60 protein-coding genes and 1 riboswitch (1 of these 61 only partly in view) are annotated in these 54,948 nt (G+C 72.4%); of the genes, 35 read left to right on the top strand and 25 right to left on the bottom strand.

Annotated features, from left to right (window positions below):
• Nucleotides 1-91 precede the first annotated feature (91 nt).
• The 5 genes from AB0M30_RS16735 to AB0M30_RS16755 form a co-directional block, all read right to left on the bottom strand.
• Nucleotides 92-697: a class F sortase gene (locus AB0M30_RS16735; protein ID WP_364584918.1), complete on the bottom strand. Its 606-nt coding sequence runs from the start codon at nucleotides 695-697 to the stop codon at nucleotides 92-94.
• Nucleotides 687-1,526, bottom strand: a complete 840-nt coding sequence (locus AB0M30_RS16740) for a DUF4397 domain-containing protein (protein WP_364584920.1) — start codon at nucleotides 1,524-1,526, stop codon at nucleotides 687-689. The genes AB0M30_RS16735 and AB0M30_RS16740 overlap by 11 nt, the downstream gene beginning before the upstream one ends.
• An 18-nt stretch (nucleotides 1,527-1,544) precedes the next feature.
• A complete protein-coding gene (locus tag AB0M30_RS16745; protein WP_364584922.1) occupies nucleotides 1,545-3,356 on the bottom strand; it encodes a glycosyl transferase in 1,812 nt (603 codons plus the stop codon).
• Between the two features lie 95 nt (nucleotides 3,357-3,451).
• Nucleotides 3,452-4,237 (bottom strand): IclR family transcriptional regulator, encoded by a 786-nt coding sequence (locus AB0M30_RS16750; protein WP_364584924.1) that lies wholly within the window; start codon nucleotides 4,235-4,237, stop codon nucleotides 3,452-3,454.
• A gap of 58 nt (nucleotides 4,238-4,295) precedes the next feature.
• Nucleotides 4,296-4,886, bottom strand: coding sequence for a TetR/AcrR family transcriptional regulator (locus AB0M30_RS16755; RefSeq protein ID WP_364584926.1), 591 nt, complete (start codon nucleotides 4,884-4,886; stop codon nucleotides 4,296-4,298).
• Between the two features lie 86 nt (nucleotides 4,887-4,972).
• Here AB0M30_RS16755 and AB0M30_RS16760 point away from each other — a divergent pair, with 86 nt between their 5' ends.
• From AB0M30_RS16760 to AB0M30_RS16780, 5 genes are all read left to right on the top strand, one after another.
• Complete coding sequence (locus tag AB0M30_RS16760) at nucleotides 4,973-5,890, top strand: oxygenase MpaB family protein (RefSeq protein ID WP_364584928.1); 918 nt, start codon at nucleotides 4,973-4,975, stop codon at nucleotides 5,888-5,890.
• A gap of 9 nt (nucleotides 5,891-5,899) precedes the next feature.
• Nucleotides 5,900-6,925, top strand: a complete 1,026-nt coding sequence (locus AB0M30_RS16765) for an LLM class F420-dependent oxidoreductase (protein ID WP_364584930.1) — start codon at nucleotides 5,900-5,902, stop codon at nucleotides 6,923-6,925.
• Between the two features lie 121 nt (nucleotides 6,926-7,046).
• A complete protein-coding gene (locus AB0M30_RS16770; RefSeq protein ID WP_364584932.1) occupies nucleotides 7,047-8,360 on the top strand; it encodes an MFS transporter in 1,314 nt (437 codons plus the stop codon).
• Nucleotides 8,347-9,762, top strand: a complete 1,416-nt coding sequence (locus AB0M30_RS16775) for an aminotransferase class V-fold PLP-dependent enzyme (protein WP_364584934.1) — start codon at nucleotides 8,347-8,349, stop codon at nucleotides 9,760-9,762. The genes AB0M30_RS16770 and AB0M30_RS16775 overlap by 14 nt, the downstream gene beginning before the upstream one ends.
• Entirely contained in the window at nucleotides 9,759-10,226 is a 468-nt protein-coding gene (locus AB0M30_RS16780; RefSeq protein WP_364584935.1) for a hypothetical protein, read from the top strand. Before AB0M30_RS16775 ends, AB0M30_RS16780 begins: the two co-directional genes overlap by 4 nt.
• On the opposite strand, the gene AB0M30_RS16785 is transcribed toward AB0M30_RS16780, so the two are convergent.
• Genes AB0M30_RS16785 through AB0M30_RS16800 form a run of 4 tightly spaced genes read right to left on the bottom strand, consistent with a single transcriptional unit; the run spans nucleotide 10,227 to nucleotide 13,352 of the window.
• The gene (locus AB0M30_RS16785) at nucleotides 10,227-10,499 is read right to left on the bottom strand and encodes a DUF6295 family protein (RefSeq protein WP_103342560.1); all 273 of its coding nucleotides are present in this window, start codon (nucleotides 10,497-10,499) and stop codon (nucleotides 10,227-10,229) included.
• Nucleotides 10,500-10,513: 14 nt separating this feature from the next.
• Nucleotides 10,514-11,254 carry a dienelactone hydrolase family protein gene (locus AB0M30_RS16790; protein WP_364584936.1) on the bottom strand — a complete coding sequence of 247 codons (741 nt, stop codon included), beginning with the start codon at nucleotides 11,252-11,254 and terminating at the stop codon, nucleotides 10,514-10,516.
• Complete coding sequence (locus AB0M30_RS16795; RefSeq protein WP_364584937.1) at nucleotides 11,251-12,921, bottom strand: MFS transporter; 1,671 nt, start codon at nucleotides 12,919-12,921, stop codon at nucleotides 11,251-11,253. Before AB0M30_RS16795 ends, AB0M30_RS16790 begins: the two co-directional genes overlap by 4 nt.
• Nucleotides 12,918-13,352 (bottom strand): MarR family transcriptional regulator, encoded by a 435-nt coding sequence (locus AB0M30_RS16800; protein WP_364584938.1) that lies wholly within the window; start codon nucleotides 13,350-13,352, stop codon nucleotides 12,918-12,920. The genes AB0M30_RS16795 and AB0M30_RS16800 overlap by 4 nt, the downstream gene beginning before the upstream one ends.
• Before the next feature lie 142 nt (nucleotides 13,353-13,494).
• Here AB0M30_RS16800 and AB0M30_RS16805 point away from each other — a divergent pair, with 142 nt between their 5' ends.
• Nucleotides 13,495-13,791, top strand: a complete 297-nt coding sequence (locus AB0M30_RS16805; protein WP_364584939.1) for a hypothetical protein — start codon at nucleotides 13,495-13,497, stop codon at nucleotides 13,789-13,791.
• A 5-nt stretch (nucleotides 13,792-13,796) separates the two neighbouring features.
• Here the strand turns inward: AB0M30_RS16805 and AB0M30_RS16810 are convergent, their stop codons facing one another.
• Genes AB0M30_RS16810 through AB0M30_RS16830 form a run of 5 tightly spaced genes read right to left on the bottom strand, consistent with a single transcriptional unit; the run spans nucleotide 13,797 to nucleotide 17,240 of the window.
• Complete coding sequence (locus AB0M30_RS16810; protein WP_364584940.1) at nucleotides 13,797-14,504, bottom strand: hypothetical protein; 708 nt, start codon at nucleotides 14,502-14,504, stop codon at nucleotides 13,797-13,799.
• 21 nt (nucleotides 14,505-14,525) lie between these two features.
• Nucleotides 14,526-15,578 carry a GTP-binding protein gene (locus tag AB0M30_RS16815; RefSeq protein ID WP_364584941.1) on the bottom strand — a complete coding sequence of 351 codons (1,053 nt, stop codon included), beginning with the start codon at nucleotides 15,576-15,578 and terminating at the stop codon, nucleotides 14,526-14,528.
• Nucleotides 15,575-15,727: a 50S ribosomal protein L32 gene (rpmF, locus tag AB0M30_RS16820; RefSeq protein WP_364584942.1), complete on the bottom strand. Its 153-nt coding sequence runs from the start codon at nucleotides 15,725-15,727 to the stop codon at nucleotides 15,575-15,577. The genes AB0M30_RS16815 and rpmF overlap by 4 nt, the downstream gene beginning before the upstream one ends.
• Complete coding sequence (locus AB0M30_RS16825) at nucleotides 15,727-15,981, bottom strand: type B 50S ribosomal protein L31 (protein ID WP_364584943.1); 255 nt, start codon at nucleotides 15,979-15,981, stop codon at nucleotides 15,727-15,729. Before AB0M30_RS16825 ends, rpmF begins: the two co-directional genes overlap by 1 nt.
• Nucleotides 15,978-17,240: a GTP-binding protein gene (locus AB0M30_RS16830; RefSeq protein ID WP_364584944.1), complete on the bottom strand. Its 1,263-nt coding sequence runs from the start codon at nucleotides 17,238-17,240 to the stop codon at nucleotides 15,978-15,980. The genes AB0M30_RS16825 and AB0M30_RS16830 overlap by 4 nt, the downstream gene beginning before the upstream one ends.
• A gap of 79 nt (nucleotides 17,241-17,319) precedes the next feature.
• Here AB0M30_RS16830 and rpmB point away from each other — a divergent pair, with 79 nt between their 5' ends.
• From rpmB to cobA, 7 genes are all read left to right on the top strand, one after another.
• Nucleotides 17,320-17,556 carry a 50S ribosomal protein L28 gene (rpmB, locus tag AB0M30_RS16835; RefSeq protein ID WP_364584945.1) on the top strand — a complete coding sequence of 79 codons (237 nt, stop codon included), beginning with the start codon at nucleotides 17,320-17,322 and terminating at the stop codon, nucleotides 17,554-17,556.
• On the top strand, nucleotides 17,556-17,723 hold the full coding sequence (gene rpmG / locus AB0M30_RS16840; RefSeq protein WP_155549872.1) for a 50S ribosomal protein L33: 168 nt from the start codon (nucleotides 17,556-17,558) through the stop codon (nucleotides 17,721-17,723). The genes rpmB and rpmG overlap by 1 nt, the downstream gene beginning before the upstream one ends.
• Nucleotides 17,723-18,028, top strand: a complete 306-nt coding sequence (rpsN, locus tag AB0M30_RS16845; RefSeq protein ID WP_364584946.1) for a 30S ribosomal protein S14 — start codon at nucleotides 17,723-17,725, stop codon at nucleotides 18,026-18,028. The genes rpmG and rpsN overlap by 1 nt, the downstream gene beginning before the upstream one ends.
• Nucleotides 18,025-18,279 carry a 30S ribosomal protein S18 gene (gene rpsR, locus AB0M30_RS16850; RefSeq protein ID WP_364584947.1) on the top strand — a complete coding sequence of 85 codons (255 nt, stop codon included), beginning with the start codon at nucleotides 18,025-18,027 and terminating at the stop codon, nucleotides 18,277-18,279. Before rpsN ends, rpsR begins: the two co-directional genes overlap by 4 nt.
• A gap of 89 nt (nucleotides 18,280-18,368) precedes the next feature.
• Complete coding sequence (locus AB0M30_RS16855) at nucleotides 18,369-19,430, top strand: MoxR family ATPase (protein WP_364584948.1); 1,062 nt, start codon at nucleotides 18,369-18,371, stop codon at nucleotides 19,428-19,430.
• Nucleotides 19,427-21,298, top strand: a complete 1,872-nt coding sequence (locus tag AB0M30_RS16860; RefSeq protein WP_364584949.1) for a hypothetical protein — start codon at nucleotides 19,427-19,429, stop codon at nucleotides 21,296-21,298. The genes AB0M30_RS16855 and AB0M30_RS16860 overlap by 4 nt, the downstream gene beginning before the upstream one ends.
• Nucleotides 21,299-21,345: 47 nt before the next feature.
• Complete coding sequence (gene cobA / locus AB0M30_RS16865; RefSeq protein WP_364584950.1) at nucleotides 21,346-22,566, top strand: uroporphyrinogen-III C-methyltransferase; 1,221 nt, start codon at nucleotides 21,346-21,348, stop codon at nucleotides 22,564-22,566.
• Nucleotides 22,567-22,736: 170 nt separating this feature from the next.
• Here cobA and AB0M30_RS16870 read toward each other — a convergent pair whose 3' ends face one another.
• Nucleotides 22,737-23,612, bottom strand: a complete 876-nt coding sequence (locus AB0M30_RS16870; protein WP_364584951.1) for an alpha/beta fold hydrolase — start codon at nucleotides 23,610-23,612, stop codon at nucleotides 22,737-22,739.
• Nucleotides 23,613-23,748: 136 nt separating this feature from the next.
• Between AB0M30_RS16870 and AB0M30_RS16875 the strand changes: the two genes are divergently transcribed.
• Together AB0M30_RS16875 and AB0M30_RS16880 are read left to right on the top strand one after the other, a co-directional pair.
• Nucleotides 23,749-24,591, top strand: coding sequence for a crotonase/enoyl-CoA hydratase family protein (locus tag AB0M30_RS16875; protein WP_364584952.1), 843 nt, complete (start codon nucleotides 23,749-23,751; stop codon nucleotides 24,589-24,591).
• 13 nt (nucleotides 24,592-24,604) lie between these two features.
• Nucleotides 24,605-26,308 (top strand): AMP-binding protein, encoded by a 1,704-nt coding sequence (locus tag AB0M30_RS16880; protein ID WP_364584953.1) that lies wholly within the window; start codon nucleotides 24,605-24,607, stop codon nucleotides 26,306-26,308.
• Nucleotides 26,309-26,312: 4 nt separating this feature from the next.
• Here AB0M30_RS16880 and AB0M30_RS16885 read toward each other — a convergent pair whose 3' ends face one another.
• Entirely contained in the window at nucleotides 26,313-26,714 is a 402-nt protein-coding gene (locus tag AB0M30_RS16885; RefSeq protein ID WP_364584954.1) for a hypothetical protein, read from the bottom strand.
• Nucleotides 26,715-26,748: 34 nt separating this feature from the next.
• Nucleotides 26,749-27,252, bottom strand: coding sequence for a hypothetical protein (locus AB0M30_RS16890; protein ID WP_364584955.1), 504 nt, complete (start codon nucleotides 27,250-27,252; stop codon nucleotides 26,749-26,751).
• Between the two features lie 284 nt (nucleotides 27,253-27,536).
• Between AB0M30_RS16890 and AB0M30_RS16895 the strand changes: the two genes are divergently transcribed.
• From AB0M30_RS16895 to trxA, 8 genes are all read left to right on the top strand, one after another.
• Nucleotides 27,537-27,749: a hypothetical protein gene (locus tag AB0M30_RS16895; protein ID WP_103342581.1), complete on the top strand. Its 213-nt coding sequence runs from the start codon at nucleotides 27,537-27,539 to the stop codon at nucleotides 27,747-27,749.
• Nucleotides 27,750-28,401: 652 nt separating this feature from the next.
• A complete protein-coding gene (locus tag AB0M30_RS16900) occupies nucleotides 28,402-29,019 on the top strand; it encodes a CDP-alcohol phosphatidyltransferase family protein (RefSeq protein WP_364584956.1) in 618 nt (205 codons plus the stop codon).
• A gap of 93 nt (nucleotides 29,020-29,112) precedes the next feature.
• Nucleotides 29,113-29,499, top strand: coding sequence for a glycine cleavage system protein GcvH (gcvH, locus tag AB0M30_RS16905; protein WP_013226819.1), 387 nt, complete (start codon nucleotides 29,113-29,115; stop codon nucleotides 29,497-29,499).
• Nucleotides 29,500-29,635: 136 nt separating this feature from the next.
• The gene (gene garA, locus AB0M30_RS16910) at nucleotides 29,636-30,100 is read left to right on the top strand and encodes a glycogen accumulation regulator GarA (RefSeq protein WP_004559567.1); all 465 of its coding nucleotides are present in this window, start codon (nucleotides 29,636-29,638) and stop codon (nucleotides 30,098-30,100) included.
• Nucleotides 30,097-30,843: a MerR family transcriptional regulator gene (locus AB0M30_RS16915; RefSeq protein ID WP_199191655.1), complete on the top strand. Its 747-nt coding sequence runs from the start codon at nucleotides 30,097-30,099 to the stop codon at nucleotides 30,841-30,843. Before garA ends, AB0M30_RS16915 begins: the two co-directional genes overlap by 4 nt.
• A gap of 216 nt (nucleotides 30,844-31,059) precedes the next feature.
• Nucleotides 31,060-31,533, top strand: a complete 474-nt coding sequence (locus tag AB0M30_RS16920) for a bifunctional nuclease family protein (protein WP_004559569.1) — start codon at nucleotides 31,060-31,062, stop codon at nucleotides 31,531-31,533.
• A gap of 208 nt (nucleotides 31,534-31,741) precedes the next feature.
• Nucleotides 31,742-32,137, top strand: a complete 396-nt coding sequence (locus AB0M30_RS16925; RefSeq protein WP_364584957.1) for a MerR family transcriptional regulator — start codon at nucleotides 31,742-31,744, stop codon at nucleotides 32,135-32,137.
• Nucleotides 32,138-32,148: 11 nt separating this feature from the next.
• Complete coding sequence (trxA, locus tag AB0M30_RS16930; protein WP_364584958.1) at nucleotides 32,149-32,493, top strand: thioredoxin; 345 nt, start codon at nucleotides 32,149-32,151, stop codon at nucleotides 32,491-32,493.
• On the opposite strand, the gene AB0M30_RS16935 is transcribed toward trxA, so the two are convergent.
• Nucleotides 32,474-33,106 carry a TetR/AcrR family transcriptional regulator gene (locus AB0M30_RS16935; protein WP_364584959.1) on the bottom strand — a complete coding sequence of 211 codons (633 nt, stop codon included), beginning with the start codon at nucleotides 33,104-33,106 and terminating at the stop codon, nucleotides 32,474-32,476. The two genes, trxA and AB0M30_RS16935, sit on opposite strands and share 20 nt — an antisense overlap.
• Before the next feature lie 280 nt (nucleotides 33,107-33,386).
• Between AB0M30_RS16935 and AB0M30_RS16940 the strand changes: the two genes are divergently transcribed.
• The 4 genes from AB0M30_RS16940 (at nucleotide 33,387) to AB0M30_RS16955 (ending at nucleotide 40,450) form a co-directional block, all read left to right on the top strand.
• Complete coding sequence (locus tag AB0M30_RS16940) at nucleotides 33,387-33,965, top strand: MerR family transcriptional regulator (RefSeq protein WP_103342587.1); 579 nt, start codon at nucleotides 33,387-33,389, stop codon at nucleotides 33,963-33,965.
• Between the two features lie 42 nt (nucleotides 33,966-34,007).
• A riboswitch (glycine riboswitch) is annotated at nucleotides 34,008-34,106 on the top strand.
• Between the two features lie 297 nt (nucleotides 34,107-34,403).
• Nucleotides 34,404-37,280 (top strand): aminomethyl-transferring glycine dehydrogenase, encoded by a 2,877-nt coding sequence (gene gcvP, locus AB0M30_RS16945; RefSeq protein WP_364584960.1) that lies wholly within the window; start codon nucleotides 34,404-34,406, stop codon nucleotides 37,278-37,280.
• Nucleotides 37,281-37,343: 63 nt separating this feature from the next.
• Nucleotides 37,344-38,279: an NAD-dependent epimerase/dehydratase family protein gene (locus AB0M30_RS16950; RefSeq protein ID WP_364584961.1), complete on the top strand. Its 936-nt coding sequence runs from the start codon at nucleotides 37,344-37,346 to the stop codon at nucleotides 38,277-38,279.
• On the top strand, nucleotides 38,276-40,450 hold the full coding sequence (locus AB0M30_RS16955) for a glycosyltransferase family 2 protein (protein WP_364584962.1): 2,175 nt from the start codon (nucleotides 38,276-38,278) through the stop codon (nucleotides 40,448-40,450). Before AB0M30_RS16950 ends, AB0M30_RS16955 begins: the two co-directional genes overlap by 4 nt.
• Here the strand turns inward: AB0M30_RS16955 and AB0M30_RS16960 are convergent.
• Nucleotides 40,380-40,877 carry a GtrA family protein gene (locus tag AB0M30_RS16960; RefSeq protein ID WP_103342591.1) on the bottom strand — a complete coding sequence of 166 codons (498 nt, stop codon included), beginning with the start codon at nucleotides 40,875-40,877 and terminating at the stop codon, nucleotides 40,380-40,382. The two genes, AB0M30_RS16955 and AB0M30_RS16960, sit on opposite strands and share 71 nt — an antisense overlap.
• A gap of 139 nt (nucleotides 40,878-41,016) precedes the next feature.
• Here AB0M30_RS16960 and AB0M30_RS16965 point away from each other — a divergent pair, with 139 nt between their 5' ends.
• The gene (locus tag AB0M30_RS16965) at nucleotides 41,017-42,171 is read left to right on the top strand and encodes an NAD-dependent epimerase/dehydratase family protein (protein WP_364584963.1); all 1,155 of its coding nucleotides are present in this window, start codon (nucleotides 41,017-41,019) and stop codon (nucleotides 42,169-42,171) included.
• A gap of 37 nt (nucleotides 42,172-42,208) precedes the next feature.
• Here the strand turns inward: AB0M30_RS16965 and AB0M30_RS16970 are convergent, their stop codons facing one another.
• The gene (locus tag AB0M30_RS16970; protein ID WP_364584964.1) at nucleotides 42,209-42,568 is read right to left on the bottom strand and encodes a nuclear transport factor 2 family protein; all 360 of its coding nucleotides are present in this window, start codon (nucleotides 42,566-42,568) and stop codon (nucleotides 42,209-42,211) included.
• 169 nt (nucleotides 42,569-42,737) lie between these two features.
• Here AB0M30_RS16970 and AB0M30_RS16975 point away from each other — a divergent pair, with 169 nt between their 5' ends.
• Nucleotides 42,738-43,532: a helix-turn-helix transcriptional regulator gene (locus tag AB0M30_RS16975; RefSeq protein WP_364585156.1), complete on the top strand. Its 795-nt coding sequence runs from the start codon at nucleotides 42,738-42,740 to the stop codon at nucleotides 43,530-43,532.
• A gap of 40 nt (nucleotides 43,533-43,572) precedes the next feature.
• Entirely contained in the window at nucleotides 43,573-44,352 is a 780-nt protein-coding gene (locus tag AB0M30_RS16980; protein WP_364584965.1) for an aldo/keto reductase, read from the top strand.
• Nucleotides 44,353-44,355: 3 nt separating this feature from the next.
• Here AB0M30_RS16980 and AB0M30_RS16985 read toward each other — a convergent pair whose 3' ends face one another.
• The 5 genes from AB0M30_RS16985 to AB0M30_RS17005 all read right to left on the bottom strand — a co-directional run bounded on the left by AB0M30_RS16985 (nucleotide 44,356) and on the right by AB0M30_RS17005 (nucleotide 50,639).
• Nucleotides 44,356-46,119, bottom strand: a complete 1,764-nt coding sequence (locus AB0M30_RS16985) for a hypothetical protein (RefSeq protein WP_364584966.1) — start codon at nucleotides 46,117-46,119, stop codon at nucleotides 44,356-44,358.
• A gap of 454 nt (nucleotides 46,120-46,573) precedes the next feature.
• Complete coding sequence (locus tag AB0M30_RS16990) at nucleotides 46,574-47,473, bottom strand: 3-methyladenine DNA glycosylase (protein ID WP_364584967.1); 900 nt, start codon at nucleotides 47,471-47,473, stop codon at nucleotides 46,574-46,576.
• On the bottom strand, nucleotides 47,470-48,513 hold the full coding sequence (locus AB0M30_RS16995) for a hemolysin family protein (protein WP_364584968.1): 1,044 nt from the start codon (nucleotides 48,511-48,513) through the stop codon (nucleotides 47,470-47,472). The genes AB0M30_RS16990 and AB0M30_RS16995 overlap by 4 nt, the downstream gene beginning before the upstream one ends.
• Nucleotides 48,510-49,847: a hemolysin family protein gene (locus AB0M30_RS17000; RefSeq protein WP_364584969.1), complete on the bottom strand. Its 1,338-nt coding sequence runs from the start codon at nucleotides 49,845-49,847 to the stop codon at nucleotides 48,510-48,512. Before AB0M30_RS17000 ends, AB0M30_RS16995 begins: the two co-directional genes overlap by 4 nt.
• 210 nt (nucleotides 49,848-50,057) lie before the next feature.
• Nucleotides 50,058-50,639: a TetR/AcrR family transcriptional regulator gene (locus AB0M30_RS17005; protein WP_103352903.1), complete on the bottom strand. Its 582-nt coding sequence runs from the start codon at nucleotides 50,637-50,639 to the stop codon at nucleotides 50,058-50,060.
• Between the two features lie 185 nt (nucleotides 50,640-50,824).
• On the opposite strand from AB0M30_RS17005, the gene AB0M30_RS17010 reads away from it, so the two are divergent.
• The 5 genes from AB0M30_RS17010 to pip form a co-directional block, all read left to right on the top strand.
• Nucleotides 50,825-51,220 (top strand): hypothetical protein, encoded by a 396-nt coding sequence (locus tag AB0M30_RS17010; RefSeq protein WP_364584970.1) that lies wholly within the window; start codon nucleotides 50,825-50,827, stop codon nucleotides 51,218-51,220.
• An 11-nt stretch (nucleotides 51,221-51,231) separates the two neighbouring features.
• Nucleotides 51,232-51,870 (top strand): DUF3558 domain-containing protein, encoded by a 639-nt coding sequence (locus tag AB0M30_RS17015; protein WP_364584971.1) that lies wholly within the window; start codon nucleotides 51,232-51,234, stop codon nucleotides 51,868-51,870.
• Between the two features lie 3 nt (nucleotides 51,871-51,873).
• Nucleotides 51,874-53,247, top strand: coding sequence for a WXG100 family type VII secretion target (locus AB0M30_RS17020; RefSeq protein WP_364584972.1), 1,374 nt, complete (start codon nucleotides 51,874-51,876; stop codon nucleotides 53,245-53,247).
• Between the two features lie 25 nt (nucleotides 53,248-53,272).
• On the top strand, nucleotides 53,273-54,001 hold the full coding sequence (locus AB0M30_RS17025) for an ESX secretion-associated protein EspG (protein WP_364585157.1): 729 nt from the start codon (nucleotides 53,273-53,275) through the stop codon (nucleotides 53,999-54,001).
• A gap of 81 nt (nucleotides 54,002-54,082) precedes the next feature.
• Nucleotides 54,083-54,948, top strand: the 5' portion of a protein-coding gene (gene pip / locus AB0M30_RS17030) for a prolyl aminopeptidase (RefSeq protein ID WP_364584973.1). 82 nt of this gene lie beyond the right edge of the window; only the first 866 of its 948 coding nucleotides appear in the window; it begins with the start codon at nucleotides 54,083-54,085; the stop codon falls past the right edge of the window.

Here is a 54,948-nt window from a genome sequence, read left to right on the forward strand (position 1 = left end):
GTCATCACTGAGGATCAGCTCGACCTTGGACCGTCCACGACCCGCCATCACCGCATCCTACAATTAGATAGCGAACTTCAGGCGCAGGACACTAGTCCCAGCGCGTCGAGGCGTAGACGACGATGTTGTCGCGGTAGGAGCGTTTCGCCGCGTCGAAGCTGCCGCCGCAGGTGATGAGCCGCAGCGCGCTGCCCGGCGCGGGCCCGTACACGGCGTCCGTCGGGAACGCGTCCTTCGGGTAGCGCTGGACGGCGTCCACGACGAACCGCGTCTCGAGGCCGTCCGAGCGCGCGACGAACACCTGGTCGCCCTCGTGCAGGTCGCGCAGCCGGAAGAACGGCGCCGGGCCGGCCCGGGAGTCGACGTGCGCGGCGATCACCGCGGGGCCCGGGTCGCCCGGCACCGGGCCGGCGGCGTACCAGCCGACGTCCTCGAACCGCGCGGGCGCTTCGAGCTGGTGGGCGGCGCCCAGCCCGAGCGGGACGAGCGCGGCCGCGTCGACGCCGATGGCGGGGATGCGCAGCCGCAGCGGGCGGACGCCGGCCGCGGCGGGCAGCGGCTGCGGCCCGCTCGCGGCCGGCGGAGCCACTGACGAGGCCGGGACGGCGGGTGGCGGCGCGACCGGGGCCGCCGGGGCCGCCGAGCAGCCGGCGGCCAGCACGGCCACGACGAGCAGCGCGCCGGCGTCAGCGCGCACGAGCCGCCCGGCGCCCCACGAGGAGCGCGGCCAGCAGCCCGGCGGCCGCCGCGAACACCGGCCACAGCGGGGTGGACCCGGGCGCGGTGCCGCCGCCCCCGGTCTCGACGCCGAGCTTCGGCGGTTCGGGCAGCGACGCGCCGTCGGGGAGGGGGTTCGCCTTCAGCGCGCCGGCGTTCTCGGTGACCAGCAGCGACGTGGACGACCCGGCCTTGACGTCGACGTCGGCGGCCGACTTGACCGAGCCGCCGCTCAGCTGCAGCGGCCACCGTCCTTCCGGGACGTCCACATAGGACGACGTCTGGCCGTACGCCGCGTCCTTCGCGATGGTGACACCCTGCGGTCCCGCCACGGTGACCGGCGCGATCGCCGCCGACCCCTGCACGACCCGGACGCGGCCCTTGCCCGCGGCCGGCGGGGTGAGGTCGTCGGTGACCAGGTCGCCCTTGAGCGTGCCGTCCGGGCCGTTCGCGAAGACCAGCAGCGAATAGGCGTTGCGTTCGGCGACCTCGATCGTCGCCGACAGCGCGGGCGGCGTGGCGGGTGCGGCGTCGGCGGGCCGCATCGAGAGCGTGTACTTGCCGGGGCCGAGCGACGAGTACGGCGTGACCGCGCCGTAGCCGGCCTTGCGGATGACGACCTTCTCGGCCTGGCCGAAGGGCGCGAAGTAGATGTCCACCGGCGGCACCTTCGGCGACAGGTGGCCGACCCGGATCCAGCCGACGCCCGGGCCGGGGCCGGTCGCCGCCTCGGCCGTCACCGGCGTCAGCGCGACGAACAGGAGGGCTGCGGCGGCCAGCCCGCCGGGTCTGAGGAGGAGGGTGCGCATGGGAGGGGCCTTTCACCGTCAGGGGGAGGAGAACGGGACCAGCAGTCCCGGGGGTGCGAACAGCGGGTACGTGACGAGCACGCCGCCCGCGGTGCGGGCGACCGAGGACGGCCGGAACAGGTCGCGCTGGCCGGCGTAGAACGCCGCCGCGCCGTCCGCGCCGCCGGTCAGGAGCACCCGGCGGCGCGGCTGCCCGGCCGGGTCTTCGCCGGGGACGGCGGGGAACGCCGCGACGCCCACCGGCTGCAGGGCCGCGAGCGCGGCGATCGTCGCGATCAGCCGCGGGTCGGCGCGGCCCGCGCGCAGCACGGCGAGCGCGTCCGGGGTGCAGGTGATCCGGGCCGACGCCGCCAGCGCCGCACCCGCGTGGGTGCGCGCGGACTCCTCCGACGGCGCGGCCGGATCGGCGGCGGGCAGGCCGAGGCGGGAGACGGTGACCTGCCCGAACACCGCGGTCACGCCGGCGTCGGCCAGCGCGGTGCCGAGGGCCGGATAGCGGCTCCGGAGACCGTCCGCGCCGGTGGCGAACACGGCCCAGTCGGCGGCCGGGCAGCCGGCCGCGCACGCGGCGGCCGGGACGAGCAGCCCGGTCGGCCAGCCGGCCTTGGCGAACTCGGCCCACGCGCCGTCGTCGACGAGCACGCGCGCGCCGGAAGCGTTGGCCCGCAACCAGTCCTGGGCTTCGACGAGCGGTCCGGCGCGGCCGGTGGCCGGCCGCAGGGCGGGGTAGCCGTAGATCCAGCCGGTGGCGACCACGGCGACGAGCACCCCCGCGGCAAGCACGGTCCCGGGACCGCGGGCGCGGTTCCCCCGGTGCACCGGGACGCGCTGGCGCGCCAGCGCTTGGACGACCGCGGCGAACAGCAGGGGCGTGACGGGCAGCAGCAGCGCGAGCACGGCGGTGTCCGGCACGCCGGGCACGAGCAGGGCCGCGACGAGGAGCAGGCCGGACACCGCGAGCGGCCGCAGGGCGGTGACGGCCAGCGCGGCCACCAAGGCGACCGTCGAGAGCACCGCCCACGAAGGGTCGAGAGCGACCCAATCGGCCACCGACGGCCGGCTCGCGGCCGCGAGGTGCGGGCGGAGCACGGCGGCCGCCGGGCCGAACGCGATGCCCAGCCCGAGGTTGAGCAGCACCGCCACCAGCGCCGCGCGGGCGGGCGCGCGCCGCACCAGCAGCCAGCCGGCGGCGGGCAGGAAGAGCAGCGCCAGCGGGGAGGTGAGCACCGCCGCGAGCAGGCAGACCGCGGCCGCGGCGTCGTGCCGGATCCGGGCGCCGGGCCGGGTGATGAGCACCAGCGCGCCGAGGAGCCACCCGACCGCCAGGTGCTCGACGACGACCAGCCGCTGCAGGCCGAGCGCCAGCGGCGACGCCGCGACCAGCAGCACCGCGGCCGCCGCCGCCCAGCGCGTCAGGCCGAGCCGGCGCGCCAGGAACCACAGCAGCACGGCGCCGAGCACCGCGGCGACGAGCATGGTTTCCCGGACCGCCGCGAGCGCCGACGCCGAGCGCCCGAAGGCGTCGGAGACCATCGTGTACGCCGTGAGCTGCCACCAGCCGAACGGGCTGACCCCGGCGCCGCCGGCGTCGGTGAACGGCGTGAGGTGCCCGAGCGCGTAGGCGTGGGCGACGTTCGCGGCCTCGGCGGGCAGGGCCGGCGCGGGCGCGGCGAGGTACAGCACGCGCAGCCCGCCCGCCAGCGCCAGCAGGGCCAGCACGATGTCGAGCGACAGCAACCGGTGTGCGGCCGGGAAGCCGGTGGCCGCCGGTTCGGGAAGCGTCGCGGGGGAGCGGCCCGGGTCGGTCGTCTCCCGGCTGTGCTGGGCCATTGGACGGATCGTAGCCGCTCCCGATCACCGGTCCAGCTCGGGACGGTTACGTCAGCCGGACGGCCCAGTCGCGGGAAAAGCGTTGCCCGGCAAGATTATTTCCCACCGCGCGGGCCGGAGCCGGCCAGGGTCCGGCTCAGCGCCAGTGCGACCGTTCGGACGGCGGGCGCGACCCGTTCGGTCCGCATCCGGTTGGCCCAGCCGGAAATCGACACCGCCGCCACGGCGACACCGTGCGTGTCGAGCAGGGGGCTGGCCGCGCACACCACCCCGACGCCGGATTCCTCGCGCTCCAGGGCGATCCCTTCCTCCCGCACCCGGGTGAGCTGACGGCGCAGCAGGCCGGGTGCGGTGATCGTCCGCGCGCTCAGCCGCGGCAGCCCGGCGTCGATCACCTGGTCCACCACGGATTCCGGGGAGAACGCCAGGATCGCCTTGCCGACGCCGGTGGCGTGCGCGGGGAACCGGCCGCCGATGCGCGAGGGCAGCGTCGGCGCGTCCGGCCCGCGCAGCACGTCGAGGTACACGACTTCGGTGCCTTCGAGGATCGCGAGGTGGACCGTGTTGCGCGTGGCTTCGCGCAGGTCGGCCAGGTACGGCCGGGCCGCCTCGACCAGGCCACGGCGGGGCGAGGCCAGTTGGCCGATTTCGAACAGCCGCAGCCCGAGCCGCACCGCGCCCGCCTCGCGTTCGAGCAGGCCGGTCTCGGCCAGGTGCCCGACGAGCCGGTGCACGGTCGTCTTCGCCAGCCCGGTCCGGCGGCCCAGCTCGGAGACGCCGAGGGTCTCGTCACCCGGCCGGAAGGCTTCCAGGAGCGCGGCGAGCCGGGCCGCGACGAGGCCGTCGCCGCTCGCGCCGTCGTTCCGCCCAGCGGTACGCATGGGTTGAGTGTGCCCGATCCGCCGCGCGACTGTCACCAGGTCGGGCAAGGGAGGTGCGTCAGTGGCCGTCGGCGCCGAGGACGAGTTTCACGCAGTGCGTGACGAGCCGCTCGCGCGAGACCTTCAGCGAGCCGTCGAGGTAGGCGACGAAGACGTTGGTCAGCGCGCCGACCAGCCCGACGGCGACCATCCGGCGCTCGGCCTCGTCGCCGTGGGTGAGCTGCTCGCCGACCAGCGCGGCGAACACCGGCAGCAGGTGCAGGCCGCGGCGGGTCAGCGCGGGGTCGGTGAGCGGGGCGAGCAGCAGGACCCGGCCCTTGCGAGGGTCGTCGACGATCAGCTCGACGAACGCACGCACGGCGTTCTCCGCCCGCGACACCGGAGTGGGGGCGTCCCGCACCGCGTCGACGAGCGCCTGCCGCGCTTGCTCGCCGACGTGCTCGTAAACCGCCGCGACCAGCTCTTCGCGGTCGGCGAAGCTCTCGTAGAAGTAGCGCTCGGTCAGCTTCGCGTGCCGGCACACCGCGCGGACGCTCGTCCCGGCCGAGCCCTCGGTGCCCAGCAGTTCGAGGCCGGCCGCCACGAGCTGCTCGCGCCGGAGCGCCTTCCGGTCGTCCAGCGTCGTGCCCGCCCAGGTCCGGCCCGGCATCACAGCTCCTCGGTTGACTACAACTGTTGTCAGATCTTAGCCTGACAACAGCCGTAGTCAGTTTCGGACTCGACGAGGAGCCGCCGATGACCCCCCAGCCGCTGGGTCCCGATTCGCTGACGTGGAAGTACTTCGGCGACTGGCGCGGCCTGCTGATCGGCCTGTGGGCCGGCTCCATGCAGAACATGCACCCCGGCCTCGGCGCCGGCGTCGAGCAGCACTCGCGGTTCTTCGAGGAGCGCTGGCAGCGGCTGTTCCGTTCGCTCTACCCGATCGGCGGGGTCGTCTACGACGGCCCGCGCGCCCACCGGACCGCCCTCGAAGTCCGCGGCTACCACGACCGCATCAAGGGCGTCGACGCGCGGGGCCGCCGCTACCACGCGCTCGACCCGGACACCTACTACTGGGCGCACGCGACGTTCTTCGTCAGCACGATCCTCATCGCCGACCACTTCATGGGCGGCATCGGCGAGGCGGAGAAGCGGCAGCTGTTCGACGAGCACGTCCGCTGGTGGCGGATGTACGACATGACCACGCGGCCGGTGCCCGAAAGCTGGGAGGACTTCCAGCGCTACTGGAAGCACATGTGCACCGACGTCCTGGAGGACAACAAGGCCACCCGGGACGTCCTGGACATCCGCGGGCTCGGCAAGCCGCCGTTCCTGCCCTGGCTGCCGGACGCGCTGTGGCGGCCGGTCCAGCGGGTGATCGCGCGCAACTTCGTGTGGCTGACGATCGGCCTGTACGACCGCGAGGTCCGCGATCTGCTCGGCTTCCGCTGGACCGAGCGCGACGCCCGGCGGCACCGGCGGTTCGGGAAGCTCGTCGACGCCTTGTTCAAGCTCGTTCCGCACGACCGCCGCTACCACCCGCGTGCGCGCGCCGGCTGGCGTCGCGAGCGCGGCGAGGTGGCTGCGGACGCACCCTTGGTCGAGACTCCACCCAGGAACCTGCCGCCGCTGTCCGAGCGGGGCAAGCCCGAGCACTACGCGCCGAACGTCTAGGAGGCTTTCGTGAAGCTGGGATTCCACGTCGGGTACTGGCAGAGCGGCCCCACCCCGGGTGCGCTGGAAGCCGTCCTCAAGGCCGAGGAGCTCGGCTTCGACTCGGTGTGGACGGCGGAGGCGTACGGCTCGGACGCGTTCACGCCGCTGGCCTGGTACGGCGCTTCCACCAGCCGGATCCGGCTCGGTACGAACATCGTGCAGATGGCCGCGCGGACCCCGACGGCGACGGCGATGAGCGCGCTGACCCTCGACCACCTCTCCGGTGGCCGGATGGTGCTGGGGCTCGGCGCGTCCGGCCCGCAGGTCGTCGAGGGCTGGTACGGCCAGCCGTACCCGAAGCCCCTCGCCCGGACCCGGGAGTACGTGAACATCGTCCGGCAGGTGATCGCCCGCGAGGCGCCGGTGACCCTCGACGGCGACCACTTCCAGCTGCCGTTCAAGGGCGGCACCGGGCTCGGCAAGCCGCTGAAGCCGACGGTGCACCCGCTGCGCAAGGACATCCCGATCCACCTGGCGGCCGAAGGGCCCAAGAACGTGGCCCTCGCGGCGGAGATCGGCGACGGCTGGCTGCCGCTGTTCTTCTCGCCCAAGAGCAACGACTTCTACAAGGCCGCGCTCGAGGAAGGCTTCTCGCGCCCGGGCGCGCGCCACACCTTCGCCACGTTCGAGGTGCCGTGCTCGCTGCCGGTGATCGTGCACGACGACGTCGAGGAGGCGGCGAGCTGGATCAAGCCGTCGCTGGCGTTGTACATCGGCGGGATGGGCGCGAAGAGCGTCAACTTCCACCACGACGTCTACGCGCGGCTGGGCTACGGCGACGTGGCCGACAAGGTCCAGGAGCTCTTCCTCGCCGGCCGCAAGGAGGAGGCGGCCGCGGCGATCCCGACGTCGCTGGTGGAGGACACCTCGCTGATCGGGCCGGCGGAGAAGATCCGCGAGGAGCTCGAGGCCTGGGAGGACACCGTGGTCACCCAGCTGCTGCTGCGCGGTGACGCCGCGACGCTGGAGAAGATCGCCCGCGCCCTCGGCTGACCGGCGGGCCCCGTCGTGGCCTTGGTCACGACGATGGCACGATTCCCCTCGACCACTACCGGGTGCGCGCCGAGATCGAATACTCATGGCCAGCACCCGGTACGCCGTTTCGAGGAGGACCATGGCGACGCTGTCCGGCCGGACGAGGTTCCGCTATTCGCTCGGCTCGTTCGTCACCGGGTCCTTCGGCACGGTTCCCGGCCTGGTGCTGGTGAAGTACCTGACCGACACGATGGCCGTGCCCGCGGGCTGGGCGGCCGCGATCGTGTTCGTGCCCAAGGCCTGGGACGTGCTGTTCAACCCGATCGCCGGGCGGATGTCCGACGCCGACCTGCTCAAGACCGGCAGCCGGCGGCGCTTCCTGCTGATCGGCGGCATCGGCGTGGCGATCCTGTTCGCGGCGATGTTCGCCCACCCCGGGTTCGGCGGCCCGCTGCCGGACGCGCTGTACGTGGCGATCACGTTCGCCCTCTGCGCCACGGCGTACGCGCTGTTCCAGGTGCCGTTCAACGCGCTGCCCGCCGAGCTGACCGAGTCCGCGACCGAGCGGACGAAGCTCACCAGCGTCCGCATCGGGGTGCTGGCCGTGACGATCCTGATCTGCGGCGGCGGTGCGCCGGCGATCACCGCCGGGATCGACGGCGTCGCCGGCTACCGGATCATGGCCTTGGTGATCGGGCTGATCGTGCTGGTCGCGACGCTGCTGGTGTACTTCGGGCTCAAGGACGCCCCGGTCGGCTCGCTGCGGCCGAACACGGTGAACCTGAAGGAGCTGGTGCGCACGCTCGCCGCCTGGCGGCCGTTCCGCTGGCTGCTCGGCACGTACTTCATCCAGGCGCTGGGCATCGGCACGGTGCTCGCCGCGATCCCGTTCTTCGCCCAGCGCATCCTCGGGAACGACGGCTACGGCACGATCCTGTTCGTCATCTTCGTCGGCCCGGCGCTGATCACCATGCCGCTGTGGCCGCGGCTCGGCGACCGGGTCGGCAAGCTCAACGGCTTCCGCCTGGCCACCGCGGCCTTCGCGATCGGGCTGCTCGGGCTCGTGTTCGCCCAGGAGATCCCGCTGGTCGTCTCGTTCGTCTTCGTGGTGCTCTGCGGGGTCGGGTACGCCGGGATTTCGGTGTTCCCGCTGGCCATCCTGCCCGACCTGATCACCGCCGAAGAGGAGCGCACCGGCGAAACCCGCGCGGGGATCGCGGCGGGCGTGTGGACCGCGGGGGAGACCCTCGGGCTGGCCTTCGGCGGCGGGCTCTGGGCGCTGATCCTGGCGTTCGGCGGGTACGTGTCCAGCACCGACGCCACCGCGGCGCAGCCGCACAGCGCGATCGTGGCGATCCTCGTCGGGGCGTCGATCATCCCCGGCGTGCTGATCGCGCTGGCCCTGCCGCTGCTGCGGCGCAAGGTGCTGGAGCCGCGCCGTGAACCCGTCTGAGGACGTCCTCGCGGCGCTGCGGGAGCTGCGCGCGGGCGACCTGCCGACGCACGGCGGCCGGACCCTGGCCTACGTCTACGACAGCGGGCTGTCCGAAGTGGACTCCCTGGGCGCGGCGGCGCACGCGCTGGCGTCGTCGGCCAACGGCCTGGACCCGACGGCGTTCCCGAGCCTGCTGCGCATGGAGAACGACCTCGTTCTGGCGGCGTCCCGGTTGCTGGGTGACGTCCCGGGCGTGGTCGGTTCGGTGACCTCCGGCGGCACGGAGTCGTGCCTGCTGGCGGTGCTCGCGGCGCGGGACGCCCACCCCTCGGTCGCGTCGCCGTCGATCGTGCTGCCGACCACCGCGCACGCGGCGTTCCACAAGGCGGCGCACCTGTTCGGGCTGCGGCGGATCGACGTCCCGGTCGACCCGGTGACCTTCCGCGCCGACCCGGCGGCGATGGCCGCGGCGATCGACGACTCGACGGTCCTGGTCGTGGCGAGTGCGCCGTCGTACGCCCACGGCGTGCTCGACCCGGTCCCCGAGATCGCGGCGGCGGCGCTCGAGCGCGGCGTCCGGCTGCACGTCGACGCCTGCATCGGCGGCTGGGTGCTGCCGTACTTCGCCCGCCTCGGCGCGGACGTCCCGCCGTTCGACTTCCGCGTCCCCGGCGTCACGAGCATTTCAGTCGACCTGCACAAGTACGCGTACTGCCCGAAGGGGACGTCGGTGCTGCTGCACGCCTCGGCGGAGCTGCGGCGCACGCACTACTTCGCGAGCGCGGCCTGGCCGGGCTACACGATGCTGAACACGACCATTCAGAGCACGCGTTCCGGCGGCCCGCTCGCCGCGGCGTGGGCGGTGGTCGGCCACCTCGGGTCCGACGGCTACCTGAAGCTGGCATCCGCCGCGCGTGAGGCGGTGGCCCGGATCCGGTCCGGCATCGAGGAACTACCCGGCCTGCGGGTGCTCGGCGACCCGGTGTCGACGCTGATCGCGTTCACCGGTGACGAGGGGTTCGACCTGTTCACGGTGGCCGACGAGATGAAGGCGCGCGGCTGGTACGTCCAGCCGCAGTTCGCTTTCGAAGCGTCTCCGGCGAACCTGCACCTGACGGTGACGGCGGCCAACCACGGCGGGGAGAAGGAGTTCCTGACCGACCTGGCCGCGTCGGTGGACGCCGCGCGGGAGGCGGGCCCGGTGGTCGTCGACCCGGCGGTGGCGGAGTTCGTCGCGGTCCTCGACCCGGCGACGTTGACGTCCGAGCAGTTCGCGGGCCTCCTCGCGGCGGCGGGCCTGGGTGGCGCTTCGGGGCTGCCGGAGCGGATGGCCCCGATCAACGCGCTCCTCGCCACGGCACCGGCGCCGTTGCGGGAGCGGTTGCTGCTGGAGTTCCTGGGCGCGCTGTACACGCCGTGAACGGGGTGTCGACCAGCGTCATCGCGGTCTGCGGAACCTTGGCCGGGTCCGCTCTGACGTACCTCTTCGCTCGCCTCACCGCGCGGCGGGCGGAGAAGGCCGCCCGCGAGGAACGGCTTCGCCAGGAGCGGATCGCGGCCTACGCGGCTTTCGCCGGCGCGATGACCGCTCTGCGCCAGAAGATGATCTCCCTGTGGCTGGTGCGGCAGCGGGACCAGGACGTGGCGGAGATCAGGGCCGCGTACACCGAAGCGGACCAGTGCGGTGCGGCCGCGGATCACGCCCGGTTCCAGGTCCGGCTGCTCACCGAGGACGCCGAGCTGCTGCGGCTCGCCGACGCCGCGTTCGGCCCGATCGCCGCCCTCGGCAAGGCGGCGGACCGGGCCGAGCTGGCGGGCCACGAAACCCGCAGCCAGGAGGTCCTCACGGCGTTCGTCGAGGCCGCCGGGCGGCAGCTCCGATGATCACTGGTTCCGCGAAGCCAGCCCGGCCGGCGCGGACTTGACGGCCGCGTGGATGGCATCCGCCAGGGCCAGCGCGTCCTCTTCCGTCAGTTCCAACGCGACCCGCGCGGAAGCACCCAGGCCCGGGTTCCGGAAGTCGATGTTCACCGTGTGCGCGTAAGGCGCATGCACCGGGTGGTCGACGTACACGGTGCCCTCGTTCACCCGGAACCAGCCGCGAGCCCCTTTGCCGCTGCCTTCGAGCGCGAACTTCTCGGTCAGGTAAGTGCACATCAGCGAGTCCTCTCTCAGGCGGTGAGCGTGCGGGCGTAGAAGCCGAGGATGCGTTCCCAGCCGTCCTTCGCGGCTTCGGGGCGGTAGCTCGGGCGGTCGACGGCGAAGAACGCGTGGCCGGCGTCGGCGTAGGTGTGGAACTCGTGCTCCTTGCCGTGCTTTTCCAGCTCCGCCGCCAGCACCGCCACCTCGTCCGGGCCCGGGAACTGGTCGTCGGCGCCGAAGATGCCCAGCAGCGGGCAGGACAGCTGGGGGGTCAGGCCGAGCAGCGGCTTCATCTGCCGCATGGCCTCCGGCGGGTCGTTGACGACGAACGCGCCGTAGCAGTCCACCGCCGCGTCGAGCTCCAGGGAACAGGCCGCGAGGAACGCGTGGCGGCCGCCGGAACAGTGCCCGATGACGCCGACGCGGCCGTTCGCGTTCTCCAGCGCGCGCAGGTAGTCCGCCGCGCCCGAGACGTCGCCGACCAGGCGGTCGTCCGGGATGCCGCCCGCCGCGCGGACCGTCGCGGCCGCGTCGTCGGGGTCCGCGCCCGGCGCTTCCCGTGTGTACAGGTTCGGGCAGAGCGCGTTGTAGCCCTCGACGGCGAAGCGGCGGACCATCTCCTTCGTCGCCGCGTCGTAGCCGGGCAGGTGGTGGATCACCACGACGCCGCCGCGCGGGGTCTCGTCGGTCGGTTTGGCCAGGTAGGCCTCCAGTTCGTCCCCGCCGTGGCCGGTGATGGTGACGGTTCCGGCGATGATCTCGTCGGTCATCGGTTCTCCTTCGCTTCCTCGAGGGGGTGGACGTACCGGGCGCCGCGCGAAGCGGACGCGATCGCGGCGACGACGGCCATCGCCGCGGCCGCGGTGAACACGACCACCAGGCCGTGGTGGAACGGGCCGGAGACCAGCCGCGGGAAGAACTCGCCGCCGGTCAGCGTCGCCCGGTCGGCCGGCGTCAGTCCGGAAAGGACGTCCGGGCCGAGCAGGTGCCCGACCGGGTTGCTGCCCAGGAACGCGGCGAACAGCGTGCTGACCGGCGGGAGCTGCGCGACGCCGTCGGCGACCGGCGCCGGGACGCCGTGGGCCTGCAGGCCGCTCGTCAGCGTCTGCGGCAGCGACGTGGCCAGCCCGGCGATCATCAGCGAGAAGAACACGCCGATCGACAGCGACGTCCCGGAGTTCTGGAACGTCGCCCGCATGCCGGAGGCGACGCCGCGCTGCTCGGTGGGGACGCTGCTCATGATCGCGGAGGTGTTGGGCGCGGCGAACATGCCCTGGCCGACGCCGCTCAGCACGAGCAGGGCGGCGAACGCCGGGTAGGAGAAGTCCACCGGCAGGGCCAGGAGGCCGAGGAACGCCGCGGCGACCAGGAGCAGCCCGCCGGTGGCCAGCGGCCGGGCGCCGAACCGGTCCGACAGGTACCCCGACACCGGCCCGGCGATGAGGAACCCGACGGTCAGCGGCAGCAGGTGGATGCCCGCCCACAGGGGCGTCCGCTCGTAGTCGTAGCCGTGCAGGGGCAGCCAGATCCCCTGCAGCCAGATGATGAGCATGAACTGCATGCCACCACGCGCGACCGAAGTCAGCAACGCGGCGACGTTGCCGGCGGCGAACGCGCGGATCCTGAACAGGCTCAGCTGGAACATCGGCGCGGCGATGCGCGTCTCGATCACGCCGAACAGCAGGAGCAGCAGCACCCCGGCGCCGATCCCGCCGAGGACCCAGGGATTGCCCCAGCCGGTGGCCGCACCGCCGTAGGGCTGGATGCCGTAGGTGATCGCGGCCAGGACCAGCGCCGTCCCGGCGGCGAAGGTGACGTTGCCGCCCCAGTCGATCTTCGCGCGCTGCGGTTTGCCGACCTCGCGGAGGCTGCGGATCGACCAGATCGTGCCGAGCAGGCCGAACGGCACGCTCACCCAGAACACCGCGCGCCAGTCGATCTCGGCCAGCAGCCCGCCGACGACCAGGCCGAGGAACTGCCCGGCCAGCGCGGTGATCTGGTTGACGCCCAGCGCCATCCCGCGCTGCCGCGCCGGGAAGGCGTCGGTGAGGATGGCCGCCGAGTTCGCCGTCAGCATCGACCCGCCGACGGCCTGCACGATCCGCCAGCCGATCAGCCACAGCGCGCCGGCGCCGGCGTGGAACGGGTCGAACGACAGGGCGACCGACGCGGCGCTGAACACGACGAACCCGAGGTTGTACATCTTGACGCGGCCGAACATGTCGCCGAGCCGCCCGAGCGTCACCACCAGCACGGCCTGCACCAGCAGGTAGCCGAGGATCATCCAGAGCAGGTAGCCGATGTTGCCCGGGGCGAGCGGATCGAGCCCGATGCCGCGGAAGATCGCCGGCAGCGAGATGATCACGATCGAGCCGTCGAGCGCGGACATCAGCACGCCGAGCGTGGTGTTCGACAGCGCGACCCACTTGTAGCTCACAGCTCGTCCGCCAGCCGCTCGATCAGCGGGATCGCCGCGATCAGGGCGCGCTGCTCGGCCGCGGTGAACTTCCCGGCCAGCGCGGCCGCCATCTGCCGGGTCGTCTGCGAGCGCCGGTCGGTGAGCAGCTTGACGCCGGTTTCGGTGACCGACATCAGCACCTTGCGGCCGTCGGAGTCGTCCTTGCGCCGCTCGACCAGCCCGCGTTCGACCAGCCCGGCGAGGGTGACGCCCATGGCCTGCGGCTTGACGCGTTCGAGGTCGGCGAGGCAGCCCGGGGTGGCCGGGCCCTCGCGGTCGAGCCGGGACAGGACCGAGCGTTCGGGCAGGGTCGGTTCGCCGGCGACGTAGCCCTGGCGCAGCCGCCGGACCAGCCGGGCGAGCGCGACGCGCAGGTCGGCGCTCGCCTGGAGGAGCTCGTCGTCCGTCACGATCGTCAACCTAGACTGATAAACCTGGGTTGATCAACTCGGACACGGGCGGCGCTATCGGGTGAGCCGGGAGCTTTCGCCCGGCCGTTCGCGGGCGTCCGGGTTAACGTCCGAAATGGACACACCTGGAGAGGGGCAGCCGATGACCATCCTGCACGTCGAGCACGCCGGCCACGACCACGTCCACCGCGAAGGCTGCGGCCACGCGGCGGTCCCGCACGGCGACCACATCGACTACGTGCACGAGGGGCACCTGCACCGGGCTCACGACGGCCACTTCGACGAGTGCGAAATCGCCGGGCACGTGCCGCACACCGGCCACGACCACGCCCACGGCGAAGGCTGCGGCCACGTGGCCGTGCCCCACGGCGACCACGTCGACTACCTGCACGACGGGCACCGCCACGCGACCCACGAGGACCACTACGACGACCACTGACGCTCTCAGCCGAGCGAAATTTCCACGGTGGCCTGCCCGCCGGGGGTCTCGACGGCCACGGTGAGCACCCGGGCCTCCGCCGGCGGGCCGGGCTCGAAGATGTGCCGCTCCAGGAACATGCCGTGCGACCCCGAACCGCCCGCGCGCCCACCGCGGTACTGGGTTCCCGTGTCGTCCCACCCGCGCCAGCGGATGTCCGCCCCGAAGCGTTCCCGCAACCGGCGCGGGTCGAAATCACCGTGCGCGAAGTTACCGTGCGCCAGGTTGAGGACGACGATGGTGGACCACACCTCCAGGCTCACCAGGTCCGCCGTCAGCTCGCCGGCCTCGAGGGTGCGGCCCGCCAGCGAAACCACGTGCCGCAGCACGGGCGCCGGCGGGTTCTCGATCGCCTGCCGCCACTCGGGCCGCTCGGCGCCCACCTGCTTGCCCACCGGCTCGGCCACCGGCCTGGCCACCGGCGCGAAGCCGGCCGAGGCCGACCCCTCCACGCGCACGACCTTGAGCCGGCCGGACCGTTGCAGGGTCTCGTCCAGGTCGGCGAGGATCCGGTCGGCGTCCTCCTGCGCGAGCGCCCCCGCGGCCACCAGGCCGATCGCGACCCCGCGGATCTCGCGCCGGTCGAAGCTCAGCTGCCGCCCGTGAGGCGGCTGCCCGCGCCCCGCGCCCAATTGATCGGAAATCAGTTTCTCCAGATATCCCCGCCCGTCCATGCTGCCATTCTTCCGCCGCGGTCAATGCGTTTTGACCGGCTCCCACTCCGGGAACGGGTCCGGGCCCGTGGGGACGTCGCCGAGGCAGTCCCGCAGCGCGGTAAGGAGTGCTTCGCCCGCCAGATCGGCGCCGATGAACACCAGCTCCTGGCGCGGTTCGGCCGCCACGCCCTGCGGTTCGAACCGCGCCACCGTGCCCGCCTGCGACCACAGCCCGGTCACCCCGGGCCGCGACGCCAGCGCGAAGAATCCCTTGGAACGCAGCACCGTCCCGAATTCGCCGGAATCCAGCCGCCGGGTGACGAAATCCCCCAGCCGGGCCGGGTCGAACGGCCGGGAAGCGCGGAACACCACGCTGGAAATGCCGTATTCCTCGGTCTCCGGGACGTGGTCGCCGTTCAGTTCGGCCACCCAGCCCGGTGCCTCCTGGGCCCGGACGGCGTCGTACCTCCCGGTCCCGAAGACCCGTTCCAGCGGCACCTGCCCGAAGCTGCCCGTGACGACGTCGGCGGCCGGGTTGAGCCGCCGCAGCGTCGCCACCAGCCGGTCGACGTCGGTGGCCAGGTCCGTCTTGTTCAGCAGCAGGACGTCGGCGAACTCGACCTGGTCCACCAGCAGGTCGCTGACCGTCCGCTCGTCTTCTTCGTACTGGTCGAGCCGGCGCTCCACCAGGGAGTCGCCGGCCGCCAGCTCGCGGGCGAAGTTCGCCGCGTCCACCACCGTCACCATCGTGTCGAGGTGGGCGACCGCGTCGAGGAACGTGAACGTGGCGGCCACCGGCATCGGCTCGGAGATGCCGCTCGACTCGATGAGCACGTGGTCGAAGCGGTTGCCGGTGCACAGCGCCGCGACCTCTTCGAGGAGGTCCTCCCGCAGGGTGCAGCAGATGCACCCGTTGGTCAGCTCGACCAGCCGCTCCTGCGACCGGACGAGCGCGGCGTCGATGTTGACCTCGCTCATGTCGTTGACGATCACCGCGACCCGCAGTCCCGCCCGGTTGGCGAGGATGTGGTTGAGCAGCGTCGTCTTGCCCGCGCCGAGGAAGCCGGACAGGACGGTGACCGGGACGGTCACCGCGCGTGGAAGTACTTCATCAGCCGGCGCGGGACCAGCTGAACCCGGCCGGCCACCTGGATCGGCACCAGGTCGGGCACGGCGGCCTTCCACTGCGCTCGCCGGGACCGCGTGTTGCTGCGGGACATCTTGCGCTTGGGGACGGCCATCAGCGGGTGCCCCGCTTCCCGTAGCGGCGGTGGAACTTCTCGACCTGGCCGGCGCTGTCCATGATCCGCTGGGTGCCGGTCCAGAACGGGTGCGACCACGAGCTGATGTCGACCACGACGAGCGGGTAGGTGCGGCCGTCGGACCACTCGATCGTCTTCTCGGAGGTGATGGTGGAGCGGGTCAGAAAGGCGTCGCCGGTCGACGAGTCCTTGAACACCACGGGGTGGTAGTCGGGGTGGAGGCCGGATTTCATCGGTCTTCCTTTCGGTTCGCCGCGGTCGCGTCGTGGCGCGCCGGGCCGGGTTCGCTGTCCTCACACGGTTCTTCGTGCCGGTCGCCGAACGGATCGGGGTAGCGCAGCCACGCTTCGGGTCCGGCGGCCAGTTCGTCTTCGGTCAGTAGAGCGCCGCGCAGGGCCGCGTCGATCTCACCGGGCGTTGTCTGGTCCGTCACGATGACGAGTTCCTGCGCCCGGTCGCCGTGCACCGGGTGCCAGCGCAGGGACGCCAGGGTGCGGCGCTCGGGGGAGACGTCCGTCCACTCCGGACCGTCCGGCGACGCGAGCCACGGCCCGGCGTGGCCGAGGCCCAGCCCGCCGCCCGCCGACTCGATCCAGAACGCGACGTCGGGCTGGCTGGCCACCCACGCGCGCCCGCGGGTGCGGACGACGCCGTCGAGCAGCACGTCGAGGGCGTCGTGCAGCCGCTCCGGGTGGAACGGCCGCCGCGCGGTGAAGGTGAACAAGGCGATGCCGCAGTCGTCGTGCAGGGGCGGCTCGCCGCGCAGCAGCGCGCCGTGCATGTCGGTGACCTCGCCGCGCCGGGCGTCCGCCGGGACCGCGTCGAGCACGCTGTGGCCGTCGATGCGGGCCAGCTCGACCCGCGGGACGGACGGCGCCACCCGGTCGAGCACGGCGGACGCCTTCGCGGCGGTCCACGCGTCGGCGGCCGCGCCGGCCAGCACGAGGACGTCGGCGAACTCCACCTGCGACAGCGCGACCTGGGCGACCGTCCGTTCGTCCTCGGGGCTGCCCTGCAGGTTCCGGTCGGCCAGCTCGTCGTCGCCGGTCGCGTCGGCGAGCCAGGTCGCGCAGTCGACGACGGTGAGGACGGCCCGCAGGTCGACGTCGTCGCCCACCGGGCGTTCGCCGACGAGGACGTTCCGGATCGCCCAGCTCACCGGCTCCGGCTCCATGGCCTCGTCGAGCCGGACGACGATCCGGGTCACCTCCGGGCGCCGGGCCAGCCGCCGCAGCAGCGGGAGGAGGTCCTCCCGCAGGGTGCACGACACGCAGCCGTGGGCCAGTTCGAGCACGGTCAGCTCGTCGCGTTCGCCGAGCTCCAGGCGGCGGCGGACGACGCCGGAGTGGATCTCGCGCAGGTCGTGGTGGACGACGGCGGTGCCGGGCCCCGCCGCGCGCAGCAGCTCGGCCAGTGCGGCGTTCGGGCCGGCGGCGAGTCCGCTGACGAGGACGAGCGGGACGCGGAAGCGGGGGGTCTGCTCGGGGGTCACAGGGGCTCCAGGAATACGGGCGGGGTACGGTGCGTAGAGTAGATGACAATGATAACCACTATCAACTCGGGAGGGTCCTTTGTCCGCCGTGTGCCAGATCACCGGCCGCAAGCCGGGCTACGGCAAGCAGGTCTCGCACTCCCACCGCCGCACGTCCCGGCGGTGGGAGCCGAACCTGCAGAACCGCCGGTACTTCGTGCCCGGTGAAGGCCGCTGGGTGCGGCTGCGCGTGTCCGCCAAGGGCATGAAGACGATCGACAAGCGCGGCATCGAAGCCGTCGTCGCCGAGCTGAAAGCGAAGGGGGTGAAGCTGTAATGGCAAAGAGCACCGACATCCGGCCGATCATCAAGCTGCGGTCCACCGCGGGCACCGGCTACACGTACGTGACGAAGAAGAACCGCCGGAACGACCCGGACCGGATGGTCCTGCGCAAGTACGACCCCGTGGCACGCGAGCACGTCGAGTTCAAGGAAGAGCGCTGATGGCCAAGAAGTCGAAGATCGCGAAGAACGAGCGGCGGAAGGTGATCGCCGCCCGGTTCGGCGAACGCCGCCGCGCGCTCAAGGCCCTCGTCGCCTCGCCCGGCTCGTCGGCGGCGGAGAAGGCGAACGCGGTCGTCGCGCTGCAGAAGCTGCCGCGGGACGCGAGCCCGACGCGGATCCGCAACCGGGACGTCGCGGACGGCCGTCCGCGCGGCTACTTGCGGAAGTTCGGGTTGTCGCGGGTGAAGATCCGGCAGGCCGCGCACCGCGGCGAGCTGCCCGGCGTCGCGAAGTCGAGCTGGTGAGCCGGATGCCGAAGCCGCACCGCGACCGTCCGGCCAAGCGCAAGGTGAACCTGTTGCGCGCCAGCAAAATCACCGAAGTCGACTGGAAGGACGCCGACCTGCTGCGGAAGTTCGTCTCCGACCGCGGCAAGATCCGGGCTCGCCGGGTCACCGGATTGACGCCGCAGCAACAGAAACAGGTCGCCACGGCGATCAAGAACGCGCGCGAGATGGCGCTGCTGCCGTACCCGTCCGCGGGCCGGGCGAGCTAATTCGGATGCGCACTCCCGGGCGGTGCGCGACCATGGGCGTCGAAAGGGGGCGTCGCAAGAAGATGTCCTGACGGCCAGGAGGTCCACGCTTGCACGCCCAGCTCACGGTCACGCCCGCCCGGCTGCCCGAGCTCCTGCTCACCACCGCCGTCGTGCGGCCGGTGTTCCTCTGGGGCGCGCCCGGGATCGGGAAGTCCTCGCTGGTGCGCGACTTCGCGGCGGCGCTGGGGCTCGACTGCGTTTCGCTGCTGGGCACCCAGCTCGCGCCCGAAGACCTGATCGGCGTCCCGCAGATCGTCGACGGCCGCAGCCGGTTCTGCCCGCCCGAGCAGATCGCCCGTGACGAGCCGTACTGCCTGTTCCTCGACGAGCTGAACGCCGCCGCGCCCGACGTCCAGAAGGCGTTCTACTCGCTCATCCTCGAGCGCCGCATCGGCTCGTACGAGCTGCCGCCGGGCTCGGTCGTGATCGGTGCCGGCAACCGCGCCACCGACCAGGCGCTGGCCCGGCCGATGGCCTCGGCCCTGGTCAACCGCCTGGTGCACGTCCACCTGCGGGCCGCGCCGGGCGACTGGCTCGCCTGGGCCGCCGGGAACGGCATCCACCCGTGGGTGATCGAGTACCTCACCCAGCGGCCGGACCACCTCTGGAGCCCGCCGCCGAAGACCGAGGAGCCGTTTTCGACGCCGCGCTCCTGGCACATGCTCTCGGACCTGCTGCGCTCCGCCGGCGACCCGGCCGGCGACGACACGATCGCGCTGCTGGCGTACGCGACCCTCACCCCGGCGCACGCCGGCGCCTTCCGTGCGTACCTCAAGGTGGCCCGGCACGCCTTCGACCTGGAGGCGATCCTCAAGGGCGACGCGCGCTGGCCCGCCGAGCCGGGCGACCGCGACCTGCTCTACTTCCTCGCCGAGACCTTCCGCGCGCGGCTGGTCAAGGACCTGCCCGCGGACAAGCGGCACGCGTCGGCGGCCGTGCGCCAGTTCGCCTTCCGCGCGAAGAGCCTGCTCGTGGAGCTGGCCGAACTCTCCCTGGAGATGGCCCAGCTGGTCATCGCCGACGACGAGACGGGCCACCCCCGCCTGCCCTCGTGGTTCCTGGTCGAGGCGGCCCGCGACCTCCCGCGGCTGGTCGCGGCGCGCGCATGAGCAACGCCCGCGTCGAAGCGAAGCGCCGGGAGCGGCGGCAGAAGGCGATCGCCGACGGCTGGGGCCGGGCGCGCTCGCACACCGTCCTCGACCACCTCGCCCGCGGCGCGAGCCTGAGCACGGAGAGCCTGATCGGCGTGGACGGCTGGGCCGTCGTCGACGACCGCGGGCTGATCACCCCGAACCGCGCGCGCGAGGCCGAGCCGGGCGAATGGGCGTGGGTGTTCGCGCACCTGCTGCTGCACCTCGGCCTCGGCCACCTCGACGAAGCGCAACTGGCCGACGTGGAGTTCGATGCCCCTTACTGGGCCGCGAGCTGCGTGGCCGTCCACCGGTTCGCCGACGCGGTCCACGTCGGCACGCCCCTCGTGGAGCTGCCGGACCTGCCGGGCACCGACGAGCTCGCCTTGAGCCGGAGCTGGCGCGAAACCGGTGTGCCGGAGCCGTTCCGGGCCCTCGGCACCGGCGGGGCGCGGCCGTGCCTGCGGCTCGCGCCCCCGATGAGCCGCTGGCAGCTGCAGTACCACGGGAAGCCGCGGCCGTGGACGGAACGCTTCGCCCGCGGGCTGATCGCCTCGGCCACCGAGGCGATGGAACGCGCCGCCGACGCTCGCGGCCGCACCCGGCACCGGCGGGCGATGGGGGAGTGGGACCGCGCGCTGGCGTGGTTCGTCTCGTCGTTCCCGCTGCTCGGCGCGGCGGCCGCCGGGTTCACCCTGGTCGTCGACGCCGACGTCGTCCGCGCCTGGAACATCGCCTTCGCGGCGGTCGACGCCGAGCACGGCGAAATCTACGTCAACCCGGCCGCCGACCTGAGCGCCGAGGAGTGGCGGTTCGTGCTGGCCCACGAGATGCTGCACGCCGCGCTGCGGCACGACCGCCGCGCGCTGGGCCGCGACCCCTACCTGTGGAACGTCGCCTGCGACTACGTGATCAACGGCTGGCTGGTGTCGATGGGCGTCGGCGAGCTGCCCGACGGCTGCCTGCACGACCAGCAGCTCACCGGGATGTCCGCGGAGTCGGTCTACGACACGCTGAGCACCGACCTCCGGCGGGCGCGCAAGCTGGTGACCCTGGGCTCGCGCGAGGCCGGGGACGTGCTGGGCGACTGGCTGTCCGAACCGGACGCGGTGCGGCGCCGGTCGTCGCGGCGGGCCGGGGCCAAGCCCGGGCCGTGGCGCGACGGCGACCGGGCCGGCGGCGTCGACCTCGACGAGTTCTACCGCCGGGCGCTCACCCAGGGGCTCGAATATCACCACGCCCAGGGCCGCGGGCTGCTGCCGGCCGGGCTGGAGCAGGAGATCCGGGCCCTCGACCACCCGCCGCTGCCGTGGGACGCGCAGCTCGCGCGCTGGTTCGACGAGCACGTCCGGGTGGAGCTGCCGGTGCGCAGCTACGCGCGGGCGTCCCGCCGCCAGTCGGCGACGCCGGACATCCCGCGCCCGGGCCGCGTCCGCCCGGAACGCCTCGACCGGCGCGTCACCTTCGGCGTGGTGCTGGACACCTCGGGGTCGATGAACGCCGAGCTGCTGGGCAAGGCCCTGGGCGCGATCGCGTCGTACGCGCTGGCCCGGGACGTCCCGGCGGCGCGCGTGGTGTTCTGCGACGCCGTCGCCTACGACGCCGGGTACCTCGCGGTGGAGGACATCGCGGGCCGCGTCAAGGTCCGCGGCCGCGGCGGCACGATCCTGCAGCCCGGCGTCGACCTGCTCCAGCGGGCGGCCGACTTCCCGGCCGACGGCCCGATCCTGATCATCACCGACGCGCAGTGCGACCACGTCCGGCCCCGCCGCGAGCACGCGTACCTGGTGCCGCGAGGCGCGCGGCTGCCGTTCGTGGCCCGCGGGCCGGTGTTCCGGGTGGCGTGACCCACGCTGGGCTGGCGTAGGGCCCGGGCACCAATAAACTCCCGCGCATGGACGACCCGCACTACCTTTCCGGCCTGCAGCTGACCGGTCGCCGCGTGGTGATGATCGGCGGCGGCTCCGTGGCCCAGCGCCGGCTGCCCCGCCTCATCGGCGCGGGGGCCCGCGTCGAACTGGTGTCGCCGCACACGACGCCGTCCGTGCAGGGGATGGTGGACGCGGGCGAGCTCGTCTGGCACGAGCGCCCCTACGCACCCGGCGATCTCAAGGACGCCTGGTACGCCCTGGCCTGCACGAACGACCCTGCGGTGAACGCCGCCGTCTGCGAGGAGGCCGAGCGGGAGCGGGTGTTCTGCGTCCGCGCCGACGAAGGCGAGTCGGGTTCCGCCGTCACCCCGGCGTCCGGGCGGCACGGCGGCCTGCTGTTCGGCGTCCTGTCCGGCGGCGAGCCGCTGCGTTCGGCGGCGGTCCGCGACTCGATGCTCGACGGCCTGCACAACGGCACGATCGAAGACGGCCGCCGGCCGCACCCGGAGGGCACGCTGCCCGGGGTGGCGCTGGTCGGCGGCGGCCCGGGCGACCCGGAGCTGATCACGGTCCGCGGCCGGCGCCTGCTGTCGCGCGCGGACGTCGTCGTGGTGGACCGCCTGGCCCCCCGCGAGCTGCTCGACGAACTCGCGCCGGAGGTGGAGATCGTCGACGCGGCGAAGATCCCGTACGGCCGCGCGGCCAGCCAGGACGTCATCAACAGCACGCTGATCGAGCGCGCCAAGGAGGGCAAGTTCGTCGTCCGCCTCAAGGGCGGCGACCCGTACCTGTTCGGCCGCGGCTTCGAGGAGGTGCTGGCCTGCGCCGAGGCGGGCGTCCCGGTGACGATGGTCCCGGGCATCACGAGCGCGTTCGCGGTCCCGGCGGTGGCGGACGTCCCGGTCACCCACCGCGGCGTGGCCCACGAGGTGGTGGTGGTCTCCGGCCACGTCGCCCCGGGCGACGACCGGTCCCTGGTCGACTGGGAGCTGCTGGCCCGGATGACGGGCACGATCGTGCTGATGATGGGCGTCGAGCGGCTCCCGCAGTTCGCGAAGGCCCTCCTGGACGGCGGCCGCCCGGCGGCCACCCCGGTGGCGATCATCGAGGACGGCACGATGCGCACCCAGCGCACCCTCCGGTCCACTTTGGACACGGTGGTGACGGACGCGGCGGCCTCCGGAGTCCGCCCGCCCGCGGTGATCGTGATCGGCCCGGTGGCCGGCCTCGCCCCCGTGTCCTGAGGGGAATCACGCGTGATCCGGGAGACGACACGCGTGATCCAAGGGTCGACACGCGTGATTTGAGGGTCGACACTACGGGCCTTCGGCCTGACGTCGTGTCGGCCCTTCAATCACGCGAGTTGGCGCTCCAATCACGCGAGATGCGCCTTCGATCACGCGAGTTCCGGGTTTCAGTCCTCGTAGCAGCTTGCGGCGAAGTCGCGGATCGCGTCGGACAGGCGGGTCGGGTCGAGGCGGAGCTCGACCGGGCTGCGGGCCTGGACGAACTCCGCGTCCGGCATGTCGACCGCCAGGGTGTCCGCGTCGCCGAACGGGTGGATCGGGTCGCCCTGGTGGCCGATCACCAGCGCGCGCGTCGTGATCTTGCGCCTGATCGCCTTCGGCGGCGCGATCCGGCCGAACAGCACCCCGTGCAGCAGGGCCGCCATCGGGGCCGGGCGCTGGGACAGCGTGTCGGTGACGACGTCGACCCACTGGTTGCCGTGCGGGACCACCGACGCCGCCAGCGCCACCGCCTGCACCGTGAACGGCAGGAACCGGGCCGCCATCAGCAGCGGCGCGAACGTGAACAGCCCGGCGACGATCGCGTTGTCCAGCACCGGCATCTCGACGATCAGCCCCCGCGCCCGCGCGGGTGCCTGCACCGCCACTTCCAGCGAGACGTTCGCGCCCAGCGACGTCCCGCCGATCACCGCGGACGACACCTCGAGGTGGTCCAGCAGGGCGAGCGTCTGCTCGGCGAACGAGGGCATCGAGTACAGCCACGACTCGGTCGGCCGGTCGGAGTCGCCGTGGCCGAGCAGGTCGAGGGTGATCACCCGGAAGCCCGCGCGGGCCAGCCGACGGGCCAGCGGCGCGTGCATCCGGCGGGTCAGCATGATGCCGTGGGTGAGGACGACGACCTTGTCGCCGCTGCCGAACTCGGTGTACCAGAGCCGGTGGCCCTCGTGGTCGAACGAGCCGGTCAGCTCGATCGGACGGGAGGCCCGCCGGAGGGGCGCGGAAGGGGGTTCGGGGTCGATCGCGGTCGCGCTGGCCGGGCTCATGTCCCACCGTCCTCCCCGGTCGTGGTGTGAGTCTCTTTCAGGAAAGCATCCCCCGACCAGGTTGGCACGGTGACCGGAGGGTCAATTGGCAAGGTGCCAATGGCGGGGCGTCGCGGGCATGGGTCAAGATGACCCCATGACCGCTACTGCTGACAGTCTGCCCGACCTCGTCTCCCTGAAGGTCGACGTCGACGGCCACGTGGCCGAAGTGACGCTTCTCGGCCCGTCGAAGGGCAACGCGATGGGCCCGGACTTCTGGCGCGAGCTGCCGCTGGTCTTCCGCGCACTGGACGCCGACCCGCAGGTCAGGGCCGTAGTGCTGACCGGCAGCGGAACGAACTTCTCCTACGGCCTCGACCTGCCGGCGATGATGGGCGACTGGGCGCCGATGCTGGGCGGGGACAACCTCGCCGGCCCGCGGACGGCGTTCCTCGACCAGGTCCGGTCGCTGCAGGCGGCGGTCAGCTCGATCGCGGAATGCCGCAAACCGGTCGTCGCGGCGGTGTCCGGCTGGTGCATCGGCGGCGGGGTCGACGTCGTCGCGGCCGCCGACGTCCGGCTGGCCAGCGCCGACGCCAAGTTCAGCGTCCGCGAGGTGCGCGTCGCCATCGTCGCCGACCTGGGCAGCCTGCAGCGGCTCGCCTCGATCATCGGTGAGGGGCACCTGCGGGAGCTCGCGCTCACCGGCAAGGACGTCGACGCCGCCCGCGCCGAGAAGATCGGCCTGGTCAACGACGTCTACGAGAACCAGGACGCGGTGGTGAAGGCCGCGCGCGAACTCGCCGGCGAGATCGCTGCGAACCCGCCGCTGGTGGTGCAGGGTACGAAGCAGGTGCTGGCGGCGAACACCGAGCGCCAGGTCGCCGACGGCCTCCGGTACGTCGCGGCGTGGAACTCGGCGTTCCTGCCCAGCAAGGACCTCGGCGAGGCGGTCCAGGCGTTCATGGAACGGCGCGCGCCGGAGTTCAAGGGCGAATGACGGAGGAGGCAGCGTGAGCGCTTCGGAGGTCCACCACGCGTTCCGCGTCGCGCGGGACTACCTGTTGACCCACCGCGAGGACTACGACACGGCGTACCGCGACTTCGCCTGGCCGGAGTTCGACGAGTTCAACTGGGCGATCGACTGGTTCGACGTCGTCGCGCACGACCCGGACAACGCCGGGCGGTCCGCGCTGTGGATCGTCGAGGAGGACGGCACCGAGAACCGCTGGACCTACCCGGAGCTGTCCGGCCGGTCCAACCAGGTGGCGAACTGGCTGCGCAACCTCGGCGTCCGCCGCGGCGACCGGCTGATCCTCATGCTGGGCAACCAGGGCGAGCTGTGGGAGACGATCCTCGCCGCGATCAAGCTCGGCGCCGTGATCATCCCGGCATCGACGCTGCTCGGGCCGGCCGACCTGACCGACCGCGTCGAGCGCGGTGCCGCCAGGCACGTCGTCGTCCGTTCGGTGGACGCGCCGAAGTTCGACGGCGTGGCCGGCGGCTACACCCGGATCGCGGTGGGGGAGCCGGTCGAGGGCTGGCACCCGTACTCGGCCGCGTTCGCCGAATCGCCCGAGTACGCCCCCGACGGCCCGACCCGGGCCGGTGACCCGCTGCTGCTGTACTTCACCTCCGGCACGACCGCGAAGCCGAAGCTGGTGCAGCACACGCACGTCTCGTACCCGGTGGGCCACCTGTCCACGATGTACTGGATCGGGCTGGAACCCGGCGACGTCCACTTGAACATCTCCTCGCCGGGCTGGGCGAAGCACGCGTGGAGCAACTTCTTCGCGCCGTTCAACGCCGAGGCGACGGTGTTCCTCTACAACTACAGCCGGTTCGACGCGGGTGCCTTGCTGGCGCAGATGGACCGCTGCGGCGTGACGAGCTTCTGCGCGCCGCCGACGGTGTGGCGGATGCTCATCCAGGCCGACCTGACGGCGCTCCGAACGCCACCGCGCAAGGTCGTCGGGGCGGGGGAGCCGCTCAACCCCGAGGTGATCGAGCAGGTCCGGAAGTCGTGGGGCGTCACCATCCGCGACGGCTTCGGCCAGACCGAAAGCAGCGTCCAGATCGCGAACACGCCGGGCCAGGACGTCGTGCCCGGCTCGATGGGCCGCCCGCTGCCCGGATTCGTGGTGGCGCTGGTGGACCCGGTCAGCGGCGAGCGCGCGGCGGAGGGCGAAATCTGCCTCGACCTCGCCCACCGGCCGGTGGGCTTGATGACCGGCTACGCGGACGACGACGAGCGCACGTCGGCGGCCTTCGCCGGCGGTTTTTACCACACCGGTGACGTCGCTTCGATCGACGAACGCGGCTACCTCACCTACGTCGGGCGCACCGACGACGTGTTCAAGGCGTCGGACTACCGCATCTCGCCGTTCGAGCTGGAGAGCGTCCTCATCGAGCACGAGGCGGTGGCCGAGGCGGCGGTCGTCCCGGCCCCCGACCCGATCCGGCTCGCGGTGCCCAAGGCCTACGTCGTGCTGGCCGCGGGGTTCCCCGCGGACGCCGCGACCGCGCGGTCGATCCTGGCGTACTGCCGCGAGCACCTGGCGCCGTACAAGCGGATCCGGCGGCTGGAGTTCGCGGAACTGCCGAAGACGATCTCGGGCAAGATCCGGCGCGTCGAGCTGCGCGGCCGCGAGAGCGACCCGAAGCGCGCCCAGGGGACCGAGTACCGCGAGGAAGACTTCCCCGACCTCAAGTCCTGACGGCTCAGCGGCGGGTGCCCTCGACCTGGCGGCCGTCCTCGGTCGAGCACGCCGTCACCGGGTCGTTCGGGCCGCTGCCGCACGTCCAGTCGTCGAGGACGATCGGGCCCGGGCCGTCGGCGTCGTTCGCCTCGGCCGGGGTCAGCTTCGCGAAGTAGTCCTTCAGCAGCGTCGCCGCCGCGGCGCAGTCGATGTTGCCGTGCGCGACGACCGCCGTCTTCGCGCCGCCCGTACCGGTGACGTCGCCGCACGGCACGCCGGGGGCCGTCGACGCGGCCGCCGCGGCCGCGGCGGGCACCGGAGCGGGCGCGGCGGACGACGGCGCGGCGGGCGCCGGGTCGCCGCCGCAGCCGGCCAGTGCGGCGGCCGCGGCGACGAACAGCAAGGGGTAGGCGAGTGTCTTCATGGGCCCTTCAGGAGCGCGGGAGATCGGAACGGACTCACTCGGACGGCACGACGGCGGCGAAGACCGTCTGCTCGCCCTTGGTGCAGGTGGTGCCGCCCTGGGCGGCGGGCGGCCCGGAGGTGCACAGCCAGCCGTCGACGGTCTCGTTCACCGCGTCGTTCGAGCCGGCGCCCTGGCGCCCGGCGATCTTGCGGTGGAAGTCGCCGACCAGCTTCGTCGCCGAGACGCAGCTGACCCCGGCGGACCCGCTGTCGAAGACGTAGAGCGTGAGCCCGCTGGCGGCGGTGACGGTGCCGCACGACCCGGGCACCGACGGCGGCGGCCCGGACGGCTTGGTCACCGGGGCGGGCGCGGACTCGCTGCCGCCGGGGGACGGGGGCGGCGGCGGGGTCCCGGCCGAGGTCGGCACGGACGGCGGAGCGGTCGAGGACGGCGGGGCCGGGGGAGCCTGGGCGGCCGGATCGCCCGAACAGGCGGCGAGCACCGGCAGGGCGAGGCAGGCCACGAGCCACGTCCTCGTGGCGGTCGGGTGGGGCACCGCGATCCTTCCTCCCCGCTCAGCTCGGTCCCCGTCGGCCACGCGCCCACGGGTGTGCCGGAGATTACAACAGCGGGCCGGCGGCCGGTCCGGTGGCTGCCGGCAAGATGTCCACAATGGACGATTAACATTCCGTTCACGCTCCGAAACCTCCCGCTGTCATCAAGAATCGATCGGTCTAATTCGCGCCGCTCCGGTTAACAATCCGGCCCCGCGCGCCGAAGATCTTGGTGGAGGCCGAAGGGCTTCCCGTCCCGAATCCCCGTCCCGAATCCGTGAGAGCGATGAACGCCGACGCTGTGACCAGCACCGAAGACCCGTCCAGTCCGCCGACCGTCCCGAGCACCGTGGTCTGGTGCGGTGGCCGCCCGTACGTCCTCGAAGGCCGGGCCGGCCGCGCCCGCTGGATGGGCACCGACTACCGAGGCCGCCCGGAGTCGCTGACCAGCGCCGAGCTGCAGCGACGCGGGTGGAGCCACCGCCGCCGCGCGAGCTGACCCCGAGCCGGGCCGCACGAGCTGACCCGAGCCGGGCCGCGGGGGGTGGCCCGGCTCCGCGGCCGACCAGCCCGGACCCGCGCCGGAACGCCTCGGGTCCGGAGCCGGTCAGGCCGCCGTCGCGGCGATCGGCCCGTCGCCGCCGGTCGCCGCTCACGTCTCCGCGAGCCCGGTGGGCCCCGCGCCCCACGGCCCGGGCCCCGAGCGGGTCGCACCTCGCCGCCCGCTCGGCATCCGCGGCCCGCGCATCGTGTGGTTCCCACCCCGCCGCCCGCTCGGCGGCCGCAGGTCGGGCGCCTCGTCGCCCCGGCCCCGAGGCCCGTCGCGCCAAGCCGCGGGCGGTGGGCCGGGATGCGCCCCGCCACCCCGCCGCCCGCTCGGCGGCCGCAGGTCGGGCGCCTCGCCACCCCGGCCCCGAGGCCCGCCTCACCAAGCCGCGGGTGGCAGGTCGGGATGCGCCCCGCCACCCCGCCGCCCGCTCGGTATCCGCGGCCCGGGTGCCTCGCCGCTCGGCCCGGCCCGGGGCCCGTCGCGCCAAGCCGCGGGATGCGCCCCCCACCCCGCCGGCCGCCAGCCGGGAGGCCCCGCGGGCTGTCACGCTGCGTGCCGCACCACCGGGCGGCCCGGGCCCGTGCCGCTGTTTAATGGCCCGGTGAGCACAGCCGCCCCCGAACCCGCCGCTCCCGCCGGTGCCGAGCCGTCGTTGCTCCGGCAGGCCCTGAACGTCCCCAACATGCTGTCCCTGCTGCGGCTGGCCGGGGTGCCCGTTTTCCTCTGGCTGCTGCTCGGCCCGGAAGAAGACGGCTGGGCGCTCGCTCTGCTCGTCTTCAGCGCCCTCACCGACTGGCTCGACGGCAAGCTCGCCCGCTGGCTCAACCAGATGTCCCGGCTCGGGCAGCTGCTCGACCCGGCCGCCGACCGGCTCTACATCCTCGCCACCCTCGTCGCCTTCCTCGTGCGCGGCATCATCCCGTGGTGGGTCGTCGTCCCGCTGGTCCTGCGGGAGGCCGTGCTCGGCGTCTGCGTCGTCACCCTGCGCCGCCGCGGTTTCGCGCCGCCCGAGGTGACCTACATCGGGAAGGGCGCCACCTTCGTCCTGATGTACGCCTTCCCGTGCCTGCTGCTCGCGCAGGGCGGCTCGGACGTCGCCGCGGTGGCGCGGCCGATCGGCTACGCCTTCACCATCTGGGGCGCCGTCCTCTACGTCTGGTCCGGCGTGCTCTACGTCGTGCAGGCGCGCAACGCCCTGCGCGGCACCGGAGCGGAATGAGCTTTCCCCGGGTCGTGGCGGGCGGCTGCGCCGTGTGGGTGTAAGACTTCGCCCAACACTTTTCGCCAGTGAGGGCATGAAAGGGGACCGGCGTTGTCCGCTCCTGAAGAGCTTCGCTACACCGAAGAACACGAGTGGGTCGCCACCCGCGGCGAGGACACCCTCGTGCGCGTCGGCATCACCGAGTACGCGCAGGACCAGCTCGGCGACGTCGTGTTCGTCGACCTGCCCGACGTCGGCCGGCAGGTGAGCGCGGGCGACGTCTTCGGCGAGGTCGAGTCGACCAAGAGCGTCTCCGAGCTGTTCGCGCCGGTCGACGGGGAGGTCGTCGCGGTCAACGACGCCGTCGCCGACTCGCCCGAGCTGATCAACAGCGACCCCTACGGCGAGGGCTGGCTGATCGAGATCCGGCTCGACGACCCGGCGGGCCTGGAAGCCCTGCTCGAAGCCGAGGCGTACGACGCCCTGACCAAGGGCTGAACCCCACGTTGACCCGGTCGGACCAGCACTGCGCCGGTTCGGGGAGCCGGGGCTCGGAGAATCGATCAGGCACGGTACGTTGGCAGCTACACGTTCTTGAGTACTGGCAACACAGCATGTGTGGAGGAGAGCTCAGGTGAGCACGAACGACGGGCCCGGCGGCGTTCCCCCGGAGCAGTCTCCGGAGCGGACCTCTGTCTTCCGGGCCGACTTCCTGGCCGAAGCCGAAGGCCGCGAGCCCGCCCCGGAAGCCCCGGTCCAGGGTGTCGACGCCCTGCCCCCGGGTTCTGCCCTGCTGGTCGTGAAGCGCGGGCCGAACGCGGGTTCGCGGTTCCTGCTCGACCGCGACACCACCAGCGCCGGGCGGCACCCGGACAGCGACATCTTCCTCGACGACGTCACCGTCTCCCGCCGGCACGCCGAATTCCGGCGTGAAGGCGGCGAGTTCGTCGTCATCGACGTCGGCAGCCTCAACGGCACCTACGTCAACCGCGAGCCGGTCGACCAGGCGGTGCTCGCCGGCGGCGACGAGGTGCAGATCGGGAAGTTCCGCCTGGTCTTCCTGACCGGCCCGGGGCACGGGGGCCAGGGGGCGCAGTGACGGCGGCCGGGCGGCCACAGAACCACGGGTTGAGCATCGGGGCGGTCCTCGCGCAGCTGCGCGGCGACTTCCCCGATGTCACCATCTCCAAGATCCGGTTCCTCGAAGCGGAAGGCCTGGTCCAGCCGGGCCGGACACCGTCGGGCTACCGGCAGTTCGCCGCGGCGGACGTGGAGCGACTGAGGTTCGTCCTGGCCGCCCAGCGGGATCACTACCTCCCGTTGAAGGTCATCAAGGAACAGCTGGACGCGGCGGACTCGGGGGCCGGGCCCACCGCGGCCCTGCCCCGCCCGCCGCGCCGGCTGGTGCCGATCGACGCGCCGGCGGAGAACGTCGGCCTGCCCGTGGCGGACGACTTCACCGCGGGCAAGGAGCTGCGCCTGACCCAGGAGGAGCTCCTGGAGCAGGCCGGCATCGACGCGCCGGCACTGGCCGAGCTGCAGCAGTACGGCCTGGTCCGGCCCGGTCCCGCCGGGTTCTTCGACCCCGACGCGGTGCTGGTCGCGCGGACGGTCAAGGCGATGACCGAATTCGGGATCGAGCCGAGACACCTGCGTGCCTTCCGCGCCGCGGCCGACCGCGAGGTCGGGCTGCTGGAGCAGATCGTGACGCCGGTGTACCGGCACCGTGACCCGGAGGCCAAAGCGCGGGCCGACGAGGTGGTGCGGGAGCTGGCGGCGCTGTCCGTGACCCTGCACACGCTGCTCGTCAAGGCCGGAATCCGCGGCGTCTCCGGGTGTTGATCGATAACGGGGCAGTGAGATCCTCTTTGCGGTCCCATGTCAATGACTGAATGTTCGGCACCGCATGCCGTACCGTGAAGGCACGGGTTTGCGGCAGGCAAACTGAGAGAGTCCGGACAGCGAGCACAGCGCACGGATGACGGGTAGCGTCGGGAGTATGGGCGTGAAGCCGGTTCAGCGCTGCAGCCCGTGTGCACGAGAGGGAGGCGAAGCCCGATGAGCGAAATGCGCGTCGTCGGTGTGCGGGTCGAGCTGCCCGCGAATCAGCCGATCTTGTTGCTGCGGGAGACCGAGGGTGAACGGTACCTGCCGATCTGGATCGGCTCGGTCGAAGCCACCGCCATCGCCTTGGAGCAGCAGGGGGTCCGCCCCGCCCGCCCGCTCACGCATGACCTGCTGAAAGAGGTCATCGGAGCGCTCGGCCGGGAGCTGGAGCAGGTCGTCATCACCGACCTGAAGGAGGGCACGTTCTTCGCGGAGCTCGTGTTCGACGGCGACATCCGGGTGTCCGCCCGGCCGAGCGACTCGGTCGCCCTGGCCCTGCGGATCGGCGTTCCCATCCACGCCGTGGATTCGGTGCTGGAGGAAGCCGGCCTCATCATCCCGGACGAGCAGGAGGACGAGGTCGAGAAGTTCCGCGAGTTCCTCGACTCCGTGTCGCCGGAAGACTTCCGCGGAGCCGATACCTGAGGGTTCGGAGGTTCGGAGCTTGGGTGAGGTGCGCTCGCGGAAAGCGCTCGCGCCGAGCTCCTCGCCGTGTCTTCTGGGGGTGCAACCCCCAGACCCCGCCCGGGGGCACGCCCCCGGACCCCCGTCTCCTCCCGCGGTAGAGCTTTTCGCTCGCCTCGAGGTGTGAGAACTTGCCTTGACGTGGACGTCAACGTCTAGCGTCGAGGGCATGCGGATCGGAGAACTGGCGCAGCGCACGGGTACCACTACTCGTGCGCTGCGGTTTTACGAGGACCAAGGCCTGCTGCAGGCACGGCGCTCGGCCAACGGCTACCGCGAGTACGGCGAGGACGACCTCCAGCTCGTCAAGGAGATCCAGACCCTCCAGACGGTCGGCCTGACCCTCGACGAAACCCGCCCGTTCGTCGAGTGCCTGCGCAGCGGCCACGAAACCGGCGACTCCTGTGCGAGTTCGATCGAGGTGTACCGGCGCAAGCTCGAAGAAGCCGACGCCCTCCTCGCGCGGCTCGGCGGCATCCGCGGCGAACTGGCCGGGAAACTCGCGGCCGCCCTCGCGCGGCAGGCGCCCGATCCGTGTGTCGTGCCCGAATCCCCGCGCCCGTGAAGGAGCCCGCCTTGTCCGAAAACAACACCGTCGCCGACATCACCGACGCGACCTTTGCCGAAGTCCTCGGCAGCGACGTCCCCGTGCTCGTCGAGTTCTGGGCCACCTGGTGCGGCCCGTGCCGGATGGTCGGCCCGGTGCTCGCGCAGCTGGCCGCCGAGCGGGCCGGTGAACTCGCCGTCCGCAAGATCAACGCCGACGAGAACCCGGAGACCACCCGCGCCTACCAGGTCATGTCGCTGCCGACGATGATCCTCTTCCGCGGCGGCGAGCCGGTCGAGACGATCGTCGGCGCGTTCCCGAAGGCCCGCATCGAAGACCGGCTCGACCGGGTCCTCAAGGCGCCGTCGCTTTGACGAACGTGTCCGCCACTTCGCGCCCGTACGTTTCGAGGTCCAGCGAAGGGTCGGCCGCGTAGGCGGCGGCGACACCGTCGATGGCCTGCGCGATCGACATCGCCATCACCTCGGGCGTGAAGGCGCCGAAGGTGCCGTCGGCCTGGCCCTGCTTGAGCTGCCGGGCCAGGCCGTGCACCCGCAGGTCGTCGACCAGCACCTTCGTCATCACCCAGCCGTCGGCATCGTCGGAGTTGGCGGCCAGCTCCGACAGCGCCCGGACGCACTCCGGGTACGCCCGCAGGAACGCGATCGACGTCTCGATGTGCGCCCGCAGGTAGCCGCGCCGGTCGGCCGGGTCGAGGCCGCCGCCGGTGCGTTCGGTGAGGAACGCGCCCTTGGTCTCGACGACCGTGCTGAGCACGGCCTGCATGAGGCCGGCCTTGTTCGTGAAGTGGTACGAGATCAGCCGGGTGCTGCTGAGCCCAGCGCGCTCCTTGATCTTGGCGAAGGTGGTCCGGCGGTAGCCGAGGTCGGCCAGGACGCCGATGGTCGCCCCGATGATCTGCGCCCGGCGCGCGGCCTCGGTGGCACCGAGGCCCAGTTCGGCCATGAGGTCGGTGTTTACTTGCATGAGTAAAAGTTACTCGGCTGAGTAAAAAATGTCCACCGGGTTTGCCGGGCCACGAGTGGGGGTACGGCGAACGGCTCAAAGGCTCAGCCGACCGTTGAGCGTTGCCGCGCGTCGCGTTGACCGGTGTTCTCCTGGCGCTTACCGTCGAAGGAGGTAAATCGCCACGGTGTGATTCACGGTCTGGGGCCGGACCGTGGCGGTTGATCTCCGGCGGGTCCCACTCCTGGGACTCCTCCGGCTGTCATTCGCCGGCCACCAGGTCGGGCGAGGGGAGGCTTGCGTGGTCGAGGCTGGTTCCGAGAAGCAGCCTGTCGGGGTCGCGACTGGCGAGCAGGGGGAACTGTTCCCCGATGACTCGCTGCCCGACGAGCTGGTGGGCTACCGGGGTCCGGCGGCGTGCCAGATCGCCGGCATCACCTACCGTCAGCTCGACTACTGGGCCCGCACCAAACTGGTCGCGCCCAGCATCCGCACCGCGCACGGCTCCGGCTCGCAGCGGCTGTACTCCTTCAAGGACATCCTGGTCCTCAAGGTCGTCAAGCGGCTCCTGGACACCGGCGTCTCGCTCCAGAACATCCGGGTCGCCGTCGACCACCTGCGCGTCCGCGGCGTCCGCGACCTGGCCCGGGTGACGCTGTTCTCCGACGGCACCACGGTGTACGAGTGCACCTCTCCGGAGGAGATCGTCGACCTGCTCCAGGGCGGCCAGGGCGTCTTCGGCATCGCCGTCAGCGGCGCGATGCAGGAGATCAGCGGCACCATCCACGAGTTCCCGGCCGAACGCGCCGACGGCGGCATCGTCGAGACGCACCAACCGGACGAACTCACTCAGCGCCGCAACGCCCGCAAGACCGGTTGATCACCACTGCGGCAGACAGAGTAAGGTTCACCGTGCGGTCGACGAATCCGCGCGGGAGAGTCCGAGCCACACCTTGAGCTCGGCGCCGAAGGAGCAAGTCCTCCCCGGAACCTCTCAGGCACCCTGGACCGCGCGGACGAGACGCCTCTGGAAAGCGGGTCGTCAGGACACAGCCTGATGGCCCCGCCGACGGTGCAAGCCCGGTTCAACCTGCGGGCGAAACTCTCAGGCGCCCTTCGGGGTCAGACAGAGCGGGGAGGGTTCCTCCGGGTTTGGGCGAGCCGTGCTCGCGGCATGCGCTCGCCCGAACCCTTCGGAGTGTCTTGTGGGGGTGCAACCCCCACACCCCGCCCGGCGGGCTCCGCCCCCGGACCCCCGCCGTGGTCACCTCGTGAACTAAGGTCGGGTCAGGCGGGCATGCCGTTCGGAGGAGGTCTCGTGGAGCCGTCACTCGCCTCCCTGGAACAGGGTCTTCCCTTCGCCGACCGGCACATCGGGCCCGGACCGGACGAACTCCGCCACATCCTCGACGTCATCGGCGTCGCCTCCCTCGACGAACTCGCCGAACGGGCCGTGCCGTCGTCGCTGCGGGAGTCCGCGCAGCCCCTCGAACTGCCTCCGCCCGCCTCCGAAGCGCAGGCGCTGGCCGAACTCCGGGAGCTGGCCGGGCGCAACCGGCTGACCGCCTCGATGATCGGGCTCGGCTACCACGACACCGTCACCCCGCCCGTCATCCGGCGCAACGTGCTCGAGAACCCGGCCTGGTACACCGCCTACACGCCCTACCAGCCCGAGATTTCCCAAGGGCGGCTCGAAGCGCTGCTCAACTTCCAGACCATGGTCGCGGACCTGACCGGGCTCCCCGTCGCCAACGCGTCCTTGCTCGACGAGGCCACCGCGGCCGCCGAGGCCATGACCCTGGTGCGCCGGGCCGGGCGAGGGACCTCCCACCGGTTCGTCGTCGACGAAGACACCCTGCCGCAGACCCTCGCCGTGCTTCGGACCCGGGCCGAGCCGCTCGGCATCGAACTGGTCGTCGAAGACCTCTCCCAGGGGCTGACCGGGCTCGGGCTCGGCGGTGACTTCTTCGGCGTGCTCCTGTCCTACCCCGGCGCGTCCGGGGCGGTCCGGGAGCTCGACCTGACCATCGGCGAGGCCAAGAAGCACGGCGCGGCCGTGATCGTCGCCGCCGACCCCCTCGCCCTCACCCTGCTGCGCCCGCCCGGCGAGCTCGGCGCCGACGTCGCCGTCGGCTCGACGCAGCGGTTCGGCGTCCCGCTCGGCTTCGGCGGCCCGCACGCCGCCTACCTCGCCGTGCGGAAGGGCCTGGAACGGCAGCTGCCCGGCCGGCTGGTCGGCGTCGCGAAGGACGCCGACGGCGCGCCCGCGTACCGGCTCGCCCTGCAGACCCGCGAGCAGCACATCCGCCGCGAGAAGGCGACGTCCAACATCTGCACCGCGCAGGTCCTCCTCGCGGTGATGGCGTCGATGTACGCGGTGTACCACGGGCCCGAGGGCCTGCGGTCGATCGCGCTGCGCGCCCACCGGATGGCCACCGTGCTCGCCGCCGGCCTCGCCGAGGGCGGTGTCGACGTCGTGCACGGCGAGTTCTTCGACACGGTCGTCGCGGCGGTGCCCGGCCGGGCGGACACCATTGTCGCCGCCGCGCGCGACCTCGGCATCTCCCTGCGCCGGATCGACGACGACCACGTCGGCATCGCCTGCGACGAAACCACGACCCGCGAGCGGCTTTCCGGCGTCTGGAAGGCGTTCGGCGTCTCCGTGTCCGATGTGGACGGATTGGACGCGGACACCGCCGACGCCCTCCCGGCCCCGCTGCGGCGCACGAGCGAATTCCTCACGCACCCGGTGTTCCACGCGCACCGCTCGGAAACCGCGATGCAGCGCTACCTCCGGCGGCTGGCGGACTCCGACGTCGCGCTCGACCGCAGCATGATCCCGCTGGGCTCGTGCACCATGAAGCTCAACGCCACGGCGGAGATGGAGCCCATCAGCTGGCCGGAGTTCGCCGGCCTGCACCCGTTCGCACCGGCCGAAGACGCCGCCGGGCTCCTGACCGTGGTCGCCGACCTGAGCGCCTGGCTCGCCCGGATCACCGGCTACGACACGGTTTCCCTGCAACCCAACGCGGGCAGTCAGGGCGAGTTCGCCGGCCTGCTCGCCATCCGCGCCTACCACCGCGCCCGCGGCGAGCACGCGCGGGACGTCTGCCTGATCCCGGCCAGCGCGCACGGCACGAACGCGGCCAGCGCGGTGATGGCGGGCATGCGGGTCGCCGTCGTCCGCTGCGACGAGGCGGGCAACATCGACCTCGCCCACCTGCGGTCCACAGTGGACGAGCACCGGGCCGATCTCGCCGCGATCATGCTCACCTACCCGTCGACGCACGGCGTCTACGAAGACACCGTCGGCGAGGTGTGCGCGGCGGTGCACGACGCGGGCGGGCAGGTGTACGTCGACGGCGCCAACCTGAACGCGCTGATCGGCGTCGCCCAGTACGGCCGCTTCGGCGCCGACGTCTCGCACCTCAACCTGCACAAGACGTTCTGCATCCCGCACGGCGGCGGCGGGCCGGGCGTCGGCCCGATCGGGGTCCGGGCGCACCTGGCGCCGTTCCTGCCGAACCACCCGCTGCAGCCGGCGGCCGGACCGGCCACCGGCGTCGGCCCGGTCAGCGCGGCGCCCTGGGGCAGCGCGTCGATCCTGCCGATCTCGTGGGCGTACATCCGGATGATGGGCGCCGAAGGGCTCCGCCGGGCGACGCTCGTGGCGGTGGCCACCGCCAACTACGCCGCCCGCCGCCTCGCCGATCATTACCCGGTGCTGTACGCCGGCCGCGAAGGGCTGGTGGCGCACGAATGCATCCTCGACCTCCGGCCGCTGACGAAGGCCACCGGCGTCACGGTCGACGACGTCGCGAAACGGCTGGCGGACTACGGGCTGCACGCGCCGACGATGTCCTTCCCGGTCGCGGGCACGCTGATGGTGGAGCCGACCGAGAGCGAAGACCTCGCCGAGCTCGACCGCTTCTGCGCCGCGATGATCGCGATCCGCGCCGAAATCGACCGCGTCGCGGCGGGGGAGTGGCCCCTCGAGGCCTCACCGCTGCGGCAGGCACCGCACACCGCCCGCTGCGTCGCGGGCGACTGGGATCGGCCGTACAGCCGCGAAACCGCGGTGTTCCCGGCGGGGACGGCCGCACCGAAGATCTGGCCCCCGGTCCGCCGCATCGACGGCGCGGCGGGCGACCGCAACCTGGTCTGTTCGTGCCCTCCGCCGGAGGCCTTCGCCTGAAGCCGGGTTCCGCCGGTGCGGGCACACTGCGGGCGCACAGGAACGCCGGGTAGGTTGACGCCCATGGTGAGTGGGACCGGTCCTGATCGGACGTCCGTGGTCGTGACCGGCGGCAGCGGCTTCATCGGCCGGGCCGTCGTGCGCGCCCTCCGCGACCGGGGCGGCCCGGTCACCGTCGTGGACCGGGTGCCGTTCCCCGAAGACCGCGACGGCGTGCGCGTGGTGACCGGCGACCTCCGCGACGCCGCCGTCCGAGAGCAGGCCGTGACCGGCGAGACCGCGGCGATCGTGCACCTCGCCGCGCTGACGTCGGTGCTGAAGTCGGTCGAGCTGCCCGAGGACACCTTCGCCGACAACGTCCTGGTCACCCAGGAGCTGCTGGAGCTCGCGCGCCGCCGCGAGGTGCCGAAGTTCCTGCTCGCCTCGACCAATGCGGTGATCGGCGACGTCGGCACCGCGACCATCACCCCGGACCTACCGCTGCGCCCGCTGACGCCGTACGGCGCCACCAAGGCGGCGTGCGAAATGCTGCTGTCGGGCTACGCCGGGGCGTACGGCATGACCACGTGTGCGTTGCGGTTCACCAACGTCTACGGCCCGGGAATGTCCCACAAGGACAGTTTCGTGCCGCGGATGATGCGGGCCGCGCTGACCGGCACCGGGGTCCGGGTCTACGGCGACGGCCGCCAGCGCCGCGACCTCGTGCACGTCGACGACGTCGTCCGCGCGATCCTGCTGGCCCTCGGCAGCGGCTATTCGGGCCGCGCGATCGTCGGTGCCGGGCGCTCGGTGTCCGTGCTCGAGATGGTCGAAGCCGTGCGCGAGGTGACCGGCGCCGAGCTGCCGGTCGAGCACGTCGAGGCGCCGGCCGGGGAGATGCCCGCGGTCGTCGTCGACGTCTCGGCGAGCGCGGAGACCATCGGCTACTCCCCGGAGGTCTCGCTCACCGAAGGCCTGGCCACGGCGTGGAAGTACTTCTCCGGCCTCCAGACGCCGTGACACCGTTTCTCCGCCGGCACTGGCTGCTGCTCCTCCTGCTCGTCCCGGCGATCACGCTCCGGGTGCTGACCTGGCTGGCCTACCGGCCCGCGCTGCTGTTCATCGATTCGTTCCGCTACATCGACAACCTGCACGCCCTGCGGGCCGATCAGCTCGACCCGATCGGCTACGACCTGGTCCTGCGGCCGCTCCTCGCGGTCGGCGGGCTCGCCTGGGTCACCGCGGTGCAGCACGCCGGCGGGGTGCTGATCGCGATCGGCGTCTACGGGCTGGTCCTGCGTCTCGGCGGCCGCCCGTGGGTCGCCGCGCTCGCCGCGGCCCCGGTGCTGCTCGACGCCTATCAGCTGCAGATCGAGCAGAACATCATGTCCGAGGTGACGTTCGAGGCCGTCCTCCTCGGGCTCCTCTGGCTGCTGCTCGGCCGGGGCACACCGGGCTGGAAGCGCGCCGGCGCGGCGGGCCTGCTGCTCGGCTTCGGCGTGCTGACGCGGCTGATCGGGATCTCCCTGGCCCTCCCGCTGCTGGTCTTCCTCGTGGTCGCCGGGGGAGCGTGGCGGCGGTGGGCGGGCTGGCGCCGGGCCGGCGTCGGCCTCCTGGGCCTGCTCGCCGTGCTCGTGCCGTACGCGGCGCGGGTGCACGCGGAAACCGGCAAGTGGGGGCTGAGCGGGCCGTCCGGGAACATGCTCTACGGCCGGACCGCCGCCGTCGCCGACTGCGCGAACCTCCACCTCGACCCGGTGCTGCGGGTGTTCTGCCCGGCCGAACCCCGTGAAAAGCGGCTCGTCGACAACTACACCCACGCCGACCTCGACCCGAACTGGCCGGGCCCGCTGCCGCCCGGCGCGGACAAGGCCGCGCTGGCCCACGAGTTCGCCGTCGACGTCCTGGAACAGCAGCCCCGCGACGTCGCCGAAGCGATCCTGGATGACTTCGCCAAGAGCTTCGCCTGGACCCGCGAGCAGGGCCTGACCGACGTCCCCCTGGACCGGTGGCAGTTCCAGCTCACGTACCCGCAGTGGGCCGACCAGTCGCTGATCGACCTGGTCACGCTGCAGAACGACGGCGTCGTCGCGAGCGTCGACCAGCCACTGGCGAAGATCCTCCGCGACTACCAGCTCGACGGCGGCTACGTCTCGGGCGGGGTGCTCGGCCTCAGTGCGCTGCTGGGCCTGCTGCCGGTGGTGCGGCGCAAGAAGCCCCTGGACCGGGCCCAGGCGGGGGCGCTGTTCGCGGCGTCGAGCGGGCTCCTCCTGCTGTTCGCCTCGGCGGTGTTCCAGTTCTCGTGGCGCTACCAGCTCCCGGCGCTCGTGCTACTGCCCGTCGCCGGGGCGCTCGGCTTCACCACGCTGACCTCGGCGAGCCGGAAGCGGCTCGCCGCCTTCCCCGCCGACGTCGACTCCGGCGCCCTCGCCGACTTCCGCGGCCGCCACCCGGACCCGGAACTGGCGCCGCTGACCGTCGTCATCGCCGCCTACAACGAAGCCGGCGGCATCGGCGAAGTCCTGGAGAAGATGCCGGACGAGTGCCTCGGCATGCGGGTGGACGTCCTCGTCGTCGTCGACGGCGGCACCGACGACACGGCCGCGATCGCCGAGGCGCACGGCGCGTACGTGTGCGTCGCGCCCCGCAACCGCGGCCAGGGCGCCGCGCTGCGGCTGGGCTACCACCTCGCGGCCGAAGCCGGCGCCGAGTACATCGTGACCACCGACGCCGACGGCCAGTACGACAACAGCGAGCTGGAAACGCTGGTGCGTCCGGTCGTCGAGGGCACCGCGGACTTCGTCACCGGGTCCCGGCGGCTCGGGCACGAGGAAGCCGACAGCCGCGTCCGATGGCTCGGCGTGCGCGTCTTCGCGATCCTGGCGTCGGTGCTCACGGCCCGGCGGATCACCGACACGTCGTTCGGCTTCCGCGCGATGCGGGCGGACCTGGCCTGCTCGGTCCCGCTGCGCGAGCCGCAGTACCAGTCGTCGGAGCTGCTGCTCGGCGTCACCGCCCGCGGCGCCCGCGTCGTCGAGCTGCCGATGAGCATGCGGCTGCGCAAGGCGGGCAAGAGCAAGAAGGGCGGCAGCCTGGTCTACGGCGCCAACTACGCCCGGGTCATGACGGGGACGTGGTGGCGGGGGTACGTGCTGCGCCGCGGCCGAACACGAACCGGTCGAGCAGCGTGAACTTGACGACGAACACCAGGGCGTAGCTGGCGACGTACGCGCCGTCGACCAGCACGACCCACCAGAAGTGCGGCAGGCCCAGCGGGGACAGCAGCGAGCCGGCGAGGGTGGTCAGGCCGATCGACGCCAGCCCGCCGAGCCCGATCACCGCGAGGTACGGGAGCAGCTCGCGCCGGACGCGCGGCCGCCCGGTGCGGCCCCACACCCAGCGCCGCGTGACCAGGAAGTTCAGCACCGCCCCGGCCGCCCAGGCCAGCGTGCTCGCCAGGGCCGCGGCGCCGCCGGTGGCGAGGACGGCGAGCAGCACGACCTGGCTGAGGACCGTGGCGGCGACCGACGTGGTCGCGGCGCGCGCCAGCCGGGCCCAGCCGCGACGGCGGGTCTTCTCCGCCGTGCGGGCCCGCACGCCGTTGGTTACGGTCGTCATGCTCCCATCCTCCCCGCGGGCCGGCCGCGCCGCCGTCCGACCCCCTTACGCATAGGAGATTCACAGCTCATTGCCAGGTCTTCATCAGCACGTGATCTATAGCGTTCGGGTGGCGTAAACGAGCAGGAAGGGCGGCACAATGCGTGTGCTGGTTCTCGGCGGTGACGGATATCTGGGCTGGCCGACCGCGTTGCACTTATCGGACAAAGGCCATGAGGTGGCCGTTCTCGACAATTTCGCGCGGCGCGGGTACGACGCCGAACTCGGTGTCGAAAGCCTGGTCCCGATCAAATCCCTCGCCGACCGGATCGCGACTTGGCGCGAGGTGTCGGGCCGGACGATCACCAGCTACGAAGGCGACCTCCTCGACGCGGAGTTCCTGTTCGGGGCGGTGCGGGAGTTCGCGCCGGACGCCGTCGTCCACTACGCCGAGCAGCGGTCGGCGCCGTATTCCATGATCGACCGCGAACACGCGGTGTACACGCAGCACAACAATGTGGTCGGGACGCTGAACCTGCTCTATGCGATCGCGGAGATCGACCCCGCGATCCACCTGGTCAAACTCGGCACGATGGGCGAATACGGTACGCCGAACATCGACATCGAAGAAGGCTGGCTGGAGCTGGAGCACAACGGCCGCTCCGACCGCGTGCTGTTCCCGAAACGGCCGGGTTCGTTCTACCACCTGACCAAGGTCCACGATTCCCACAACATCGAATTCACCTGCCGCGCGTGGGGCCTGCGCGCCACGGACCTCAACCAGGGCATCGTGTACGGCCAGCAGACGCCGCAGACGGCGCTGGACCCGCGGCTGGCGACCCGCTTCGACTACGACGCGGTGTTCGGCACGGTGCTCAACCGGTTCGTCATCCAGGCCGTGCTGGGCCAGCCGCTGACGGTGTACGGCAAGGGCACGCAGACCCGCGGCCTGATCGACATCCGCGACACCGTGGAGTGCATCCGCCTGGCCGTCGAGCACCCGGCCGAGCCGGGGGAGTTCCGCGTGTTCAACCAGATGACCGAAAGCATGCCGGTGGCCGGCATCGCCGAGCTGGTGGCCGACCGGTTCCCCGGGCCGGTGCAGATCGAGCAGCTGGAGAACCCGCGCACCGAGGCACCGGAGCACTACTACAACGTGAAGCACACCGGGCTGGTCGGGCTGGGCCTGGAGCCGCACCTGCTGTCGGACACGCTCATCGAATCGATGTTCGACATCGTGGGCGCCAACAAGCACCGGGTGAACCCGGAGAAGCTCCGCCCGACCGTCCGCTGGCGGGGCGCGCTGAAGGCCTGACGGCCGTCGGGGCTCCCGCCGGGGAGCCCCCACGGGTTCAGCCGGGCAGCTTGTCCAGGAACCCGTGCACCTTGGCGATCTTCCCGGCTTCCAGTTCGACGACGTCGAACCCGATGGCGACCGGCTCGGCGCCGGGGGTGCCGAGGTACCACTGGAAGCGGGCGAGGTCGTGGTGGGCGTCGGGCTCGGCGGGCAGGCTGAAAGTGAGCCCACCGAACTGCTGCTGCGCCCCGGCGACGAACTGGTCGATCCCGTCGTGCCCGGTGACGGCGCCGAGCGGGTCGGTGTAGCCGGCCTCGGCGGTGAAGACGTCGGCGATGAGGGCCCGGCGCTTGTCGGCGTCGGTCTCGTTCCAGGCCGCGATGTACTGCTCGACGAGGGTGCGGACGTCGCTCATGACTGGTTCCTTTCGTTGGGGGACAACCGGTTCGGCTGTCCCGCTGCTGGAACCCACTCTGGCGGCGCCGCGACGGCCCGTCGATTACGCGGGAGGTAATGCCGGGCCATTACCCGCGAAGTAATGGCAGCGGCTCGGTGATCGCCGTAGCGTCGCTCGCGTGACGACCATGGTGCAGACACGGCAGCGGCCCGTCGGGGAACTGCTGCGGGAATGGCGCGACCGGCGCCGGATCAGCCAGCTCGACCTGGCCATCTCGGCCGACATCTCCACCCGCCACCTGAGCTTCGTGGAAACCGGGCGGTCCAAGCCGAGCCGGGACATGGTGCTGCGGCTCGGCGAGCACCTCGACGTCCCGCTGCGGGAGCGCAACCGGCTGCTGCTCGCCGCCGGCTACGCCCCCGCGTACACCGAGAGCGCGCTGGGGGACCCCGGGATGGACGCCGTCCGCCGGGCCGTGCGGCAGCTCCTCGCGGGCCACGAGCCGTACCCGGCCGCCGTCGTCGACCGGAACTGGGACCTCGTCGAGGCCAACGCCGCCACCGGCCTCTTCGTCGCCGGGATCCCGGCCGGGCTGACCACCAACGTCCTGCGCGCGACCCTGCACCCCGACGGCATGGCCCCGCACATCCGCAACCTGGGGGAGTGGCGCGCCCACCTGCTCGGCCGGCTGCGGCGGCAGGTGGCCCAGACCGCGGACGCGGGGCTCGCCGAGCTCCTGGACGAGCTGCGCGGGTACCCCTGCGACCAGCCCGTGCCCGAGGTCGAGGTCCCCGGACCGGGTGACATCTTCGTGCCGCTCGAGTTCCGCCACGAGGGCACCGACCTCACCTTCTTCAGCACGGTCGCCACGTTCGGCACCCCGCTGGACGTCACCGTGGCGGAACTGGTGATCGAGTCGTTCTTCCCGGCCGACCCGGCGACGGCGGCGTATCTGCGCGAGCGGGCCGCCCGGGTGGGATGATGGAGGTCCGCGCAGCATCCGAAGTGAGGATCACCGGTTGATGGCCGTCCCGCCTTCGCTCGCCCTGTCCGTCGGAGTCCGCATCCCCCAGCTGCTGTTCGGCGTCGCCGGCCTGTCCCCGGCCGAAACCGGCCGGGCCGTCCGCATCGCTCTCGACACCGGCTACCGCGGCATCGACACGACCCCGGGCACCGAGCCGGCGGTGGGCGCGGAGCTCGCCGCGGCCGACGTGCCCCGCGAAGACCTCTTCGTCAGCTTCCACGTGCCCGCCCAGGGGTACGACACCGCCCGCCGGGCCGCGGACCAGGCGCTGGAAGCGCTCCAGCTCGAGCGGGCCGACCTGTGCCTGCTGGACGGCACGCAGGGCGCGTTCACCGATACCTGGCGCGCCCTGAGCAGGCTGCGGGCGGACGGGCGGGTCCGCGCGGTCGGCGTCGCCGGCTTCGGCGTCTCCGAGCTGCGCCGGCTGATCGACGCGACCGGCTCGGTGCCGGCGGTGAACCAGATCGAGCTGCACCCGTGGCTGCAGCAGCTCCCGCTGCGCGAGTTCCACGGCGAGCGCGGCATCGTCACGGCCGCCGCCAGCCCGGCCGCGAACGCCGCGCTGCTGTCGGACGAGACGGTCACCGCGCTCGCCGCCAAGTACGGCAAGACCCCGGCCCAGATCGTGCTCCGCTGGCATCTGCAAAACGAGACGGTCGCGGTGGCGGCGTCGGCCACCACCACCCGGATCCGGGAGAACTTCGGGATTTTCGACTTCGAACTGGCCGACGACGACGTCGCCGTGGTGGCCGAGCTCGACAACGGCACGCGCGTCTAGCGGCTAGGTGGACTTGATCCCCGCCGCGGCGAAGTCGGCCTGCTGGGCGGGCTGCTCCAGGTACTCGCGGAAGGTCTGGGCGGCGCGCAGCGCGGTGTCGTCGATGCCCGGCCCGGCCAGCCCGATGAACGGGTAGTCCGCCGAGCGCGCGTTCGCCACCGACTGGGCGGGCGAGCCGATCATCTCCGGCTTCTTGGTGGTGAGCTCGCTGACCCAGTACGACGATTCGGGCAGCCACGCGGCCGGGAGCCCGCCGATGGAGTCCACCTTCGCCCGGCCGACCAGCGCGTCGAGCACCTGCGCCGACGGCTTGCCTTCGATCGTGATGCGCACGCACTTCCCGTGGACGACGGTGGCGGCCTGGTTCCACCGGTCGGCCGCGGCGGTGACCGGCTTCTGCACGCTCGGGGTGACGACGATCCGCATCTGCGCGGTCCCGCCGTCGCAGCTGGCGGCCTGCGCCTCGGCGCGGCTGTTGAGCTCGTTGTCGGCCCAGTTCCAGCCGACGACGCCGAGCCCGATGAGGACGGCCAGCACCATGCAGGCGATCGGCCAGCCGGCGATCCGCCGGCGCGGAGCTTTCTTCCCGACGATGCGGTGCGACCCGGTGGCGTCGGCGGTCTTGCCGACGATCCGGTGCGAACCGGTGCCCTCGCTGCGGCCGGCCCGGTGGGGGCCGGTGCTGTCGCTGCGCCCGGCGCGGTCGGGGCCGGTGGTGTCACTGCGCTCGCTGCGGTCGAGGCCGGTGCTGACGCCGTGCTCGGGACCGGCACTGTCGCCGCGGTCGGCGGTCCGGGCGCCGGTGTCGTCGCTCCGGTCGAGGATGCGGGGAGAGCCGGGCGCTTCGCCGCGGGCGGCGCGGTCACCGGTCCGGGCGCCGGTGTCGTCGCCCCGGTCGGCGAGGGGGGAAACCCCGGGGGCCGCGAGCTCGTCGTCCGGCCGGGCGATGACCTCGGTCCGCTCGGCGGCCGATTCGGGGTGGCGGCCGGCGGGTTTGCCGCCCTTGCGGCGCGCGCGGGGAGCGGCGGAATCGGCGGGGAAGCCGCCGGTCGCTCCGGCGGGGCCGGCGATCGGGTGGGCACCGGAGGCTCCGGCTCGGCGGGCAGCTCGGGTGGATCTGCCGGAGCCGGGGGTTTCGGTGCGGTCCGGGGCCGAGCGGTCGCCGCCCTTGCGGCGCGAGCGCGCGGGGGTACCGGTGCTCCCGACGGTGGCGTACGCGGCGGTGGTTTCACTGTCGGCGGCGGGGAGGGCACCGGAGGTGTCGCCGCGGCGGCCGGTGGCGGTTTCGCCGTTGGCGACCGGGAAGGTGCCCGAGGCCTCGCCGCGACGGCCGGTGGCGGTCTCGCCGGTGGCGACCGGGTGGGCGCCGGAGGTGTCGCCGCGGCGGCCGGTGGTGGTCTCGCCGTTGGCGACCGGGTGGGCACTGGAGGTTTTACCGCGGCGACCGGTGGCGGTTTCGCCGTTGGCGACCGGGTAGGCGCCCGAGGCTTCCCCTCGGCGGCCGGTGCGAGGCGCGGTCGCTTCGCCACCGGCGACGGGGTGGCCACCGGGCACGTCCCCTCGGCGGGCGGCGGTCGTCTCGCTGCCGGCGACCGGGTAAGCGCCGGAAGCTTCCCCCCGGCGCGAAAGGGTCGTGGTGATTTCGCTGCTCGTGACGGGGTAGGCACCGGAGGCCTCACCGCGGCGAGGCGCGCGGGTGACGGTCGAATCACCGCCGGCGACCGGGTACGAACCCGAAGCCTCCCCGCGGCGCGGGGCACGAGTCACCGTGGACTCGCCCCTGCCCGCGGCGGGGTACGACCCGGAAGCTTCCCCGCGGCGAGCGCCCGCGACGGGGTACGAACCCGAAGCCTCGCCTCGCCGGGCGGCCGGGTTCGCTCCGCCGCTCTCGGGCGGGTAGCCGGGCGCCTCCGCCCCTTCCGTGAAGAAAGCCGAACCGGATGACTCGCCCTGGGCACGGGCGGTGGAACCTCGGCCCGCGATGCCGAAGGCGGCCGAGATGGAGCTGCGTCCCGGGGTGCGGAAAGCGCCGGAAGCCTCGCTGCGCCCCTCGGGGGGCACGCTGGGCGTGCGGTCCTGAGGGTGCGGCACCGGCTCCTCGTCCCGGTAGTGTCGCCCCATCCGTCATCCTTTCGGGGTGAGCGCATGCCAAGCACGCGCTGCTATGCAATCAAACCGTTATCACCCTAACAGGTGAGTATCGGAGAGAGAATAATCTGACTCACAGTGGGTCGTGCTCAGGGTGCTGTGCGCTGACCAGGCGATGGCAATGCGCAATCAGGCGATGACGCAGCGGCGCCGCCCGGCGGGCGAACTCGCCTTGGGCCCGGGCGTATTCGGCCCGGCCCGCCGCCGTCTCGATCCGCACCGGCGGGTAGCCCAGCTCCGCCAGGTCGTACGGGCTCGCCCGCATGTCCAGGGTCCGGATCTCGACCGCCAGCTCGAAACAGTCCGCCACGAGCTCCGCGGGCACGAACGGGTCGAGCTTGTACGCCCATTTGAACAGATCCATGTTCGCGTGCAGGCACCCCGGCTGCTCGAGTGCGATCTGCGTCTCCCTCGACGGCGTCAGCTCGTTGAGCGGCCGCGCGGGCGCCGTGAAGAAGCGGAACGCGTCGAAGTGCCCGCAGCGGATGTCCAGGGCCTCCACGACCGCGTCGGTGCCCGCCGAACCCAGCCGCAGCGGCACCTGGTCGTGCCGGATCGAATCGGCGGGCTCGCGGTACACCATCGCCCACTCGTGCAGCCCGAAGCAGCTCAGCCGGGGCGCGCGCGACGCCGTCGCCGTCAGCAGGCCGAGGACGAACTCGGCCGTCCGCACCTTGCCCTCGCCGAAACCGGCGGGATCCAGCACCACGCCGTCGCGCGTTTCGACGTACCCCTTGCGGTCCAGGAAGCGCCGCGCCGCGGGCCCGGCGAGCGCGACGCGGGGCCCGGGCTGCCACCGCTCGAGGTGCGACGGCCGGTACGAGTAGTAGGTGAACAGGAAGTCCAGCACCGGGTGCTTCTCGCCGCGCGACCGCCGCTGCTGGTGCGGGCCGGTCCAGCGCCGCATCCGCGAGACGTGCGCCGCCTCCCGGGCCAGCCAGTCCGGTTCGGCGAGCACCTCGGCGCCGGTCATGCGCCGACGTGGGTGCCGTCGCGCACCGTGCCCACGTACTCCTCGACGAGGTCTTCCAGCGCGACGACGCCGACCGCGTTGCCGTCGGCGTCGAGCGCCCGCGCGAGGTGGCTGCGTTCCTTGCGCATGGCCGAAAGCGCGACGTCGAGCCGCGCGTCGGCCCGCAGTTCGGTGAGCGCGCGGGTCTTCGAGTCGGGCACGGTCGTACCCGGGTCCTGCCCGGCCAGGTCGAGGATGTCCTTGACGTGGATGTAGCCGGTCAGGCGCCCGTCGTCGGTGCACACCGGGAACCGCGAGAACCCGGTGGACGACACGGCCTTTTCGACCTCGCCGACGGTCGGCCCGCAGGGGAGCGTGGTCAGCTCGGCGGTGGGCACCAGCACGTCGGCGACCGTCTTCTGCACCGACGAGAGCGTCTGGGCGAGCCGCTGGTGCTCGGACTGGTCGAGCAGGCCCTCGCGGCGTGACTCGCTGAGCAGCTCGGCGAGCTCGTCGGAGGTGTAGGCCGTCTCCAGCTCGTCCTTCGGCTCGACGCGGAACGCGCGCAGCAGCGAGTTGGCCACGAAGTTCAGCAGCCAGATGAACGGCCGGGCCAGCTTGACCCAGCCCACGTGCGCCGGCACCAGCCACAGCGCGAGCCGCTCGGGCTCGGCGATGGCGAGGTTCTTCGGCACCATCTCGCCGATCAGCACGTGCGCGACCGTGATGAACGCCAGCGCGATGGCGAACGAAATGGGGTGCAGCAGCGCCTGGGGCAGGCCCAGCAGGTCGAAGGCCGCCGACAGCCGGTGGGCGATGGCGGGCTCGCCGAGGCGGCCGAGCAGCAGCGAGCAGATGGTGATGCCCAGCTGGGCGCCGGCGAGCATCAGCGAGACGTGCTTGCTCGCGTTGATGACGATCTGCGCGCGCGTCTTGCCCTGCTCCAGAAGCGCTTCGAGCCTGTCGCGCCGGGAGGAGATCAGCGTGAACTCCGCGCCGACGAAGAAGGCGTTGGCCAGCAGCAAGACCGCGACCAGGGCGATGTTCAGCCAGTCGGTCACGAGGCCACCTCCGGTTCGGGGGCCGCGCGGACCGGGGCGACCTCGACCTCGGCGATCCGGCGCTTGTCCATCACGGTGACGGTGAGCAGCCAGCCGTCGACCTCGGTGGCGTCCCCCTCGGCGGGGATCTTGCCCAGCCGCTCGAGGATCAGCCCGGCGATGGTCTCGTAGTCGCCGTCCGGCATCCGGAACCCGGTGACGCCGGTGACCTCGTCGGCGCGCAGCTGCCCGGACACCAGCCAGCTGTCGGCGCCGACCTGCTGCGACGCGGGCGCCTCGCGCTCGTCGTGCTCGTCGCGGACGTCGCCGATGATCTCCTCGACGACGTCCTCCAGGGTCACCAGCCCGGCCGTGCCGCCGTATTCGTCGACGACGATGGCGAGCTGGAAGCGCGAGTCGCGCAGGCGCAGCAGCAGGTCGTCCCCGGGCAGCGACTCGGGCACGGTCGGCACCGGCCGCATGACCGACCCGATCGGCACGGCGGCCCGGTCGGCGGCGGGCACGGCGAAGGCCTGCTTGACGTGCACGGCGCCGCGGACGTCGTCGAGGTCCTCGGCGTGCACCGGGAACCGCGAGAAGCCGGTGCGGCGGGAGATCTCGATGAGGTCTTCCACGGTGTCGTCGACGGCGAGGGATTCGAGCTGCACGCGCGGGGTCATCAGTTCTTCGGCGGTGCGCTCGCCGAACCGCAGCGAGCGGTCCAGCAGCTCGGCGGTGGACGTGTCGAGCGTGCCGCTTTCGGCGCTGGACCGCACGATCGAGCCCAGTTCCTGCGGCGAGCGCGCGGACCGCAGCTCTTCCTGCGGCTCGACGCCGAACTTGCGCACCAGGAAGTTCGCGCTGTTGTTCATCAGCGTGATCAGCCAGCGGAACAGCGAAGAGAACCGCGAGTGGTAGCCGGCGACGGCGCGCGCGGTCGGCAGCGGCCGGGCGATCGCCAGGTTCTTCGGCACCATCTCGCCGAGGATCATCGACAGCGACGTCGCCAGGACCAGCGCGAGCACGATCGACGCGCCGCCGGCGAACGCGGCCGGGAGGCCGATGCCGGTCAGGAGCGGCCGGACGAGCTCGCCGATCAGCGGCTCGGCCAGGTAACCGGTGATCAGCGTGGTCAGCGTGATCGCGACCTGGGCGCCGGAGAGCTGGAACGACAGCGTCCGGTGTGCCTTCTGGACGGTCAGCGCGCGGCGGTCGCCGACCTGGCGGACGTTGGCCTCGACGGTGCTGCGTTCGAGCGCGGTCAGCGAGAACTCGGCCGCGACGGCGAGCCCGGTGCCGATCGTCAGCAGCACGAAGAGGAGGACGCCGCCGGCGGCGAGCAGGATCTGGGTCATTCCGCACCCGCCTCGGTGGCGGGGGATGAACCTATCGGACAGCCGGGTCGGTCACCCGGCCCGGTACTGTCACCGGGTGACTGCGCTGCGCGCACGAAACGGTCACTCCTAGCGGGAAATCGGCGTGTACTGCGGATATGGGCACAATCTTAACGTGTCCCCGGCTTGCTTCGCTGGCGCGGCCGGTGTGTCGGAGCGCTCATCTGCGGATCAGGCGGTGCCGGGCCGGTGCCGTCGCACGGTTTCCTCGACGAGGTCGAGCACCGGCCCCAGCCCGGCGGCGGGCAGTCCCATGGCCAGGTGCGAGACGAGTCCTTCGAGGACCAGTTCGAGGAAGGCGGTGAGGACGTCGACGTCGACGTCGTCCCGCAGGTTCCCGGCCTCCCGCTGCCGCAGCAGGCGCAGCCGGGTGGCGGTGGTGAGCTGCTCGGACCGTTCGGCCCACCGGGCACGGAACTCGGGATCGGTGCGCAGCCTGCGGGACACTTCCAGGCGCGTCCCGAGCCAGTCGGCGGGGTGGTCACCACCGGCGAGCAGGTCCCGCATGACCTGCACGAGGCCCTGTTCGGCGACGACGTCGGCCATCCGGAGCGCATCGTCCTCGGCGAGGGCGAGGAAGAGCGACTCCTTGTCGCGGAAGTGGTGGAAGATGGCCCCCCGCGAGAGGCCGGTGGCTTCCTCCAGGCGCCGGACTGTGGCACCTTCATAGCCGTAGCGCGCGAAGCAGACGCGCGAGCCGTCGAGGATCTGGCGCCGGCGTGCGTCGAGGTGATCCTGGCTTACGCGTGGCATCCTGAAATCCTGGCACCGCGGACCGGGATCTCGCAATCCGTACGTACGTACTGTGACCCGGAGTGTGCGGGAACCGAGCCGGTGCCCCCACCGTCTGAAGGTTGCGGCGATTCGCTGACACGAAGTGAGACGGTTGGCTAAGGTTTGCCCCATCACGGTGGGTGAGCTGAGGGGAAGGTGCGGTCGTGATCATCGGTGAGGCCGGAGCGGCGGCGCAGGCGCTGTGGGGCGACGTCTTCGACACGCCGGGCCGCGTCTACGGCGGCGGTGGCAAGGGCGGCCAGTTCAAGATGGACCCCGAGGAGCTTTCCGCGGTGATCGGCCAGTGGGAAGACCTGGTCGACAAGATCGTGGACGACGGGCAGAAGATCCGGCAGATTGTTCAGATCGGACAGCTGGCTCCGGGTCAGGATCCGGTCAGCGGAGGTTACGCGTCGACGAGTTCGGACTCGGTCCTGGCCCTGCTCAAGCAGAACGACTCCATGCGCAAGTACGCGCAGGAGTACATCAAGAAGCTGAAGGAAGCCCAGTCCAAGACCGTGGTGACCGATCAGGACCTGTCCGGCACCTTCAAGGCATAGGCGAACTGAACTTGTTCCGAATCAACCTGGGCGTTCTTGCCGTCCTCGTGGCCGTTTCGGCGGGGTCGCTGGCCGCATGCACTACGACCAAGGACGGCACCGCATCGCCCTCACCGACCGGCTCGGCGGCGACGAACCCGTCCTCCGTGGACCCGGCGGTACCGAAGGTCGCCGTTCCGCTGGACGCGAGCAAGTACGTCTCCGACACGTGCGCCGTCGTGTCGAAGGACGTCCTGACTTCGTTGCGGTACACCGACCCAGGCCGATACCAGGCGAGGGGCGACACGCTGTTCACCAAGGCCGGCCCGTCCTGCCTCTGGAAGCTGCAGGGTGAAGGGATCGGCCTGTCGGTGTCGCTCGGCACCGGGAGCCGGGACGAGGGGGCGGGTGGCCTGGCGGGGATCTACCGCGGCTACGCCGACAAGACCTACATCAGGTTCCTCGAACCCGCCCCGGCCGTGGACGGCTACCCGGCCGTCTACTGGGGGCCGCTGGACGAACGGCCCATGGGATCCTGCGGGATCGGCGTGGGCATCGCCGACGACCTCACCTTCGACGTGTACGCGCAGGGCTACCAGGGAGCCGACGACTCCTGCGGAGTGGCCAAGCAGGTGGCGTCGAGCGTCATCAAGACACTCAAGGGGGCATGACGAGTGGACGGCAAGCAGATCTACGACAACTTCAGGCAGGGCGACACCTCCGGGCTGCAGCAGATGGCGCAGACCGTGCAGGAGCTGTCCGACGCCTACATGGAGCGGGGCGCGAGCATCAAGGCGCTCCAGGCGCGCATGGTGGAGTCGTGGAGCGGTGACGCCGCGGACGCCGCGAACTCGGGTGCGGGACCGATGGAACGGGCCTTCCACGACAGCTCGGCGCCGCTGGACGCGACCTCCACGTCCGTCAAGACCCAGGCCGCCGTCTTCGAAGACTCGAGCAACACCGTCGTCGAGGTGCCGCCGAAGCCCGACAAGCCGAACCCCTGGACCACCGGTCTCAAGGCCGCCATCCCGATCGCCGGGCCGTTCATGGCCAAGGACGACATCGACAACTACCAGGAGGGCGTGGCGCGCTACAACGCGGCGAACGAGACCAACGTCCGCGTGATGGACCAGTACAGCAACGCCACCAACAGCACCAGGGCTGTGCTGCCCACCGACTACGGCGTCCTCGAGTCCGACGGCGCCGCCATCTCCGTGAACACCCCGGACGGCCCCGGCAAGATCGTCGAGCCCACCGACCGCGGCAAGTGGCTGCCGGAGCACCCCGGCGGCGATCCCGGCAGCGACGACCACACCTCGACCACCAGCGTCGACACGACGCACACCGGCGGCGGGGACAAGCCCGGCGGGACCGGCGGCACCGGAGGAACGGGCGGCACCGGCGGGACGGGCGGCACCGGAGGCACCGGCGGGACGGGCGGCACCGGGGGAACAGGCGGCACCGGCGGCACCGGCGGCGACGACACCCACACGACCGGCTCCGGCCGCCCGACCGTCCCCACCGTGCCGACCCGGCCGGGGCAGACCACCGACCAGCCCGGCAAAACGCCGCCGAACATCGGCGGGGTCGACTTCTACCCCACCAACACCGGGGGTGGCCCGAACTACGGCCAGAACTCCCTGAACCCCAACGACCCCTACTCCAGCACCGGCGGACGCGGCCCGAACAGCGGCAACGCCGGCGGCCGCCTCCTCGACCCGACGGGCCGAGGCGGAACCGGAACCGGCACCGGCGGCGGCAGTGGCGCCGGAGCGGGCAGTGGCAGCGGAGCCGCCGGTGAACGCGGGATCGGCGGTGGCCGCGGCTCCGGCATGGGCAGCCTCGGCAACGCCGCCGCCGCGGAGGCAGCGGCGGCAAGGGCGGCGGGTTCGCGGGGCGGGCAGATGGGGCCGATGGGTCCCGGGGGCCGTCGCGGCGAAGGCGATGAAGACGATGAACACCAGCGGCCGGACTACCTGATCGAAGCGGACCCGGACGCGATCTTCGGCACCGACCAGCGGACCAGTCCGCCGGTCATCGGCGAGTAGGCGGGTGGACGTGGCAACAGGCCGGGTGGACGTTCCGGTCGAGGCACTGGCCGCGCTGGCCGAACGCGAGCAGGTCGGCCAGCTCCACCTCACCCTGCGTCCCGAGCCGCTGTGGCTCTCGGACGACGAGCGGGAGGAGGCCGGCAAGCGGGTCGACGCCGCGCTCGCCGAGGCCGGGCTGGTCGATGCCCGCGGCCGGGTCACCGTCGACTTCCTCGACTGGCTCCCGCTGCTGGTCAGCCCGGCACGGGAGTGCTACGGCTGGGTCGGCACCGGCGGTCAGACCTACGGGGTGCTCGCCGCCGCCAAGGGGCTGCAGGCCGTCCTCGCCGTCTCCGACGGGACGCACGTCGGGGTGCAGGAAATCGACCGGAACCGGCTCGCTGAGGCCCTCGTCGAGCAGCTGCCGCCGGTCGGGGCCGGTGGCGGGCGGCCGCGCACCGTCCGGGTGGCGGACCTGACCGAAGCGGCCCGCCGCGGGCAGGCCGCCTACCCGCTGGACCCGGCCGTCGCCGACGTCGTCAGCCTCGTGCAGCGGCCCGTCTCGGGCAGCGGGGAGCTCTACGCCGGCCGTCGCGACGACGTCGGCCGGCACACCTGCCTGCAGCAGCCGCTCCACTACGCCGACACCGACTGGGGCCGCTACCTCAGCTACACCGCCGGCTCGGGCGACGACGCCGTCATCCACATCGGGCCGGCGGGCCCGCAGGAGCTGGCCGACACGCTGACCGAGCTGGCCGGCACGCTGAGCTGAACGAAAAGATCGTGCGCGAGGACAGTCTTCGGGACTAATGTGACAGCGCTGTTGTATTCCTCGGCGGAAGGAAGCGCGCTGATGCTGTACCCCGAAATCGAACCCTACGAGCACGGCATGCTCGACGTCGGCGACGGGCACGAGATCTACTGGGAAACCTGCGGAAACCCGGAGGGGAAGCCCGCGCTCGTCGTGCACGGCGGCCCCGGTTCCGGCTGCTCGGCGAACGTCCGCCGCTTCTTCGACCCGGCGCGCTACCGGATCGTCCTGGCCGACCAGCGCGGCTGCGGGCGCAGCACCCCGCACGCCGGCACCCCGGTCGCCGACCTGTCGGCCAACACGACCGACCACCTGGTGGCCGACTTCGAGCGTCTCCGCGGCCACCTCGGGATCGAGAAATGGCTGCTGTTCGGCGGTTCCTGGGGCTCGGTGCTCAGCCTGACCTACGCGCTGCGCCACACCGGACGCATCAGCGAAATGGTCCTGATGGGCCTGGCGACCGACCGCTTCCTCGAGATCGAGATGCTCATCCGCGGCCTCGGCGCGTACTTCCCGGACGGCTTCGCGAAGTTCCGCGAAGGCGTGCCGGAAAGCGAGCGGGACGGCGACCTTTCGGCGGCCTACCACCGGCTGCTGATGGACCCGGACCCCGCCGTCCACCACCGGGCCGCGAAGGACTGGTGCGCCTGGGAGGACGCGATGCTGCCGGGCGTGCCGCCGCCGGACGTCTTCGAGGACCCGGCCTACCGGCTCTGCTTCGCCCGGCTCGTCACGCACTACTTCAGCAACCGCGCGTTCCTCGAAGACGGCGAGATCCTGCGTCAGGCCGGCAAGCTCGCGGGCATCCCCGCGGTGCTGGCCCAGGGCGTGCTCGACACGAGCAACCTCGTCGGCACGCCCTGGCTGCTGCACCACGCCTGGCCGGGCAGCGAACTGGTGCTGCTGGA

The sequence above is a fragment of the Amycolatopsis sp. NPDC051716 genome, assembly GCF_040681595.1.
Taxonomy (GTDB): Bacteria; Actinomycetota; Actinomycetes; order Mycobacteriales; family Pseudonocardiaceae; genus Amycolatopsis.

Coding starts and splice junctions, on each gene's coding strand:
- AB0M30_RS16740 (WP_364584920.1), bottom strand. CDS start 1,526: ATGCGCACCCTCCTCCTCAGACCCGGCGGGCTGGCCGCCGCAGCCCTC.
- AB0M30_RS16745 (WP_364584922.1), bottom strand. CDS start 3,356: ATGGCCCAGCACAGCCGGGAGACGACCGACCCGGGCCGCTCCCCCGCG.
- AB0M30_RS16750 (WP_364584924.1), bottom strand. CDS start 4,237: ATGCGTACCGCTGGGCGGAACGACGGCGCGAGCGGCGACGGCCTCGTC.
- AB0M30_RS16755 (WP_364584926.1), bottom strand. CDS start 4,886: ATGCCGGGCCGGACCTGGGCGGGCACGACGCTGGACGACCGGAAGGCG.
- AB0M30_RS16760 (WP_364584928.1), top strand. CDS start 4,973: ATGACCCCCCAGCCGCTGGGTCCCGATTCGCTGACGTGGAAGTACTTC.
- AB0M30_RS16770 (WP_364584932.1), top strand. CDS start 7,047: ATGGCGACGCTGTCCGGCCGGACGAGGTTCCGCTATTCGCTCGGCTCG.
- AB0M30_RS16785 (WP_103342560.1), bottom strand. CDS start 10,499: ATGTGCACTTACCTGACCGAGAAGTTCGCGCTCGAAGGCAGCGGCAAA.
- AB0M30_RS16790 (WP_364584936.1), bottom strand. CDS start 11,254: ATGACCGACGAGATCATCGCCGGAACCGTCACCATCACCGGCCACGGC.
- AB0M30_RS16805 (WP_364584939.1), top strand. CDS start 13,495: ATGACCATCCTGCACGTCGAGCACGCCGGCCACGACCACGTCCACCGC.
- AB0M30_RS16810 (WP_364584940.1), bottom strand. CDS start 14,504: ATGGACGGGCGGGGATATCTGGAGAAACTGATTTCCGATCAATTGGGC.
- rpmF (WP_364584942.1), bottom strand. CDS start 15,727: ATGGCCGTCCCCAAGCGCAAGATGTCCCGCAGCAACACGCGGTCCCGG.
- AB0M30_RS16825 (WP_364584943.1), bottom strand. CDS start 15,981: ATGAAATCCGGCCTCCACCCCGACTACCACCCCGTGGTGTTCAAGGAC.
- rpmG (WP_155549872.1), top strand. CDS start 17,556: ATGGCAAAGAGCACCGACATCCGGCCGATCATCAAGCTGCGGTCCACC.
- rpsN (WP_364584946.1), top strand. CDS start 17,723: ATGGCCAAGAAGTCGAAGATCGCGAAGAACGAGCGGCGGAAGGTGATC.
- AB0M30_RS16860 (WP_364584949.1), top strand. CDS start 19,427: ATGAGCAACGCCCGCGTCGAAGCGAAGCGCCGGGAGCGGCGGCAGAAG.
- cobA (WP_364584950.1), top strand. CDS start 21,346: ATGGACGACCCGCACTACCTTTCCGGCCTGCAGCTGACCGGTCGCCGC.
- AB0M30_RS16870 (WP_364584951.1), bottom strand. CDS start 23,612: ATGAGCCCGGCCAGCGCGACCGCGATCGACCCCGAACCCCCTTCCGCG.
- AB0M30_RS16875 (WP_364584952.1), top strand. CDS start 23,749: ATGACCGCTACTGCTGACAGTCTGCCCGACCTCGTCTCCCTGAAGGTC.
- AB0M30_RS16885 (WP_364584954.1), bottom strand. CDS start 26,714: ATGAAGACACTCGCCTACCCCTTGCTGTTCGTCGCCGCGGCCGCCGCA.
- AB0M30_RS16895 (WP_103342581.1), top strand. CDS start 27,537: ATGAACGCCGACGCTGTGACCAGCACCGAAGACCCGTCCAGTCCGCCG.
- AB0M30_RS16920 (WP_004559569.1), top strand. CDS start 31,060: ATGAGCGAAATGCGCGTCGTCGGTGTGCGGGTCGAGCTGCCCGCGAAT.
- AB0M30_RS16925 (WP_364584957.1), top strand. CDS start 31,742: ATGCGGATCGGAGAACTGGCGCAGCGCACGGGTACCACTACTCGTGCG.
- AB0M30_RS16935 (WP_364584959.1), bottom strand. CDS start 33,106: ATGCAAGTAAACACCGACCTCATGGCCGAACTGGGCCTCGGTGCCACC.
- AB0M30_RS16950 (WP_364584961.1), top strand. CDS start 37,344: ATGGTGAGTGGGACCGGTCCTGATCGGACGTCCGTGGTCGTGACCGGC.
- AB0M30_RS16960 (WP_103342591.1), bottom strand. CDS start 40,877: ATGACGACCGTAACCAACGGCGTGCGGGCCCGCACGGCGGAGAAGACC.
- AB0M30_RS16965 (WP_364584963.1), top strand. CDS start 41,017: ATGCGTGTGCTGGTTCTCGGCGGTGACGGATATCTGGGCTGGCCGACC.
- AB0M30_RS16970 (WP_364584964.1), bottom strand. CDS start 42,568: ATGAGCGACGTCCGCACCCTCGTCGAGCAGTACATCGCGGCCTGGAAC.
- AB0M30_RS16975 (WP_364585156.1), top strand. CDS start 42,738: ATGGTGCAGACACGGCAGCGGCCCGTCGGGGAACTGCTGCGGGAATGG.
- AB0M30_RS16980 (WP_364584965.1), top strand. CDS start 43,573: ATGGCCGTCCCGCCTTCGCTCGCCCTGTCCGTCGGAGTCCGCATCCCC.
- AB0M30_RS16990 (WP_364584967.1), bottom strand. CDS start 47,473: ATGACCGGCGCCGAGGTGCTCGCCGAACCGGACTGGCTGGCCCGGGAG.
- AB0M30_RS17000 (WP_364584969.1), bottom strand. CDS start 49,847: ATGACCCAGATCCTGCTCGCCGCCGGCGGCGTCCTCCTCTTCGTGCTG.
- AB0M30_RS17005 (WP_103352903.1), bottom strand. CDS start 50,639: ATGCCACGCGTAAGCCAGGATCACCTCGACGCACGCCGGCGCCAGATC.